49 protein-coding genes and 2 tRNA genes (2 of these 51 running past the window's edge) are annotated in these 57,671 nt (G+C 61.0%); 19 read left to right on the top strand and 32 right to left on the bottom strand.

Annotated features, from left to right (window positions below; genetic code table 11):
- On the bottom strand, nucleotides 1-1,449 hold the 5' portion of the coding sequence (locus QMK55_RS16320; RefSeq protein ID WP_102354328.1) for an aldehyde dehydrogenase family protein. Its footprint begins 42 nt before the window's first position; the window shows 1,449 of its 1,491 coding nt (coding positions 1-1,449); it begins with the start codon at nucleotides 1,447-1,449; the stop codon falls past the left edge of the window.
- 165 nt (nucleotides 1,450-1,614) lie between these two features.
- Between QMK55_RS16320 and QMK55_RS16315 the strand changes: the two genes are divergently transcribed.
- The 3 genes from QMK55_RS16315 (at nucleotide 1,615) to nadE (ending at nucleotide 4,800) form a co-directional block, all read left to right on the top strand.
- The gene (locus QMK55_RS16315) at nucleotides 1,615-2,517 is read left to right on the top strand and encodes a LysR family transcriptional regulator (protein ID WP_320329559.1); all 903 of its coding nucleotides are present in this window, start codon (nucleotides 1,615-1,617) and stop codon (nucleotides 2,515-2,517) included.
- A gap of 227 nt (nucleotides 2,518-2,744) precedes the next feature.
- Nucleotides 2,745-3,968 (top strand): nicotinate phosphoribosyltransferase, encoded by a 1,224-nt coding sequence (pncB, locus tag QMK55_RS16310; RefSeq protein WP_320329558.1) that lies wholly within the window; start codon nucleotides 2,745-2,747, stop codon nucleotides 3,966-3,968.
- 4 nt (nucleotides 3,969-3,972) lie between these two features.
- Nucleotides 3,973-4,800: an ammonia-dependent NAD(+) synthetase gene (nadE, locus tag QMK55_RS16305; protein ID WP_102354325.1), complete on the top strand. Its 828-nt coding sequence runs from the start codon at nucleotides 3,973-3,975 to the stop codon at nucleotides 4,798-4,800.
- A gap of 183 nt (nucleotides 4,801-4,983) precedes the next feature.
- Here nadE and azu read toward each other — a convergent pair whose 3' ends face one another.
- Nucleotides 4,984-5,430 (bottom strand): azurin, encoded by a 447-nt coding sequence (azu, locus tag QMK55_RS16300; RefSeq protein WP_025111837.1) that lies wholly within the window; start codon nucleotides 5,428-5,430, stop codon nucleotides 4,984-4,986.
- A gap of 340 nt (nucleotides 5,431-5,770) precedes the next feature.
- On the opposite strand from azu, the gene QMK55_RS16295 reads away from it, so the two are divergent.
- Both QMK55_RS16295 and QMK55_RS16290 read left to right on the top strand, forming a co-directional pair.
- Nucleotides 5,771-6,358 carry a TIGR00730 family Rossman fold protein gene (locus tag QMK55_RS16295; protein ID WP_102354324.1) on the top strand — a complete coding sequence of 196 codons (588 nt, stop codon included), beginning with the start codon at nucleotides 5,771-5,773 and terminating at the stop codon, nucleotides 6,356-6,358.
- 68 nt (nucleotides 6,359-6,426) lie between these two features.
- A complete protein-coding gene (locus QMK55_RS16290; protein ID WP_102354323.1) occupies nucleotides 6,427-6,615 on the top strand; it encodes a hypothetical protein in 189 nt (62 codons plus the stop codon).
- 209 nt (nucleotides 6,616-6,824) lie between these two features.
- Here QMK55_RS16290 and QMK55_RS16285 read toward each other — a convergent pair whose 3' ends face one another.
- The 11 genes from QMK55_RS16285 to rnr form a co-directional block, all read right to left on the bottom strand.
- The gene (locus QMK55_RS16285; protein ID WP_320329557.1) at nucleotides 6,825-7,715 is read right to left on the bottom strand and encodes a transglutaminase family protein; all 891 of its coding nucleotides are present in this window, start codon (nucleotides 7,713-7,715) and stop codon (nucleotides 6,825-6,827) included.
- Nucleotides 7,715-10,201, bottom strand: coding sequence for a circularly permuted type 2 ATP-grasp protein (locus QMK55_RS16280; protein WP_320329556.1), 2,487 nt, complete (start codon nucleotides 10,199-10,201; stop codon nucleotides 7,715-7,717). Before QMK55_RS16280 ends, QMK55_RS16285 begins: the two co-directional genes overlap by 1 nt.
- A gap of 88 nt (nucleotides 10,202-10,289) precedes the next feature.
- Nucleotides 10,290-13,565 carry a transglutaminase family protein gene (locus tag QMK55_RS16275; protein ID WP_320329555.1) on the bottom strand — a complete coding sequence of 1,092 codons (3,276 nt, stop codon included), beginning with the start codon at nucleotides 13,563-13,565 and terminating at the stop codon, nucleotides 10,290-10,292.
- Nucleotides 13,566-13,903: 338 nt separating this feature from the next.
- Nucleotides 13,904-16,216 (bottom strand): YgiQ family radical SAM protein, encoded by a 2,313-nt coding sequence (locus QMK55_RS16270; RefSeq protein WP_102354319.1) that lies wholly within the window; start codon nucleotides 16,214-16,216, stop codon nucleotides 13,904-13,906.
- A 190-nt stretch (nucleotides 16,217-16,406) separates the two neighbouring features.
- Complete coding sequence (gene dnaB / locus QMK55_RS16265; RefSeq protein ID WP_102354318.1) at nucleotides 16,407-17,804, bottom strand: replicative DNA helicase; 1,398 nt, start codon at nucleotides 17,802-17,804, stop codon at nucleotides 16,407-16,409.
- Between the two features lie 120 nt (nucleotides 17,805-17,924).
- Nucleotides 17,925-18,371 (bottom strand): 50S ribosomal protein L9, encoded by a 447-nt coding sequence (rplI, locus tag QMK55_RS16260; RefSeq protein ID WP_003221136.1) that lies wholly within the window; start codon nucleotides 18,369-18,371, stop codon nucleotides 17,925-17,927.
- A 19-nt stretch (nucleotides 18,372-18,390) separates the two neighbouring features.
- Nucleotides 18,391-19,284 carry a hypothetical protein gene (locus QMK55_RS16255; RefSeq protein WP_016983782.1) on the bottom strand — a complete coding sequence of 298 codons (894 nt, stop codon included), beginning with the start codon at nucleotides 19,282-19,284 and terminating at the stop codon, nucleotides 18,391-18,393.
- Between the two features lie 36 nt (nucleotides 19,285-19,320).
- Entirely contained in the window at nucleotides 19,321-19,551 is a 231-nt protein-coding gene (gene rpsR, locus QMK55_RS16250) for a 30S ribosomal protein S18 (protein WP_002551829.1), read from the bottom strand.
- 28 nt (nucleotides 19,552-19,579) lie between these two features.
- Nucleotides 19,580-20,002 (bottom strand): 30S ribosomal protein S6, encoded by a 423-nt coding sequence (gene rpsF, locus QMK55_RS16245; RefSeq protein ID WP_025111846.1) that lies wholly within the window; start codon nucleotides 20,000-20,002, stop codon nucleotides 19,580-19,582.
- A 308-nt stretch (nucleotides 20,003-20,310) separates the two neighbouring features.
- Nucleotides 20,311-21,078 carry a 23S rRNA (guanosine(2251)-2'-O)-methyltransferase RlmB gene (rlmB, locus tag QMK55_RS16240; protein ID WP_320329554.1) on the bottom strand — a complete coding sequence of 256 codons (768 nt, stop codon included), beginning with the start codon at nucleotides 21,076-21,078 and terminating at the stop codon, nucleotides 20,311-20,313.
- Nucleotides 21,075-23,705 carry a ribonuclease R gene (rnr, locus tag QMK55_RS16235; protein WP_320329553.1) on the bottom strand — a complete coding sequence of 877 codons (2,631 nt, stop codon included), beginning with the start codon at nucleotides 23,703-23,705 and terminating at the stop codon, nucleotides 21,075-21,077. Before rnr ends, rlmB begins: the two co-directional genes overlap by 4 nt.
- Nucleotides 23,706-23,930: 225 nt before the next feature.
- Between rnr and QMK55_RS16230 the strand changes: the two genes are divergently transcribed.
- The 5 genes from QMK55_RS16230 to QMK55_RS16210 all read left to right on the top strand — a co-directional run bounded on the left by QMK55_RS16230 (nucleotide 23,931) and on the right by QMK55_RS16210 (nucleotide 27,053).
- Nucleotides 23,931-24,017, top strand: a tRNA-Leu gene (locus QMK55_RS16230).
- Between the two features lie 181 nt (nucleotides 24,018-24,198).
- Nucleotides 24,199-24,285: transfer RNA gene (locus tag QMK55_RS16225), tRNA-Leu, on the top strand.
- On the top strand, nucleotides 24,256-24,465 hold the full coding sequence (locus tag QMK55_RS16220; protein ID WP_146011311.1) for a hypothetical protein: 210 nt from the start codon (nucleotides 24,256-24,258) through the stop codon (nucleotides 24,463-24,465). Before QMK55_RS16225 ends, QMK55_RS16220 begins: the two co-directional genes overlap by 30 nt.
- Nucleotides 24,466-24,477: 12 nt before the next feature.
- Nucleotides 24,478-25,488 carry an extracellular solute-binding protein gene (locus tag QMK55_RS16215; protein ID WP_320329552.1) on the top strand — a complete coding sequence of 337 codons (1,011 nt, stop codon included), beginning with the start codon at nucleotides 24,478-24,480 and terminating at the stop codon, nucleotides 25,486-25,488.
- Nucleotides 25,488-27,053 carry an iron ABC transporter permease gene (locus tag QMK55_RS16210; RefSeq protein WP_320329551.1) on the top strand — a complete coding sequence of 522 codons (1,566 nt, stop codon included), beginning with the start codon at nucleotides 25,488-25,490 and terminating at the stop codon, nucleotides 27,051-27,053. Before QMK55_RS16215 ends, QMK55_RS16210 begins: the two co-directional genes overlap by 1 nt.
- A 91-nt stretch (nucleotides 27,054-27,144) precedes the next feature.
- Here QMK55_RS16210 and QMK55_RS16205 read toward each other — a convergent pair whose 3' ends face one another.
- From QMK55_RS16205 to QMK55_RS16150, 12 genes are all read right to left on the bottom strand, one after another.
- A complete protein-coding gene (locus QMK55_RS16205; protein ID WP_320329550.1) occupies nucleotides 27,145-29,079 on the bottom strand; it encodes a methyl-accepting chemotaxis protein in 1,935 nt (644 codons plus the stop codon).
- Between the two features lie 139 nt (nucleotides 29,080-29,218).
- Complete coding sequence (locus tag QMK55_RS16200) at nucleotides 29,219-30,508, bottom strand: adenylosuccinate synthase (protein WP_085711159.1); 1,290 nt, start codon at nucleotides 30,506-30,508, stop codon at nucleotides 29,219-29,221.
- 54 nt (nucleotides 30,509-30,562) lie between these two features.
- Nucleotides 30,563-31,750 carry an ATP phosphoribosyltransferase regulatory subunit gene (locus QMK55_RS16195; RefSeq protein WP_102358186.1) on the bottom strand — a complete coding sequence of 396 codons (1,188 nt, stop codon included), beginning with the start codon at nucleotides 31,748-31,750 and terminating at the stop codon, nucleotides 30,563-30,565.
- A gap of 313 nt (nucleotides 31,751-32,063) precedes the next feature.
- Entirely contained in the window at nucleotides 32,064-32,933 is an 870-nt protein-coding gene (gene hflC / locus QMK55_RS16190) for a protease modulator HflC (protein WP_102358184.1), read from the bottom strand.
- Entirely contained in the window at nucleotides 32,933-34,111 is a 1,179-nt protein-coding gene (gene hflK / locus QMK55_RS16185) for an FtsH protease activity modulator HflK (RefSeq protein ID WP_320329549.1), read from the bottom strand. Before hflK ends, hflC begins: the two co-directional genes overlap by 1 nt.
- A 96-nt stretch (nucleotides 34,112-34,207) precedes the next feature.
- Nucleotides 34,208-35,509, bottom strand: a complete 1,302-nt coding sequence (gene hflX / locus QMK55_RS16180) for a ribosome rescue GTPase HflX (protein WP_025110150.1) — start codon at nucleotides 35,507-35,509, stop codon at nucleotides 34,208-34,210.
- 12 nt (nucleotides 35,510-35,521) lie between these two features.
- Nucleotides 35,522-35,782 carry an RNA chaperone Hfq gene (gene hfq, locus QMK55_RS16175; protein ID WP_003221112.1) on the bottom strand — a complete coding sequence of 87 codons (261 nt, stop codon included), beginning with the start codon at nucleotides 35,780-35,782 and terminating at the stop codon, nucleotides 35,522-35,524.
- A 94-nt stretch (nucleotides 35,783-35,876) separates the two neighbouring features.
- Nucleotides 35,877-36,848 carry a tRNA (adenosine(37)-N6)-dimethylallyltransferase MiaA gene (gene miaA / locus QMK55_RS16170; protein ID WP_320329548.1) on the bottom strand — a complete coding sequence of 324 codons (972 nt, stop codon included), beginning with the start codon at nucleotides 36,846-36,848 and terminating at the stop codon, nucleotides 35,877-35,879.
- Nucleotides 36,848-38,749, bottom strand: a complete 1,902-nt coding sequence (mutL, locus tag QMK55_RS16165) for a DNA mismatch repair endonuclease MutL (RefSeq protein WP_320330261.1) — start codon at nucleotides 38,747-38,749, stop codon at nucleotides 36,848-36,850. Before mutL ends, miaA begins: the two co-directional genes overlap by 1 nt.
- Nucleotides 38,750-38,754: 5 nt before the next feature.
- The gene (locus QMK55_RS16160) at nucleotides 38,755-40,134 is read right to left on the bottom strand and encodes an N-acetylmuramoyl-L-alanine amidase (protein ID WP_371859090.1); all 1,380 of its coding nucleotides are present in this window, start codon (nucleotides 40,132-40,134) and stop codon (nucleotides 38,755-38,757) included.
- 51 nt (nucleotides 40,135-40,185) lie between these two features.
- Nucleotides 40,186-40,656: a tRNA (adenosine(37)-N6)-threonylcarbamoyltransferase complex ATPase subunit type 1 TsaE gene (tsaE, locus tag QMK55_RS16155; protein WP_102358177.1), complete on the bottom strand. Its 471-nt coding sequence runs from the start codon at nucleotides 40,654-40,656 to the stop codon at nucleotides 40,186-40,188.
- Nucleotides 40,644-42,143, bottom strand: coding sequence for an NAD(P)H-hydrate dehydratase (locus QMK55_RS16150; protein ID WP_320329547.1), 1,500 nt, complete (start codon nucleotides 42,141-42,143; stop codon nucleotides 40,644-40,646). Before QMK55_RS16150 ends, tsaE begins: the two co-directional genes overlap by 13 nt.
- Before the next feature lie 63 nt (nucleotides 42,144-42,206).
- Here QMK55_RS16150 and queG point away from each other — a divergent pair, with 63 nt between their 5' ends.
- Nucleotides 42,207-43,277 carry a tRNA epoxyqueuosine(34) reductase QueG gene (gene queG, locus QMK55_RS16145; protein ID WP_320329546.1) on the top strand — a complete coding sequence of 357 codons (1,071 nt, stop codon included), beginning with the start codon at nucleotides 42,207-42,209 and terminating at the stop codon, nucleotides 43,275-43,277.
- Nucleotides 43,278-43,279: 2 nt separating this feature from the next.
- Here queG and QMK55_RS16140 read toward each other — a convergent pair whose 3' ends face one another.
- The 3 genes from QMK55_RS16140 to orn all read right to left on the bottom strand — a co-directional run bounded on the left by QMK55_RS16140 (nucleotide 43,280) and on the right by orn (nucleotide 45,838).
- A complete protein-coding gene (locus QMK55_RS16140) occupies nucleotides 43,280-44,326 on the bottom strand; it encodes a Fic family protein (RefSeq protein WP_320329545.1) in 1,047 nt (348 codons plus the stop codon).
- A gap of 154 nt (nucleotides 44,327-44,480) precedes the next feature.
- Nucleotides 44,481-45,092, bottom strand: a complete 612-nt coding sequence (locus QMK55_RS16135) for a trimeric intracellular cation channel family protein (RefSeq protein ID WP_003221099.1) — start codon at nucleotides 45,090-45,092, stop codon at nucleotides 44,481-44,483.
- 203 nt (nucleotides 45,093-45,295) lie between these two features.
- Nucleotides 45,296-45,838, bottom strand: a complete 543-nt coding sequence (orn, locus tag QMK55_RS16130) for an oligoribonuclease (protein ID WP_025110157.1) — start codon at nucleotides 45,836-45,838, stop codon at nucleotides 45,296-45,298.
- Nucleotides 45,839-45,945: 107 nt separating this feature from the next.
- Here orn and rsgA point away from each other — a divergent pair, with 107 nt between their 5' ends.
- From rsgA to QMK55_RS16110, 4 genes are all read left to right on the top strand, one after another.
- Nucleotides 45,946-46,977 carry a small ribosomal subunit biogenesis GTPase RsgA gene (gene rsgA, locus QMK55_RS16125; RefSeq protein WP_025110158.1) on the top strand — a complete coding sequence of 344 codons (1,032 nt, stop codon included), beginning with the start codon at nucleotides 45,946-45,948 and terminating at the stop codon, nucleotides 46,975-46,977.
- A gap of 212 nt (nucleotides 46,978-47,189) precedes the next feature.
- Nucleotides 47,190-47,597, top strand: a complete 408-nt coding sequence (locus tag QMK55_RS16120) for a TIR domain-containing protein (RefSeq protein WP_102358172.1) — start codon at nucleotides 47,190-47,192, stop codon at nucleotides 47,595-47,597.
- Nucleotides 47,598-47,599: 2 nt separating this feature from the next.
- On the top strand, nucleotides 47,600-48,559 hold the full coding sequence (locus QMK55_RS16115) for a caspase family protein (RefSeq protein ID WP_102358171.1): 960 nt from the start codon (nucleotides 47,600-47,602) through the stop codon (nucleotides 48,557-48,559).
- The gene (locus QMK55_RS16110; RefSeq protein ID WP_102358169.1) at nucleotides 48,559-49,050 is read left to right on the top strand and encodes a toll/interleukin-1 receptor domain-containing protein; all 492 of its coding nucleotides are present in this window, start codon (nucleotides 48,559-48,561) and stop codon (nucleotides 49,048-49,050) included. The genes QMK55_RS16115 and QMK55_RS16110 overlap by 1 nt, the downstream gene beginning before the upstream one ends.
- Nucleotides 49,051-49,104: 54 nt before the next feature.
- Here QMK55_RS16110 and QMK55_RS16105 read toward each other — a convergent pair whose 3' ends face one another.
- The 3 genes from QMK55_RS16105 to motA all read right to left on the bottom strand — a co-directional run bounded on the left by QMK55_RS16105 (nucleotide 49,105) and on the right by motA (nucleotide 52,245).
- The gene (locus QMK55_RS16105; RefSeq protein WP_102358168.1) at nucleotides 49,105-50,238 is read right to left on the bottom strand and encodes a sterol desaturase family protein; all 1,134 of its coding nucleotides are present in this window, start codon (nucleotides 50,236-50,238) and stop codon (nucleotides 49,105-49,107) included.
- A gap of 90 nt (nucleotides 50,239-50,328) precedes the next feature.
- Nucleotides 50,329-51,390 carry a flagellar motor protein MotB gene (gene motB / locus QMK55_RS16100; RefSeq protein WP_320329544.1) on the bottom strand — a complete coding sequence of 354 codons (1,062 nt, stop codon included), beginning with the start codon at nucleotides 51,388-51,390 and terminating at the stop codon, nucleotides 50,329-50,331.
- 3 nt (nucleotides 51,391-51,393) lie between these two features.
- Nucleotides 51,394-52,245 (bottom strand): flagellar motor stator protein MotA, encoded by an 852-nt coding sequence (gene motA, locus QMK55_RS16095; RefSeq protein ID WP_007952169.1) that lies wholly within the window; start codon nucleotides 52,243-52,245, stop codon nucleotides 51,394-51,396.
- 165 nt (nucleotides 52,246-52,410) lie between these two features.
- On the opposite strand from motA, the gene QMK55_RS16090 reads away from it, so the two are divergent.
- The 4 genes from QMK55_RS16090 to QMK55_RS16075 all read left to right on the top strand — a co-directional run bounded on the left by QMK55_RS16090 (nucleotide 52,411) and on the right by QMK55_RS16075 (nucleotide 57,508).
- Nucleotides 52,411-53,949, top strand: a complete 1,539-nt coding sequence (locus QMK55_RS16090) for an HDOD domain-containing protein (RefSeq protein ID WP_320329543.1) — start codon at nucleotides 52,411-52,413, stop codon at nucleotides 53,947-53,949.
- A 42-nt stretch (nucleotides 53,950-53,991) separates the two neighbouring features.
- Nucleotides 53,992-54,825, top strand: coding sequence for a thiosulfate sulfurtransferase (rhdA, locus tag QMK55_RS16085; RefSeq protein WP_102358163.1), 834 nt, complete (start codon nucleotides 53,992-53,994; stop codon nucleotides 54,823-54,825).
- On the top strand, nucleotides 54,825-55,685 hold the full coding sequence (gene asd, locus QMK55_RS16080; protein WP_102358162.1) for an archaetidylserine decarboxylase: 861 nt from the start codon (nucleotides 54,825-54,827) through the stop codon (nucleotides 55,683-55,685). The genes rhdA and asd overlap by 1 nt, the downstream gene beginning before the upstream one ends.
- Before the next feature lie 68 nt (nucleotides 55,686-55,753).
- Nucleotides 55,754-57,508 carry a molecular chaperone gene (locus QMK55_RS16075; RefSeq protein ID WP_320329542.1) on the top strand — a complete coding sequence of 585 codons (1,755 nt, stop codon included), beginning with the start codon at nucleotides 55,754-55,756 and terminating at the stop codon, nucleotides 57,506-57,508.
- 129 nt (nucleotides 57,509-57,637) lie between these two features.
- Here the strand turns inward: QMK55_RS16075 and serB are convergent, their stop codons facing one another.
- A protein-coding gene (serB, locus tag QMK55_RS16070) for a phosphoserine phosphatase SerB (RefSeq protein ID WP_102358159.1) crosses the window boundary here: on the bottom strand, nucleotides 57,638-57,671 show its final stretch. The gene runs 1,181 nt beyond the window's last position; 34 of the gene's 1,215 nt are visible here — the last part of the coding sequence; the start codon falls outside the window, past its right edge; it ends in the stop codon at nucleotides 57,638-57,640.

Raw genomic sequence — 57,671 nt, 5'->3', positions numbered from 1 at the left:
GTAGTTCACGGTATTGGTCTGGCGGCGCATGTACGCGCGCCAGGCGTCGGAGCCCGACTCGCGGCCACCGCCGGTCTCCTTCTCGCCACCAAACGCGCCGCCGATTTCCGCGCCGCTCGGGCCGATGTTGACGTTAGCGATGCCGCAGTCGCTGCCGACCGCCGACATGAACTGCTCGGCCTCGCGCACATCAGTGGTGAAGATGCATGACGACAGGCCTTGCGGTACAGCGTTGTTCAGGCGCAGCGCTTCCTGGAAGTCGCTGTAACCGACCACGTAGAGGATCGGCGCGAAGGTTTCGCTGCAGACCACATCGCTCTGCTCCGGCATTTCAACAATCGCCGGCGATACGTAGTAGGCGTTGGGAAATTGCGCTTCAAGCTGACGCTTGCCGCCGAACACCCGACCGCCCTCGCTCAACGCCTGCTCCAGCGCATCCTGCATGTTTTCGAAGCTGTGTTTGTCGATCAGCGGACCGACCAGATTGCCTTCCAGCGGATGGCCGATGCGCACTTTCGCGTACGCGGCTTTGAGGCGGGTGACGATCTCTTCTTTCACCGATTCATGGGCGATCAGACGACGCAGCGTGGTGCAACGTTGACCGGCAGTGCCGACCGCACTGAACAGAATGGCGCGTACAGCCATGTCCAGATCGGCGCTCGGGCCGAGGATCATCGCGTTGTTGCCGCCCAGTTCCAGAATGCTGCGGGCAAAACGTGCGGCGACTTTCGGCGCCACTTCGCGGCCCATGCGGGTGCTGCCGGTGGCGCTGATCAGCGCCACACGCGGGTCATCCACCAGCGCTTCGCCGGCATCGCGACCACCAATGATCACCTGGCACAGGTTTGCTGGAGCATCGGTGAAATTCTTCACCACGCGATCAAACAGCGCTTGGCAAGCCAGTGCGGTCAGCGGAGTCTTCTCCGACGGTTTCCACACCACCGGGTTGCCGCAGACCAGCGCCAGCGTGGTGTTCCACGCCCACACCGCGACCGGGAAGTTGAACGCACTGATCACGCCAACCACGCCCAGCGGATGCCAGGTTTCACGCATGTGGTGGCCCGGGCGCTCGGAGGCGATGGTCAAACCGTAAAGTTGACGGGACAGGCCGACGGCGAAGTCGCAGATGTCGATCATCTCCTGCACTTCACCCAGACCTTCCTGGGTGATCTTGCCCGCTTCCCACGACACCAGCTCGCCGAGGTCGGCCTTGTATTCGCGTAGCACTTCGCCGAACTGACGCACCAGCTCGCCGCGACGCGGGGCCGGCACCTTGCGCCATTGTTCGAACGCATGATCTGCGCGACTGATGTGCTGCTCGACTTCGGCCGGGCCTTCCCAGTTCACGGCGGCGATGCGGCTGCCATCGATGGGCGAATGCACCGGCACTTTGCCGTTCTGGTACAGGGCCGGGTTCACACCAAGACGATCAAGCAATGCGGCAACCATGGGTCACTCCTCAAGCGAAAAACTGAATGTGTGCGGTCGAATGTTCACGACCGGGCAGGCCTTTAGTTGTAGCGTCAGACCGGCGAGGCAACAAACGACCTTTACGCGAGATATCATTCCGTTTATTCATGCTGCGCATAGAAAGACAAGAAAAAGGGATCACCCATGCTGAATAAACGCCACCTGCCGTCGATCACCGCGTTGCAGTGCTTCGAGGCCGTGACCCGGCACCTGAGTTTTACCCGGGCCGCCGAGGAACTGAACCTGACCCAGAGCGCTGTCAGCAAGCAAGTGGCGCAGCTTGAGGAATTGCTCCAGCACTTGTTGTTCCGTCGTGTTCGTCGTCGCTTGCAGATGACCCCGGCCGGGGATTTGTACCTGGTGGAAGTCCGAAAAATCCTCACCCAGGTGGAAATGTCGACGCATTACCTGCGTTCCTACGGCGGCGAGACCGAAGTCCTGCGCGTCTCTACGCCCTCGACCTTCGGCGCCCGCTGGCTGGTACCGCGCCTGAAAGGCTGGCGCCTGCGCCATCCGTCGATCCATCTGGATCTGTGCAACGAGCAGGAGGCCGATGATTTGCTGCAAGGGCGCAGCGATCTGGCGTTCTATTTCGGCCAGAGTTCACGCCCCGGCACCGAGTGCCTGAAGCTGTTCGGCGAAGAGCTGGTGCCGGTCTGTGCACCGGGCAGTCTGCCGGACACGCCCTTCACCGACCCGACGCAACTGACCGACCTGGTACTGCTGCAAAACGCCTCGCGCCCGCAGGCGTGGCACGACTGGTTCGACAGTCAGGGTTACCACACCGAACACAGCTACCACGGGCCGCGCTTCGAAACCTTTTATATGTGCATCCGTGCCGCTCAGGTCGGCTGCGGCGTGGCGCTGTTACCACGGTTTCTCGTGGAGGAGGAATTGGCCGACGGCAAACTGGTCATTCCCTGGCCGCATGCAATGCCCAGTTCCGACGCCTATTACCTGGCCTACCCGGAACATGCGGCGGAGGTGCCAAAGGTGCGGGATTTTGTGAAGTGGATGCTGGAACAGATCGACAGCCCTGCTGCTTAACAGACCGAAACACAAACTTGTGGTGAGGGGATTTATCCCCGATCGACTGCGCAGCAGTCGTCACTCTTGAATTTTTGGGGTCGCTGCGCAACCCATCGGGGATAAATCCCCTCACCACAAATGATCTTCACCTGCCAAATATTGCTGGCAATCCCCACCGCTGATATGCGCCACTAGCACCATTGTTTGATACCGCGCCATGCGCGGTGCACCTGGAGACCCCGTTTATGAGCGAGAGTGTGTTTGCCGATCGCATCGTGCAGAACCTGCTCGACACCGACTTCTACAAACTGACGATGATGCAGGCGGTGCTGCACAACTACCCCAACGTCGAAGTCGAATGGGAGTTTCGTTGCCGTAACAGCGAAGATCTGCGCCCATACCTGGCCGAGATCCGTTATCAGGTCGAGCGTCTGGCCGAACTGAGCCTGAGCGCCGACCAGTTGAGTTTCCTGGAGCGCATCAGCTTCCTCAAACCGGATTTCCTGCGTTTTCTCGGATTGTTCCGCTTCAACCTGCGCTATCTGCACACCGGGATCGAGAACGGCGAACTGTTCATCCGTCTACGTGGCCCGTGGCTGCATGTGATTTTGTACGAAGTGCCGCTGCTGGCGATCGTCAGCGAAGTGCGCAACCGCTATCGCTACCGGGAAATCCAGCTGGTACAGGCGCGTGAGCAGCTGTATCGCAAGTTCGACTGGCTCAGCGCCAACGCCTCGACCGATGAACTGGCGCAGTTGCAGGTCGCCGATTTCGGTACCCGCCGACGCTTTTCGTACCGTGTGCAGGAAGAAGTGGTGAACGTGCTCAAGCACGATTTCCCCGGGCGCTTCGTCGGCACCAGCAACGTGCACCTGTCCCGCGAGCTGGACATGAAACCGCTGGGCACCATGGCCCATGAATGGATCATGGCTCATCAGCAACTCGGCCCTCGGCTGATCGACAGCCAGATCGCCGCCCTCGACTGCTGGGTGCGTGAATACCGGGGGCTGCTGGGCATCGCCCTCACGGACTGCATCACCACCGACGCCTTCCTCGGCGACTTCGACCTGTTCTTCGCCAAGCTCTTCGATGGCCTGCGTCACGATTCCGGGGATCCGGTGCAGTGGGGCGAAAAATGCATCGCCCACTACCACAAGCTCGGCATCGACCCGATGAGCAAGACGTTGGTGTTCTCCGACAGCCTGAGCCTGCCCAAGTCGCTGGAGATCTTCCGCGCGCTGCACGGTCGGATCAACGTCAGCTTTGGCATCGGCACCAACCTGACCTGTGACATTCCGGGTGTCGAACCGATGAGCATCGTGCTTAAAATGACTGCCTGCAACGGCCAGCCGGTGGCGAAGATCTCCGACGAGCCCGGCAAGACTCACTGTAAAGACCCCAACTTTGTCGCCTATTTGCGACACGTTTTCCAGGTTCCTGCCGTTTCCAGTCTATCTAGCAAGGAGTGAATTCATGCAAGCCGTACAGCGTGAGATTGCTGAACAGCTCAAGGTCCAACCGCCATTCGCCGGCCACCAGGCCCTCGAAGCGGAAATTGCCCGGCGCATCACCTTCATCCAGGACTGCCTGGTCAATTCCGGCCTCAAGACCCTGGTGCTGGGCATCAGTGGCGGTGTTGACTCGCTGACCGCAGGCCTCTTGGCCCAGCGCGCCATGCGCGAACTGCGCGAGCGCACCGGTGACCACAGCTACAAGTTCATTGCCGTGCGCCTGCCGTACGAAACCCAGTTCGATGAGCACGACGCACAAGCTTCGGTGGACTTCATCGCCCCGGATGAGCGCCACACCGTCAACATCGGCCCGGCGGTGAAGTCGCTGGCCAGTGAAGTCGCGGCGTTCGAAGGCAAGCATGCGGTGTCGGTGGATTTCGTATTGGGCAACACCAAGGCGCGGATGCGCATGGTCGCCCAGTACACCATCGCTGGCGCGGCGCACGGTCTGGTGATCGGCACCGACCATGCGGCGGAAGCGGTGATGGGTTTCTTCACCAAGTTCGGTGACGGCGCTTGTGATCTGGCGCCGCTCAGCGGTCTGGTGAAAAACCAGGTCCGGGCGATTGCGCGCAGCTTTGGTGCACCAGAGTCGTTGGTCGAGAAAATTCCGACGGCGGATCTGGAAGACCTGTCGCCGGGCAAGCCGGACGAAGCGTCCCACGGCGTGACCTACGCCGAGATCGACGCGTTCCTGCACGGCGAGCCGGTGCGCCAGGAAGCGTTCGACATCATCGTCGCGACCTACAACAAGACCCATCACAAGCGTGTCATGCCGTTCGCGCCTTGATCGCTGATGGAATGAAAAAGCCCGCTGAGGAGTGATCCTCTGCGGGCTTTTCTTTGGCCAGGTCATCTGTCGATGCTGATGGCCCCTTCGCGAGCAGGCTCGCTCCCACAGGGTTTCAGGTGTCAGACACAGAACCTGTGGGAGCGAGCCTGCTCGCGAAGAACGATGACGCGGTAAACCTGCTTACTTGACAGCAATGGTGCCTTTCATCATCGAGATGTGGCCCGGGAACGAGCAGAAGAAGCCGTAATCAGTGCCAGCGGCCAGCTTCGATACGTCGATGGTCAGTGTGTCTTTCTCGCCGGCACCGATGATCTTGGTGTGAGCAATAACGCGCTCGTCGCCGTCTTTCAGGTAGTTCTTGTCGATGCCTGCGGCCAGGCCGTCAGTGGCGATCGGCTGCATGTCAGCGGTTTTGCTGACGACCAGGTTATGGCCCATGACGTTCTTCGGCAGGCTGCCGGAGTGGGTCAGCTCGACGGTGAAGGTCTTGCAGCTCTTGTCGATCACGATCTCCTTGGTGTTGAAGGACATCTGGTCGGTGGAGTCAACGGTGGTTTTGCACTCGGCAGCCATCAATTGGCTGCTGGCCAGCGCCAGCAGGGATACCGCAACAACTTTGGAAAACATGGTGAATCTCCAAGGCAGGGTTAACAAAAACACGAATGGTGGAAAGACTGCCTGAAATCTTCGCAAGTTCCTATGACTTGAGTCAAAAATTGTATACAACTTTCAGGCTATGACACTCATCGAAACAATCTACCGGCCAGACTCAACGGCCGGCCCTATGATCGGCGCATCTACTGAGACGGAGTGCCTGTCATGTTCTTTAACGGTCTGTTGTGCAGTTTGCTCGCTGCCTACGCCTGTGGCGCCAGCGGCACCTTTGAATCGCCAGAGCGCGAAGTTTAGCCCTTGGATCAAGGCGTGCCAGCCATTACCCTGTGACGGATTGACCCAGGAGGAAGGCATGTCTCTCAAATCCGTTTGTGTATTTTGCGGTGCCAACGCCGGCACTGATCCGGCTTACACCGAGGCCGCCAAAGCCCTTGGCCGCGCACTGGCCGAGCGCCACTTGACCCTGGTCTATGGCGGTGGCGCCGTGGGGTTGATGGGGCTTGTCGCCGACGCCGCACTGGCCGCTGGCGGTGAAGTGATCGGGATCATTCCGCAAAGTCTGATGGACAAGGAAATCGGCCACAAAAGCCTGACCCGCCTCGAAGTGGTCGACGGCATGCACGCGCGCAAGGCACGCATGGCCGAACTCAGCGATGCGTTCGTCGCGTTGCCCGGTGGCCTCGGCACGCTGGAAGAGCTGTTCGAAGTCTGGACCTGGGGCCAGCTCGGCTACCACGGCAAGCCGCTGGGCCTGCTGGAAGTGAACGGTTTTTACAGCAAACTCACGGCTTTTCTCGACCATATCGTCGGCGAAGGCTTCGTTCGCGCGCCACACCGTGACATGCTGCAAGTGAGCGAATCGCCACAAACCCTGCTCGATGCTCTCGATCAGTGGAAGCCGACCGTCACCCCCAAGTGGGTAGACCAAAAACCCGGCTAACCGCCAGGCACCGATACAGGGCAGAATACGCGCCGCTCAACCTCACCTTCGACCCAAGAGGATCGCCCATGGCCAAACCCAATTACTCCTTCGCCAAACGTCAACGAGACCTGGCAAAGGAGCAGAAGAAAGAGGAAAAGCTTCAGCGCAAGAAACAAATGGCTGAAGAAGCGGCACTGAACCCTGACGGTGAAGTGGCGACTGACGACGATGCTGTTGATGTTGATGCACCGAAAGATCAGGCGCCCGACGCCTGAGCCCCACCGGGTTTGATGATCGAATCAGACCCTGCGGATTTGTGACGGGGCTGGCGGTTGCACTGCCGGCCCTCACAGCCCCCCTTTTCGCCCCCCCAAAAATTCCCCTGTAGGAGTGAGCCTGCTCGCGATAGCGGTGTGTCAGTTGAAATATTTGCTGCTGACACACCGCTATCGCGAGCAGGCTCACTCCTACTGTTTAAGCTTTGTTAATCCAGTGGCATTACGGTGACCCGCACTTCCGGGTCGTGACTGCCGCCGCCCAGAATCACCCCCCGCAACGGCGACACATCAGAAAAGTCCCGGCCCCACGCCAGCGTGATGTGCTCCAGCGCCGGCTGCACATTGTTGGTCGGATCGAAATCCACCCAGCCCAACACCGGACAGAACACCGACACCCAGGCATGCGACGCATCGGCACCGATCAGCCGTGGCTGCCCCGGCGGCGGCTGGGTCAGCAGATAACCGCTGATGTAACGCGCCGCCAGCCCCCGCGAACGCACGCAGGCGAGCATCAGATGGGCGAAGTCCTGACACACGCCGCGCCGGCGCTCCAGCACCTCCACCAGCGGCGTCGCCACCTGAGTGGCCTCGGCATCGAAGGTGAACTCGCTGAAAATCTTCTGCATCAAGGCTTGCACGCCGAGCATCAAGGGCCGACCGGGCGAGAAGCAGCTTTCGGAGAACTCGACAAAGCTGCGCTTCAGATGCACATAAGGTGACTGAAACCGATAACGACAGGCTTCGAGCAGCTCAGCGGACAACGGCTGACTGCTGTAGGTCAGCGCATCACGCGTCAGCTCCCAGGCGGGCGACTGATTGAAATCCAGCGCCGGTCGCGCCAGCACTTCAACGGTGAGCTGCGCATTGACCTGCAATTCATCGTGCGGGCGCTCAAAGGCCAGCCGGGTCAACGGATTACCAAACACATCCAGCTCATCGCGGCGCGCTGTCGGGTCCGGGCTGATCAGCAATTGCTGCTCGGTGCAGCGTTGCCATGTGCACTCACGCGGCCACAGGTGCGCCAATTGCTGCGCCAGCGACACCGGGCTGTCGTAGTGATAACAGGTGTCGTGGAAGATCTGGTAATGCGCATTCATCAGACGGACACCGTACGCTGGCTGACATCATCGACATGGGCAAAGTGGCGCAGGGCCAGACGATCCGAGACTTGCCCGCTGGCCTCGGCGATGTCGTGCAGCAAGTCCGCCAGGCCATCTAGTGCGGCGCGCACGCTGGATTCGCCGAACAGCGCGTTTTCCAGACAACCCAGATCAAAACGCGCCAGGCGCTCGACCAGTTGCGGCAATCCGGCCTCGCGGGGCACGCCGAAATCATCGTTCAAGCGCTTCAGCGTGCGGGTCACCAGTTTCAACTGGAACAACACCGCATGCGGGTTCTGTTCGTCGAGCAGCAACAAGTCGAGCACCGGGATCAACTGCGCCACCGCCAGATAGCGGGAACGGTAAGTGATGCTGCTGTTGCCCAGCTCCAGCAACCACTCCAGCCCGGCCTGATCGAACGCGGCGCTACCGCGCAGGAATGCGGCGAGGCTGCTGCTGAGAAACTGCAGGCGCTCGATGCGCCGACCGATCATCAGGAAGCGCCAGCCTTCGTCGCGGGTCATGTCGTCCAGGGCAAACCCGGACAGCGCCGCCAGCGACATCACCAGGCGGTTGAGAAAATCCAGCAACTCGCCGAAGTCCGGCGCGTCGGTGTCCAGCTCCATGGCTTCGCGCTGCAACTCCACCAAGGCCTGCCAGTTCTCCCGCGAGAGCTTGCCGCGCACCTGTGAGGCGGCCCACTGCAAGCGTTGCAGGTTGGAACGCAGGCTGAACGACCAGTCTTCGCCAAGCAGCGCTGCCAGCAAGCGCTCCGGCAGCTCGCCCTCCTCCGGCAGCAACATCAGGCGCTCGCCCAGTTCGAGCGCCGCCTGCAAGGCTTGCGGGTCGTCGCCGTCGACATAGCGCGCAAGCATGATCCGCAGCAATCGCGCACTGTCATCACAACGCTCGCAGTAACGACCGAACCAGAACAGATTTTCGACCACCCGCGACGGCAGGTACGGGTCGCGCCGGACAAGGTCATGCACGCCGACGTTGCGCTGGGTTTTCCATTGTTCGCCGCTCGGCGGGCGCTCGCCCAGCACCCAGGTGTCCTTGCTCGCTCCGCCGCGCTGCATCGACACCACTTCGGCATCGGCCTCGGCGGCGACTCGGGTCAAGCCACCGGGCAGCACGCGATAGCCGTCGCGACTGGCCACCGCGTACATGCGCATGCCGATGGCCCGCGGTTGCAACTGGCCGTCCTCGGCTTGCCAGATCGGCGCCTGGGACAGCTGCGCCAGCTCTTGCGCCACGTAGGCATAGGGCCGGGCCTGCATGCGTTCGGCGAGCGCCTGGCGCTGTTGTTCACTCAGATCCCGGCCCAACACTGGCGCAAAACTTTGTGAGGGGAACGCCGGTTTGATCAGCAGCTCCGGGAGTTTTTCCAGCGCCTGTGCCAGCACCGGCGCCTCACCGCACCACCAGGTGGCGATGGACGGCAGAATCAGCTCTTCGCCGAACAGATACTGATTGATCTTCGGCAGAAACCCGAGCAATCCCGGTGATTCCAGCACGCCGCTGCCCAAGGCATTGGCCACCAGCACCCGGCCCTGACGTACCGCCTCCAGCAACCCGGGTACACCGAGTGCCGAGTCGGTGCGCAGCTCCAGCGGATCGCAGAAGTCATCGTCGAGCCGACGCATGATTGCATGCACCCGGCGCAGGCCGCTGAGGGTCTTCAGATACACCGTGGCGTCGCGCACCGTCAGGTCGCCGCCCTCCACCAGTGGATAACCGAGCTGGCGCGCCAGATAAAGATGTTCGAAATAGCTTTCGTTGAAACGCCCGGGCGTCAGCAGCACCACCAGCGGCGCGTCGTCGTCACAGGGCGCCTGACGTGCGAGGGTTTCCTGCAGGGTGCGGAAGAATCCGGCCAGGTGCTGCACCTTCAGGTCGCGGTACAACTCGGGAAAGGCGCGGGAGACGATGGTGCGGTTTTCCAGCGCGTAACCGGCCCCCGACGGCGCCTGGGTGCGATCTGCAGTCACCCACCAGCGTCCGTCCGGCGTGCGCGCCAGGTCCACGGCGTACAGATGCAGAAAGGCCTTTTCAGGCGGCGCAATGCCCTGACAAGGCCAGAGAAAATTGTTATGACCGAAGACCAGTTCCGCCGGCAGCAACCCTTCGCTGATCAGCCGCTGCGGACCATAAAGATCGGCCAGCACCGCGTTGAGCAGGCGCGCACGCTGGGCGATCCCGGCGGACAACTGCTGCCACTCATCAGCGGCGATCACGTGCGGCAACAGATCCAGTTCCCACGGCCGGTCAGCGCCCTTGGGGTCGGCATAAACGTTATAGGTGACGCCGTTTTCCTGGATCTGTCGGGCCAGCAACGCCTGACGCTGCACCAGTTGCGCAGGGCTGCTGCGCTGTAACTGATCGAACAGCCGCCGCCAATGCGCGCGCACTTCCCCGCTGTCATCCAGCAGTTCGTGATAAGTGCCCGCAGTGCGCGGGTAGCGGTCTAGCAGGTCAGGCATGGAAAGCTCGGCAGACAGCAGGGAACGGTCAGACTAACGCAGGCACATGACGCGCGGATATACGAAAAATCCGCATGTCGTGCAGGACTTAGAAACGTCGCAAATCGAGCGTCATCGGCAGCTCGTCGGAGATTGTCAGGTTCGGTATCGGAAGTTTCCCCGGCGTGTGTCCGATGCGGAAGAAGCGCGCCATGCGCCGGCTCTCTGCCTCGTTGGCATTGACCGGCAAGGTCTCGTAATTGCGCCCGCCCGGGTGTGCAACGTGGTATTGGCAACCGCCCAGCGAACGCTGCATCCAGGTATCGAGCAGATCGAACACCAGCGGCGCATGCACCGGGATGGTCGGTTGCAGGCAGTTGGCCGGTTGCCAGGCCCGAAAACGCACGCCGGCGACGAACTCGCCGATGCGCCCGGTCGGTTGCAGCGGCACCGGAACACCGTTGCAGGTCAGCAGGTAACGCTGCGGCGGCAGCCCGTTGAGTTTGATCTGCAAACGCTCCAGCGACGAATCGACATAGCGCACCGTGCCGCCCGCCGTGCCCTCCTCGCCCAACACATGCCAAGGCTCCAGCGCCTGCCGCAATTGCAGTTCGATGCCATTGACCGCGTAATCACCGACCTTGGGAAAACGGAACTCCAGATGCGCGGCGAACCATTCGGCGCGCAACGGATAACCAGCACTGTTGAGTTCGACGATGACGTCGGCGAAATCCTGCTCGATGAAGTGCGGCAGCATGAAGCGGTCGTGCAGTTCGGTACCCCAGCGCGCCAGTTTCGGCGGCGCATACGGCTCGCGCCAGAACCGCGCGACCAGTGCGCGCAGCAACAACTGCTGGGCCAGACTCATGCGCGCATGCGGTGGCATTTCAAAAGCGCGCAACTCGAGCAGACCGAGGCGCCCGGTCGCACCGTCCGGAGAATACAGTTTGTCGATGCAGAACTCGGCACGGTGAGTGTTGCCAGTGACGTCGATCAGCAAATTGCGCAACAACCGATCCACCAACCACGGCGGGCATTCTTCGCCCACTTGTGGCATCTGCGCGAAGGCGATTTCCAGTTCGTACAAAGCGTCGTTGCGTGCCTCGTCGACCCGTGGTGCCTGCGAGGTCGGGCCGATGAACAAGCCGGAAAACAGGTAGGACAATGACGGATGGTTGTGCCAGTAGCTGATCAGGCTGCGCAGCAGATCCGGGCGGCGCAGGAACGGCGAGTCCGCCGGCGTCGCGCCACCGAGGACAAAATGGTTGCCGCCGCCGGTGCCGGTGTGGCGCCCGTCGATCATGAATTTTTCCGTGGTCAGGCGGGTTTGCCGCGCCTCTTCATAGAGAAACTCGGTGCGCTCGACCAGTTCGTCCCAAGTCGCGGACGGCTGCACGTTAACCTCGATAACACCCGGATCCGGGGTGAGGCGAAAGTTGCTCAGGCGCGGATCACTCGGTGGCTCATAACCTTCCAGCAGCACCGGGCAATGCAGCTCTTCGGCGGTGGCTTCGATGGCCGCCACCAGTTCCAGATAATCCTCGACCCGCTCAAGCGGCGGCATGAACAGGTACAACCGCCCTTCGCGCGCCTCGGCACAGAATGCGGTGCGGGTCAGCCAGTCGGCGGATTCGTCAATTTTTGGCGGGCGCTCGTCGGCAGACGCAGGCTGGCCATGACTGTTGAGCGGCGTCGTGTCCGGCAGCGGCGGGAAGTCCTGATTCGGGTCGTTGGGAAGAATGAACGGATACTCGGCGGCCTTCACCCACGGCTGCGAGCCGAGCGGCAGGCGATAACCCAGCGGCGAATCCCCCGGCACCAGTCGGCAATGCTCGTCGCGCAGATACCAGCGCCCGCTCTGCCATTGATCACCCTTGGCGGTGCGCGCCAGCGGCAGAACCTGACCGATCACTTTATCCAGCCCCTGACTGAAGACCTTGCGCAGACGCGCGCGCTCCAGCGGCTCCTCCAGCCGTGAGTCTTCGGCGCTGACGTTGCTCGGCAGCGCGCCTTCGCGCCAGAGGTAATAGAAATTGTCTTCGTAGGCCGGGAACACAAAGCGCGCAGGCAATTTCAGACGTTCGGCGACACTCGCCAGAAAGCGCCCAGCCAGCACGCCGTCGGCGCCGTAATCCTGCTGCTCGTCGGCGATCAGCGCGTTGTTGTGCCAGATCGGTACGCCATCACGGCGCCAATAACAGTTGAGCGACCAGCGCGGCAATTGCTCGCCCGGGTACCACTTGCCCTGACCGAAATGCACCAGGCCTTTGGGCGCGTAGTGTTTGCGCATGCGCTGGAACAGTTCGGCGGAGAGCCGGCGCTTGTCCGGGCCCAGCGCTGCAGTGTTCCACTCGGCGCCGTCGGGGTCGTCGATGGACACGAAGGTCGGTTCGCCGCCCATGGTCAGGCGCACATCACCTTCCAGCAGATCGGCATCGATCTGCCGACCCAGCGCTTGAATCGCCAGCCACTGCTCGTCGGTGTAGGGCTTGGTCACCCGTGGTGCTTCCCAGATACGCTCCACTGACATCTCGTGGCTGAACTGGCATTCGCACGGTTCGACCAAGCCACTGATCGGCGCTGCCGAGGAAGGATCGGGACTGCAGGCCAACGGGATATGCCCTTCACCGGCGAACAATCCGGAGGTGGCATCCAGACCGATCCAGCCAGCGCCGGGCAAATACACCTCGCACCAGGCGTGCAGGTCGGTGAAATCGACTTCGGTGCCGGACGGGCCGTCGAGGCTTTTCACATCGGCGGTCAGTTGAATCAGATAACCGGAAACAAACCGCGCGGCCAAGCCGAGATTGCGCAGCAACTGCACCAGCAGCCACGCCGAATCGCGGCAGGAACCAGAGGCGTGTTCGAGGGTGTGCTCCGGGGTCTGCACGCCCGGCTCCATACGGATCAGGTAGCGGATATCTTCGCTGAGGCGTTGGTTGAGCATCACCAGAAAATCAACCGCCGGCAGCGGCGTGCGATCGATGGCGTCCAGATAGACTTTGAAGGCCGGCGTCAGCGGCAGGGTTTCGAGGTACGGCGCCAGTTCCTTGCGCTCATCGGCGGCGTAGGCGAAGGGGATTTTCTCGGCGTAGGGTTCGAGGAAGAAGTCGAACGGGTTGAACACCGCCATCTCGGCCAGCAGATCGACCTCGATGCGCAGCTCGTCGGTTTTCTCGGGGAAGACCAGACGCGCGAGGTAGTTGCCCTGGGGGTCCTGCTGCCAGTTGATGAAGTGCTGCTCGGGCGAGACATTCAGCGCATACGAGAGTATCCGCGTGCGGCTGTGGGCAGCCGGGCGCAGGCGAACGATCTGCGGGCCGAGTTCGACAGCGCGGTCGTAGCGGTAATGCGTGACGTGATGCAATGCGACATGAATCGACACGGCGTGCCTCCTGCGAGCCTAAGCGTATTCGAAAGCGCGCAAGACTTATGCCATGCAGGGGCTTGGGCGCTTTCCCGGAATGCTCAGGGCAGTACAGCACCAAAATCGGGCGATGCGGAGAAATGGTTTAGCGAAGTTGCGCCTAAATGTGGCGGCATTTGTTTATGCGGCGCCTGAGAGGACGCCTTCGCGAGCAAGCCCGCTCCCACAGGAGACCGTATTCCAAATGTGGGAGCGGGCTTGCTCGCGAAGGGGCCAGTCGTTTCAACGCACTGTTTGAATCCTGAAATGCAAAACGCCAACCCGAAGGTTGGCGTTCTGTTGAGCTAAAAAGCGACTTAGCGCGGTACCACTGGCTTGCGAGCCGGTTTCGGCCCTTTGCCCTTGGCCGCGTCCTTGCGCTCCTTGGCCGCCTGCTGGTTGCGGGCGAATGCCGCCGCCTTGGCCTGTTCACGCTTGTCCCACGGATTGCCACCGTCACTGGCACGCGGCGGCAGTCCGGTGTGCTGAGTGAGAATCTTGGTGGTCTTCTCTTTGCCCTCTTTCGCGACCTTGTGGCTGCCGGCCGGTGTCGAGTTCTTGCGACGGGCGCTCTGGTAGCTGTCGGTCGCTGGCTGATGGGCCGGAATCAGTTGATCCTTGCCCGGCCCGATCAGATCACCACGGCCCATGCGAATCAGCGCTTCGCGCAGCATCGGCCAGCCCTTCGGATCGTGATAACGCAAGAACGCCTTGTGCAGACGACGCTGGTCTTCGCTCTTGACGATGGTCACGCCGTCACTCTTGTACGTGACCTTGCGCAGCGGGTTCTTGCCCGAGTGGTACATCGCGGTGGCGGTGGCCATTGGCGACGGGTAGAACGCCTGCACCTGGTCGGCACGGAAGCCGTTGCCCTTGAGCCAGAGCGCCAGGTTCATCATGTCTTCGTCGGTAGTACCCGGGTGGGCGGCGATGAAGTACGGAATCAGGTACTGCTCTTTGCCCGCTTCCTTGGTGTACTTCTCGAACATGCGCTTGAACTTGTCATAGCTGCCGATGCCCGGTTTCATCATCTGGTTGAGCGGACCTTCCTCGGTGTGTTCCGGGGCGATCTTCAGGTACCCGCCGACGTGGTGGGTCACCAGCTCTTTGACGTACTCCGGCGACTCGACCGCGAGGTCGTAACGCAGGCCGGAGGCAATCAGGATCTTCTTCACACCCGGCAAGGCACGGGCGCTGCGGTACAGTTGAATCAGCGACGAGTGGTCGGTGTTCAGGTTCGGGCAGATACCCGGGAACACGCACGATGGCTTGCGGCACGCGGATTCGATTTCCGGTGTCTTGCAGGCGATGCGGTACATGTTCGCGGTCGGGCCACCGAGGTCGGAAATGACGCCGGTGAAGCCCGGGACCTTGTCGCGGATCTCTTCGATTTCGCGAATGATCGACTCTTCGGAACGGTTCTGGATGATCCGGCCTTCGTGCTCAGTGATCGAGCAGAAGGTGCAGCCACCGAAGCAGCCACGCATGATGTTCACCGAGAAACGGATCATGTCGTAGGCCGGGATCTTTTCCTTGCCGTACGCCGGGTGCGGAACCCGTGCGTAAGGCATGCCGAACACGTAGTCCATTTCTTCAGTGGTCATCGGAATCGGCGGCGGGTTGAACCAGACGTCGATCTCGCCATGCTTCTGCACCAGCGCACGGGCGTTGCCCGGGTTGGTTTCCAGATGCAACACGCGGTTGGCGTGGGCGTACAGGACCGGGTCGTTACGCACCTTTTCCATCGACGGCAGGCGGATCACGGTCTTGTCGCGGGTCATCTTCGGGCTGGCCAGGATCTGTACGACCTTGGCTTCCTCAGGATCATCCACCGGGCCCTTCTCTTGCTCGATGGCGCAGGCCTGGGTGTCCTGGGTGTTCACGTACGGGTTGATGATCTTGTCGACCTTGCCCGGACGGTCGATACGCGTGGAATCGACTTCGTACCAGCCTTGCGGCGTGTCACGGCGAATGAACGCGGTGCCGCGCACGTCGGTGATGTCTTCGATCTTGTGCCCGTAGGACAGACGCTGCGCGACTTCGACAATCGCCCGCTCGGCGTTGCCGTACAGCAGAATGTCGGCGCTGGCGTCGATCAGGATCGAATTGCGCACGCGATCCTGCCAGTAGTCGTAGTGGGCGATGCGGCGCAGGGAAGCTTCGATGCCGCCGAGTACGATCGGCACATGCTTGTACGCTTCCTTGCAACGCTGGCTATAGACCAGGCTCGCGCGATCCGGACGTTTGCCGGCCATGCCACCCGGGGTATAGGCGTCGTCGGAGCGGATTTTCTTGTCCGCGGTGTAGCGGTTGATCATCGAGTCCATGTTGCCGGCCGCGACGCCGAAGAACAGGTTCGGCTCGCCGAGCTTCATGAAGTCGTCTTTGGACTGCCAGTTCGGCTGGGCAATGATCCCGACGCGGAAGCCCTGGGACTCCAGCAGCCGGCCGATGATCGCCATGCCGAACGAGGGGTGATCGACGTAGGCATCACCGGTGACGATGATGATGTCGCAGGAATCCCAGCCGAGCTGATCCATCTCCTCCCTGCTCATCGGCAGGAACGGCGCTGGCCCGAAACATTCGGCCCAGTACTTTGGATAGTCAAATAACGGCTTGGCTGCTTGCATGTCGATAACCGGTGTTGGCTTTCATTGAATTTCGCGGGCGCGGAATATAGCACAAATTTTGACCAATTCCGACGGCTGTGGTCGGAAATTGCGCCACGCCCATTCGCGAGCAGGCTCGTTCCCACATTTGAACGCATTCCAAATGTGGGAACGAGCCTGCTCGCAAAGAGGCCAGATCAGGCGACGAAGATTACTCGTCGTCGTCGAAGTTATAGCTGCCCGGCGCAAGGTTTTCGAAACGGGTGTACTTACCGATAAACGCCAGGCGGATAAAGCCGATCGGGCCGTTCCGCTGCTTGCCGATGATGATTTCGGCGATGCCCTTGTGTTCGGTTTCCGGGTGATAGACCTCGTCCCGGTACACGAACATGATGACGTCGGCGTCCTGCTCGATCGCTCCGGATTCCCGCAAGTCGGAGTTCACCGGGCGCTTGTTGGGACGTTGTTCCAGGGAGCGGTTGAGCTGCGACAGCGCCACCACCGGGCAGTTGAATTCCTTGGCCAGGGCTTTCAGGGATCGCGAGATCTCGGAAATTTCGTTGGTCCGGTTGTCACCACTGGAGCCAGGGATCTGCATCAGCTGCAGGTAGTCGATCATGATCAGGCCGACATCGCCGTGCTCGCGCACCAGACGCCGGGTCCGCGCCCGCATTTCCGACGGGCTGATACCGGCAGTATCATCGATGAACAGCTTGCGGTCGTTGAGCAGGTTGACCGCCGAGGTCAGGCGTGGCCAGTCGTCGTCTTCCAGTTGGCCGGAACGGACCTTGGTCTGATCGATACGCCCCAGGGACGAGAGCATACGCATGATCAGCGATTCGCCTGGCATCTCGAGGGAGTACACCAGCACTGCCTTCTCGCTGCGCAGTACGGCGTTTTCCACCAGGTTCATCGCGAAGGTGGTTTTACCCATCGACGGACGGCCGGCGACGATGATCAGGTCGGACGGCTGCAGGCCGCTGGTCTTCTCGTCGAGGTCGGTGTAGCCGGTGGACAGGCCGGTGATCGCGTCGGCGGTGTTGAACAGGGTGTCGATGCGATCGATGGCCTTGGTCAGCAGTTCGTTGACGCCCACCGGACCGCCGGTTTTCGGCCGGGCCTCGGCAATCGCGAAGATCTGCCGTTCGGCTTCGTCGAGGATCTCTTCGGCGGTACGCCCCTCAGGATTGAAGGCGGCGTCGGCGATTTCGGTGCTGATGCCGATCAACTGGCGCAACGTCGCGCGCTGGCGGACGATCTGCGCGTAGGCCTTGATGTTGGCGACAGACGGCGTGTTTTTCGCCAGCTCGCCGAGATAACCGAGGCCACCGACCTGCGAGGTCTGACCTTCCTTGTCCAATTGCTCGGCAAGGGTCACGACGTCGATCGGGGAGTTCTGATCGGCCAGTTTGGCGATCGCACGGAAGATCAAACGGTGGTCATGCCGGTAGAAATCGCCGTCGGAGACTTGATCGAGCACGCGTTCCCAGGCGTTGTTGTCCAGCATCAGACCACCGAGTACAGCCTGTTCAGCCTCGATGGAATGCGGCGGCACTTTCAGCGCGGCGGTTTGCAGATCGTATTGCTCGGGAGCGGAGATTTCGTTCATGGCCACTTGGAGTCAGGGTTGAAAACGGGAGTACCAGAAAGACAAAGGGCACGACCTGTAAACAGGATCGTGCCCGATGTTACCGGCAAGCACCCGAGGGTGCCAGCCGACAAGTGTTGCTTAAGCTGCTACCACGACAACGCGTACGGTGGCTTCAACTTCGGCGTGCAGGTGCACAGCCACGTCGAATTCACCCACGTTGCGGATGGTGCCGTTCGGCAGACGAACTTCGCTCTTCTGCACTTCAACGCCGGAAGCGGTCAGTGCGTCAGCGATGTCGTGAGTACCGATCGAACCGAACAGCTTGCCTTCGTCGCCAGCGGTGGCAGTGATGGTCACTTCCAGCTCGGCCAGTTGGGCAGCACGGCTTTCAGCCGATGCTTTACGGTCTGCGGCAGCTTTTTCCAGCTCAGCACGACGCTCTTCGAAAGCAGCCAGGTTGGCAGCGGTCGCAGCGGTAGCTTTGCCGAAAGGCAGCAGGTAGTTACGGCCGTAACCGGCCTTAACGTTTACTTTGTCGCCCAGGTTGCCCAGGTTGGCGATTTTTTCCAGAAGGATCAGTTGCATGTGGAAATCCTCTTAACTTTTAACCTTCACCGTTCGCGTTATCGGTGTCTTTCGACACGTGACGACCGCGAAAATCAATCAGGCTGTCGACAATGGCCAGGACCACGAGCAACGGATAGATCAGCTGCATGAACAACAGCAGCGTGACGTACAACCCCACCAGCCAGAAACCGGCCAGTCGCTTCTGCCCGACCAGCCCGTGAATCAGGGCGAGTCCGGCGAACACCAGCGGTACACTGCACAACGGCGTCAACATGGCCATCTGTGCACCGAGATTCGGGCCCAGAAGCATCAACGCCAGCAGTAACATCGCCGGCCCCAGCGGGATCCGGATGGCGCGAAACTCGCGACCAAAACCACCCGGGTTGTACAACAACGCCTGCCAATGCCGCCCGACGATCAGGCTCAGCACGCTGACGATCTGCAACAATGCCGCAATCAGTCCGGTCAGGACCGGTGCAATCAGGGACGCGAAACGCGCCTGCTCATCGACCGACAATTGCTTGTAGGTCTCACCGAGAAGCGCCGGCATGACCTTTATCAAGGCCTGCGCGAGCATCTCGATCTGGGCCGCAAACGCTGCCCCGAGCACCACCGAAAACACCACTCCAATCACTACGCTGACCAGCAGCGTGCGGACCCAGGATTCGCTTGCGCGCAAAACCAACGCAAGCCCCGAAGAACCCAGCAGCACCAGAAGTGCCCGTGGGTCATCGGCATACAGCCACCAGATCAACGCCGGCAGCAGCCCCAGAGACAGAACACCCAGGGCGTCCGTCAGTCCGCGCCGCAGCAGCACCAGGCTCCCCGCGGCAGCACCCAACCAATACAACAACGGCAATGTTGCACATCCGGCCACCACGAGAGTGGCCTGCATACGGCCTCGCATGATGAACTCAGCTAAGGCACGCATGCATTCAATCCTTTGCTACTTGTCGACTGCCCGGTCTCAGCGGCCGTGGCTGTCGGTGTAGGCCAGCAGGGCCAGGAAGCGGGCGCGCTTGATAGCGGTGGCCAGCTGACGCTGATAACGAGCTTTGGTACCGGTGATGCGGCTTGGAACGATTTTGCCGGTCTCGGATACGTAGGCTTTCAGAGTGTTGAGATCTTTGTAATCGATCTCTTTCACGTCTTCAGCGGTGAAGCGGCAGAATTTACGACGACGGAAGAAACGTGCCATTTGATAGGCTCCTTAAAAGGTCCGTGGATTACTCGTCAGCGTTATCGCTGTTGTCGCTGTCATCACTATCAACGCTATCAGCGCCTTCGTGCTCAGGACGGTCGCGACGCTCACGGCGCTCACTGCGGTTTTCTTCAGCCTTGAGCATCTCGGACTGGCCGGTAACGGCTTCGTCGCGACGGATGACCAGGTTACGGATCACTGCATCGTTGTAGCGGAAGTTGTCTTCCAGCTCGGCCAAGGCCTTGCCAGTGCACTCAACGTTCAGCATCACGTAGTGAGCCTTGTGAACATTGTTGATTGCGTAGGCCAGTTGACGACGGCCCCAATCTTCCAGACGGTGGATTTTGCCGCCGTCTTCTTCGATCAGCTTGGTGTAACGCTCAACCATGCCGCCGACTTGCTCGCTCTGATCCGGGTGGACCAGAAAGATGATTTCGTAATGACGCATGAATGCTCCTTACGGGTTGTAGCCTGCCGCTCAAAAACGGTCAGACAAGGAGTGAATGACACTTATGGACTTGCTGGCGCGGGGCACATGCGTGCCTGCCGTCACAGCAAGGGGCGCAATTGTAGAGAAGGGACAGAAGAGGTGCAAGGCAATTGGTGATTATTTGAACAACCACCAATTCATGCCACACCAAAAAACACTGCGGGAGCGAGCCTGCTCGCGAATGCGGTCTGTCAGGCAACATTTACGTCGACTGACACTCCCCCTTTCGCGAGCAGGCTCGCCCCCGCATTTGAATCGTGTACGACTCAGGATTTCTTGGCGGCAGCCTTGGCTTTGGCGCCGCGCTGACGCTGGGCTTCGAACAGGCACACGCCAGTAGCGACCGAGACGTTCAGGCTGCTGACGCTACCGGCCATCGGCAGGTTCACCAGATAGTCGCAGTGTTCGCGGGTCAGGCGACGCATGCCTTTGCCTTCGGCGCCCATGATCAGGATGGTCGGGCCGGTCAGGTCCTGGTCATAAATGCTGACCTCGGCCTCACCCGCCGTGCCGACCACCCACAGACCGCGCTGCTGAAGTTTTTCCAGCGTGCGGGCGAGGTTGGTCACTGCCACCAGCGGAATCACTTCCGCCGCGCCGCAAGCCACCTTACGCACCACCGGGGTCAAGGTTGCCGACTTGTCTTTCGGCACGATCACCGCCAGCGCACCGGCCGCATCCGCCGAGCGCAGGCAGGCACCGAGATTGTGCGGATCGGTCACGCCGTCAAGCACCAGCAGCAGCGGCGCGCCTTCGGTGCGGTCGAGCAACTCGTCGAGCATCGCCTCGCCCCAGACCTGGCTCGGACTGACATCCGCGACCACGCCCTGATGCACGCCCTCAACCCAGGCGTCCATTTCGCGGCGCTCGGCCTGGCCGACCTGAACGCGATTTTCGTTGGCCAGCTCTACCAGAGTCTGCACGCGCGGATCGTTGCGGCTTTCCGCCAACCAGATCTGCTTGACGCGTTTCGGGTGGTGACGCAACAACGCTTCTACCGCGTGAACGCCGTAGATTTTTTCCAACTGACTCATGACTTCGCCTTCGGTTTACGTGCCCCGCCACTTTTGGCTGGAGCGGAACCCGCTTTTGGCGGGCCCTTACGATGTTTGCTCGGTTTCGCTGGCTTGCCGCCGGAGGCCTTTTCAGGCGCCGACCGCCCGGTCTTCCCCCCGGACGCCGCTTTACCACCGCTTTTGGCATCGGCCAGCAAGGCCTTCTTCATTTCACGGCTTTTGCGCAGCTCGGCGTTTTTCGCTACGGCGTCACTCGGGCGATAGGCTTCTGCGGCTTTTTCCTTGGCAGGACGGCGGCTGGCGGTTTTTGCCGGGGCCTTCTCTTCCGAGGTTTTCGCGGCAGGCGCTGAAGTTTCGGCACCACGCTTTTTGCGACCAATCGGCGCGCTGATGGTTTTTTCCGCCATCTCGAAGTCGATCTTGCGCTCGTCGAGGTCAACGCGCATGACGCGCACTTCAACGGTATCGCCAAGACGGAAGCTGCGACCGGTACGCTCGCCCGCCAGGCGGTGATGCACAGGATCGAAGTGGTAGTAATCGCCCGGCAGCGCGGTGACATGCACCAGGCCTTCGACGTAGATATCGGTCAGCTCGACAAACAGGCCAAAACCGGTCACGGCGGTGATCACACCCGGGAACGACTCGCCCACGCGATCCTTCATGAACTCGCACTTGAGCCAGTTCACGACGTCGCGGGTCGCTTCGTCGGCACGGCGCTCGCTCATCGAGCATTGTTCGCCGAGTTGCTCCAGCGCCGCCTCGTCGTACGGATAGATGCGCGCCTTCGGAATGGTCATCGCACCGGCACGACGAACGTGCGGGGTGTCCTGTTTCGAATGGATCACACTGCGGATCGCGCGGTGCGTCAGCAGGTCTGGATAACGACGGATCGGCGAAGTGAAGTGGGTATAGGCTTCGTAATTCAGGCCAAAGTGGCCCTGATTATCAGCGCTGTAGACCGCCTGGCTCAGCGAACGCAGCATCACGGTCTGGATCAGATGAAAATCCGGACGGTCCTTGATGCTCGCCAACAGGGCCTGATAATCCTTCGGCGACGGGCCATCCTTGCCTTTGTGCAGGGACAGGCCGAGCTCGCCGAGGAAGGCGCGCAGTTTTTCCAGACGCTCCGGTGGCGGGCCGTCGTGGACGCGATACAGCGCTGGAATCTCATGCTTCTTGAGGAACTCGGCGGTGGCCACGTTGGCCGCCAGCATGCATTCCTCGATCAGCTTGTGCGCATCGTTGCGGGTGGTCGGACGGATTTCGGCAATCTTGCGCTCGGAACCGAAGATGATCCGGGTTTCCTGCGTTTCGAAGTCGATCGCGCCACGCACATGACGGGCGGCCAGCAACACTTTGTACAGCGCATAAAGCTGTTTGAGGTGCGGCACGACGTCGGTGTACTCGCCACGCAGCTTGCGCGCTTCAGCGACCTTAGGCGTTTCCAGCATCGCGCTGACCTTGTTGTAGGTCAGACGAGCGTGGGAATGGATCACCGCCTCATAGAAGCAGTAGTCGGTCATTTCGCCGGACTTGGAGATGGTCATCTCGCAAACCATGGCCAAACGGTCGACTTGCGGGTTCAGCGAGCACAGCCCGTTGGACAGCTGCTCAGGCAGCATCGGCACTACGCGCTCAGGGAAGTACACCGAGTTGCCGCGCACCTGGGCTTCGTTGTCCAGCGCAGAACCGATCTTCACGTAGCTGGAAACGTCGGCGATGGCCACGTACAGCTTCCAACCACCGGAGAACAGGCGCAGCTTGCCCGGCTTGGCTTCGCAGTAGACCGCGTCGTCGAAGTCGCGAGCGTCTTCACCGTCGATGGTCACGAACGGCAGATGGCGCAGGTCAATGCGCTTCTCTTTGTCTTTCTCTTCGACTTCCGGCTTGAGCTTGGCCGCTTCTTTCAGAACGGCTTCAGGCCAGACGTGTGGAATGTCGTAGGTGCGCAGGGCAACATCGATTTCCATGCCCGGCGCCATGTAGTTACCGACGACTTCGACCACGTCGCCTTGCGGCTGGAAGCGCGGGGTTGGCCAGTGGGTGATTTTCACCTCGACGAACTGACCGATCTGCGCGTTGGCGTTGCGACCCGGGGTGACCAGCACTTCCTGCTGGATCTTCGGATTATCGGCAACGACGAAACCGATGCCGCCTTCTTCGAAGTAACGACCGACGATGCTCTCGTGAGCACGGGTCACCACTTCGACGATCACGCCTTCACGACGGCCGCGACGGTCGAGACCGGAAACACGGGCCAAGGCACGGTCACCGTCGAACACCAGACGCATTTGCGCCGGGCTCATGAACAGGTCATCGCTGCCATCATCCGGCACCAGGAAGCCAAAACCATCACGGTGACCGCTGATGCGGCCGAGGATCAGGTCGAGCTTGTCCACCGGCGCGTAAGTGCCGCGGCGGGTGTAGATCAGTTGAGCGTCGCGCTCCATGGCGCGCAGGCGGCGGCGCAGGGCTTCGATCTGGTCTTCTGTGGTCAGACCAAACTCTTCGACCAGTTGCTCGCGGGCAGCCGGCGAACCCCGATCGGCGAGATGCGCCAGGATCAGTTCGCGGCTAGGAATAGGGTTTTCATATTTTTCCGCTTCACGAGCGGCCTCGGGATCGAGGGACTGCCAATCGGCCATTAGAGAGTTTTCACCTTGTCTATATGCGGGTTAGTTTGGCATAGGCGCCATCAAACGGGAAATTTCCCACTCTATAAGGCTCTTCTAGAGCCTTGTATCGACGCCTGAAAGCCCTTTTGAACACCGTCGGTAAAAAAAATCATTTTTTTTGCTGACAGGGGTTTACAGTTAAAAAGACGCTCCGTATAGTGCGCGCCATCGACGACGTACATACGTTGACGAGATGCCCAGGTGGTGAAATTGGTAGACACGCCAGCTTCAGGTGCTGGTGACCTTACGGTCGTGGAAGTTCGAGTCTTCTCCTGGGCACCAATTTCGAGTTTGAGACTAGATCAGTTTCAAGGCTCACACAAAAACCCGCGAAAGCGGGTTTTTTGCATTCCAGAGAACGGATTTGTTAAAACCGATTAATTAAAATTAAATCAGGGGTTTACAGATCAAAAAGCGCTCCGTATAGTGCGCCACATCAACAGCGGCAACGCTCGCGATGAATGCCCAGATGGTGAAATTGGTAGACACGCCAGCTTCAGGTGCTGGTGACCTTACGGTCGTGGAAGTTCGAGTCTTCTTCTGGGCACCAATTCAAACTCAAGGCTACGACCTTGAGTTTCACAAAAACCCGCGAAAGCGGGTTTTTGCGTTTCTGGCGCTTGAAAAAACCAATAGCACCCGTCCTGACAAACATCTGCCCTTCCCACAAAGCGCATCTGAGAAACAATATCGTTTATCATTGTTGCAAGTTTTTGCAATGCGACAGTGAGGAACCCTGCGAATGACGTTTCGAAATACCCTGCGCCGAGGCTTGACCTACACCCTGCTCGGCCTGGCACTCGCCACTCCCCTCACCCAGGCAGCCGACACAACTGCCCTGACCCTCTACAACGGTCAACACAAGGAAGTCGGCGATGCGATCGCCAAAGCCTTCGAGGCCAAGACCGGTATTCACGTCAATGTGCGCAAAGGCAGCAGCAATCAGCTCGCCAGCCAGGTGATCGAAGAAGGCGACCGCTCCCCCGCCGATGTGATCTACACCGAAGAATCCCCGCCACTGAACAACCTTGGCGAACAAGGCTTGCTGGCCAAGACCGATGACGCCACGCTGGCCGTATTGCCGAAAGAGTATGTCGCCGGCAACGGCACCTGGATCGGCGTCACCGCGCGGGTTCGCGTGGTCGCCTACAACCCGAAGCTGATCGATGAAAAGGATCTGCCGAAATCGGTACTCGGTTTCTCCGATCCGAAATGGCAAGGCAAGGTCGGTTTCGTGCCAACCAGCGGCGCATTCCAGGAACAGGCCGTGGCAATCATCAAGGTGCACGGTCGCGACGCCGCCGAAGAATGGTTGACCGGGCTGCGCGCCTTCGGCAAGACCTACAGCAACAACATGGTCGCACTCAAAGCCGTGGAAAACGGTGAAGTCGCCACGGTACTGGTGAATAACTACTACTGGTTCGCCCTGCAGCGCGAAAAAGGCAAACTCGACTCGAAACTGCATTACTTCACCGGCGGCGACGTCGGCGGGCTGATTACTGTGTCCAGCGCTGCCGTGCTGAAGTCCAGCAAGCACCCGAAAGAAGCCCAGCAACTGCTTGCCTACATGGCCAGCGAAGAAGGTCAGCGCGTGATCACCCAGACCACCGCCGAATACCCGCTGCACAAAGGCATGGATTCGGATCGCGGGCTCAAGCCATTCAGTGAACTGCAAGCGCCGAATGTCACCCCGGCCGACCTCGGCAACGCCGAAGAAGCCCTGGAACTGGAACGCGAAGTTGGCCTGAACTGATGGCCGCATCGTTATCCGCCCCCGCCCCGCGCGGGGGTTACGCGCCACGGCGCAAGCGGCCGTCGATCTGGCTGGTGCTGCCGGTATTGCTGCTGGTGGTGCTAAGCCTGTTGCCGCTGGCCTACGTCGGTCTGAAAGCCTGGCAGGCCGGCTGGGCCGAGGCGCTGCACTTGCTGTGGCGCCCTTACGTGTTCGGCCTGCTGCGCAACACCTTGGCACTGATGGTGGGGGTGACGCTCACCTGCGGCGTGATCGGCCTGTCGCTGGCCTGGCTGCTGGAGCGCAGCAATCTGCCGGGGCGGCGCCTGTGGGGCGTGATTCTGTGTCTGCCGTTCGCCGTGCCGGCGTTCGTCAGCAGCTTCACCTGGGTCTCGTTGAGCGCGCAGTTCGAAGGCCTCGGCGGGGCGATCCTGGTGATGAGCCTGTCGAAGTACCCGCTGATCTTTCTGCCAGTCGCGGCGACCCTGCGCAACCTCGATCCCTCCCTTGAAGAGTCCGCCCGTACCCTGGGGCAGAATCGCTGGGGCGTGTTTTTCCGCGTCACCCTGCCCTTGCTTTGGCCGTCACTGCTGGCGGGTTCACTGCTGATTGCCCTGCACATGCTGGTGGAATTCGGCGCGCTGTCGATCATCGGCCTGCAAACCTTCACCACAGCGATCTATCAGCAATTCGAACTGGAGTTCAGCAACGCCAACGCGGCGATGCTCTCGGCGGTATTGCTCGCGCTGTGCCTGATGCTGCTGTGGCTGGAATTGCGCGTACGCGGCAAGGGCCGCCATGTGCGCACAGGCCAGGGCGCAGCGCGCCAGGCTGAACAAGTACGTCTCGGACCTTGGACCGCAATCGGTCAGCTGTATTGCCTGCTACTGGCGATTGTCGGCAGCGGGATTCCGCTGGGCATGCTCGCGTATTGGCTGGCGGTCGGTTCGTCAGCAGCGTTCCCGGTCGCCGCGATCACTGAAGCCCTGCTGTCGTCGCTGGCCCTGTCGCTGGGTGGCGCGGCGTTGTGCTTGCTGCTGGCGGTGCCGGTCGGGCTGCTGGTGGTTCGCTATAAGGGCCAGCTGGCGATCTGGGCCGAGCGCTTGCCGTATCTTCTGCATGCGCTGCCGGGTCTGGTGATTGCGCTGACACTGGTGTATTTCGCCCTGCATTACGTGCCGGCGCTGTACCAGACTTCGGCGCTGCTGTTGATTGCCTATGCGCTGCTGTTTTTGCCACTGGCGCAGGCGCCGATTCGCACGGCACTGAACAAGGCGGTGCCACAGCTGGAAGAGGCCGCGCGTACGTTGGGCGCTTCGTCGTTCACGGCCTTTTGCCGGGTAACCCTGCCGATCATCTTCCCGGCATTGGGCGCGGCGTTTGCGCTGGTGTTTCTGGATGCGATGAAGGAACTGACGGCGACGCTGCTGCTGAGCCCGACCGGGCTCAACACACTGGCGACCGAGGTCTGGGCGCATACCGCGAATGTCGAGTTTGCGGCGGCGGCGCCTTATGCGGCGTTGTTGATTGTGGTGTCGGGGTTGCCGGTTTATCTGCTCACAACGCGGATGTATCTGAGTCGCTGAAATCGCCTTCGCGAGCAGGCTCACTCCTACAGAGGATTGCATTTCTCCTGTAGGAGTGAGCCTGCTCGCGATGGGGCCCGACAAGACAACATCAAGCCCGGAACTGTCCCAGGCTAGCTTTCAGCTGCGCCGCCAACCCATCCAGCACCTTGCCACTGGCCGTGGTCTCCACCACCGCCTGCGCCGCTTTCTCGGCCTGAGCATGAATCGTCTCGACCCGGCCCCGTACCGCTTGCGCGCCCTGCGCCTGATGCGCTGCCGCCTGCGTCGCAAGGCCGATCGCCGCGTGCACCTGCTCGACCGAGGCCTGCACCGACTGCTGCAGCCGCGCACTGTCACGCAGCACCAGCAAACCTTCACTGGCCTGACGCCCGGCCTGACCGATCGCCTCGACCGCCTCACGCGCGCCCTGTTGCAACGCGACGATGTGCGCCTGAATATCGCCAGTTGAGCTTTGCGTCTTGCTCGCCAACGCGCGCACTTCGTCCGCCACCACCGCAAAGCCACGCCCGGTCTCGCCGGCCCGTGCCGCTTCAATGGCCGCGTTGAGCGCCAGCAGGTTCGTCTGCTCGGCGATCCCGTGAATCACCGTCAGCACCACTTCAATCTGTTCACTTTGCTGCGCCAGTCGCTCAATGACTTTCGCCCCGGTATCGACCTGCCCGGCCAGCGCCTCGATCAGGCTGCCGACCTTGGCCGAGGTGCGGGTGTTTTCGTCGGTGGCCTGGCGAATGTCCACCACCTGCTTCAATGCTGCCTGCATGGCGTGGCTTTCCGATTGCGCCTCATCGGCCATTTGCGACAGCGCTCGCAGGCTTTCAGCAACCTCGTCGCGCTGCATCCCGGCCGCCGCGTCTGCGCCGGCATTGCGCAGGGTCATGGCGCCGATTTCCACGCCGGTACGCTGGGCCACATCGCCCGCCTCGCGCACGATTGGCTGCAACTTATCCACAAAGCGATTGACCGCCGACGCCATGTCGCCGATCTCGTCCTTGCTGTTGATCTGCACGCGCTTGGTCAGGTCACCCTCGCCTGCCGCCAGGTCATCCATCGCCGCATTGAGCATCTTCAGGCGATTGACCACTCGATGCCCCAGCACCACCGCCAGCAACAGCAGCACGCCACAGCCGACCAGCGCCAGGCCCATACCGATGCGCCAGCGCAATGTCGCGGCCGCGTCCTGCACGGTGCTGCGGGTGTTGGCTTTCATCTCGGCAACAGTGGATTGCGCCGATTGCAGGCGCGCCTGCATCGCTGCGGCGCTGTCCGCTGCGGCGCCCTTGAGGCTGTCGCCTACCAGTTGATCACTGCTGGCGATCAGCGCCGAAAAGCGCTGGTCGAGCGCGGCCAGATCGGTTTCCACCGAGGCCGTCGAAACGCCCATCAGTACCTTGCCGATTTCCACGCCATTGGGATTGATCGAGGCTTCGAGGTAGTAGACCGACGGATCGTGCTTCGCCGCGTCCAGCACCTTGTCCAGCGCACGTTCGCCCTGGCCTTTTTCCAGCAGGGCCTTGTTGATCGGGTTTTCGCGGTTGAGGTAGCGGGTCAGGTGCTGCCCGGTGGCGTCGTCGTAGACCACGAACAACACGTTGGGATTACGCTGGGCCCGGCGGGCGAATTCGGAGAGAGTTGGCACGTCACTGTCCCACATGGCGCGCGGCGCCACCGAGGCAAGCAATTGGGCCATGTCATTGGCCGAGTCCTTCAGGTCCTTTTCCAGCGTCGTACGCAGTTGCGCCTGCTCGTCCTTCAGGCGTGCGGACAGGCCGGCAGTCAGGCGCTGGCGGGTACTTGAGGACAGGTTATCGAGGCTCGACGTGACTTCACGCCCGGCCTGCTCCAGCTCGCCCGAGAGCTTCTGGCTGTCGACACCCAAACGAGTGCCAAGGTCCGCTTCCAGCGCCGTGACCGTGCTTCGTGTCAGGGCGACCGCCACCAGCACTTGCACCAAAAGAGCGATACCAAGGGTAACGAACACGGGCCGCAACAAACGGCTTTGTAACAGTGAGAGAACGGCCGACACTGTGAATCCCTCTACTTCTGACGCCATTAATTTGATGGCACTCTTGTAGGAAGATTTACAGCAAAGGTCATGCCGTCCAGCCGGCATAAACGACAAAGGCCCCGATTAAGGGGCCTTTGTTTTTTACATCAACAACTTATCAAGCAAACGGATGACGCAGAACGATGGTTTCGTTGCGATCCGGGCCCGTCGAAATAATGTCGATCGGTGCGCCGATCAACTCTTCAACACGCTTGATGTAGGCACGAGCATTGGCCGGCAGCTCTTCCAGGGTTTTGGCGCCTACGGTCGATTCGGTCCAGCCCGGCACTTCTTCGTACACAGGCTGCAGGCCCACGTAGCTGTCTGCGTCGGTCGGAGCAACGGCGTTGCCTTGCGCATCTTTGTAGCCGGTGCAGATGTTGATGGTTTCCAGACCATCGAGTACGTCCAGCTTGGTCAGGCAGATGCCCGAGATGCTGTTCACATCGATAGCGCGACGCAGAATAACGGCGTCGAACCAGCCGCAACGACGGGCACGACCGGTGGTAGCGCCGAACTCGTGACCTTGCTTGGCCAGGTGCGCGCCCACTTCGTCGAACAGCTCAGTCGGGAACGGGCCCGAACCTACGCGAGTGGTGTAAGCCTTGGTGATGCCCAGGATGTAGTCCAGGAACATCGGGCCAACGCCCGAACCGGTCGCCACGCCACCGGCGGTGGTGTTGGAACTGGTCACGTACGGGTAGGTGCCGTGGTCGATGTCGAGCAACGAACCCTGAGCGCCTTCGAACATGATGTCTTTGCCGGCGCGACGCAGGTCGTGCAGCTCGGCGGTCACGTCCAGCATCAACGGCTTGAGCAGCTCAGCGTATTCCTTGCACTCGGCCAGAGTCTTCTCGAACTCGATGGCAGGCTCTTTGTAGTAACCCACCAGCATGAAGTTGTGGTAGTCCACCAGTTCACGCAGCTTGTCTTCGAAGCGCGGCATGTTAAGCAGGTCGCCAACGCGCAGGCCGCGACGTGCAACCTTGTCTTCGTACGCCGGGCCGATGCCGCGACCGGTCGTACCGATCTTCAGCTCGCCACGGGCCTTTTCACGGGCCTGGTCCAGCGCCACGTGGAAGGACAGGATCAGCGGGCAGGAAGGGCTGATACGCAGGCGCTCGCGCACCGGTACGCCTTTCTCTTCCAGCTTGGTGATCTCGCGCAGCAGGGCGTCAGGTGCAACCACCACGCCGTTGCCGATCAGGCACTGCACGCCTTCGCGCAGCACGCCCGACGGGATCAGGTGCAAGACGGTTTTTTCGCCGTCGATCACCAGGGTGTGGCCAGCGTTGTGGCCACCTTGGTAGCGCACTACGGCGGCAGCATGTTCGGTCAGCAGATCAACGATCTTGCCTTTGCCCTCATCACCCCATTGGGTGCCCAGGACTACGACATTCTTACCCATAACACTTGTCCTCATTCGCGCAAACTTGGTGCCGGCGTTGGCCGGCAGGAAAACTCAAGAAGCCAGTGGCGATACTTGCCAAAGCCCGTTCTGCTGAATCAATTGCCGGTCGCAGTCCGCATCACGGGCGGCGGCCAAAGGTTGTCCAGGCAACGCCTGAACGACACGCTGACCCTCACTGCGCAACTGGCAAACCTGCTGCCAGAGTGCCGCATCCGTACTGTCAGGCATCCAGATACCGCCAGACGGTAGCTCGATCTCAGCACGCCCCAGGGTCACCAGGGTTTTCAAATCGGTAGAGAAGCCGGTCGCCGGACGGGCACGACCGAAGTCGGCACCAATATCATCATAACGACCGCCCTGAGCGATGGACTGACCCACGCCCGGTACGAACACCGCAAACACCACACCGGTGTGGTAGTGGTAGCCGCGCAACTCACCCAGATCGAAGTACAGCGGCAGATCCGGGAAACGCGCCGACAGACGCTCGGCGATCGCCAGCAAGTCTTCCAGCGCAGCCAACACTGGCGCCGGCGCATTGGCCAGACGCTCACGGGCGGCGGCCAGCACTTCACGTCCGCCACACAGGTCGACCAGCGCCCGCAGCATGCCGGACAAATCCGCCGGCAGGCCTTCGGTCAAGGTAATGACCTCGTCGATGGCCTTGCGTTGCAACGCGTCGAACAACTGCTGCTCGACTTCACCGGACAGACCGGCAGCACGCGCCAGACCACGGTAGATGCCGACATGACCGAGGTCCATGTGCACATCCGGCACATCGGCCAGTTGCAGCATGGCCAGCATCAGGCTGATCACTTCAACGTCGCTGCTCGGGCTGGCGTCGCCGTACAACTCGGCGCCCAACTGGATCGGGCTGCGCGAGGACGACAGTGCACGCGGCTGGGCATGCAGTACGCTGCCGGCGTAGCACAGACGGCTCGGGCCTTCGCGACGCAGGGTGTGCGCATCAATGCGCGCCACTTGCGGCGTGATGTCGGCACGGAACCCCATCTGCCGGCCCGATTGCGGGTCGATGACCTTGAAGGTACGCAGATCCAGATCCTGGCCCGCACCGGTCAGCAGGGATTCCAGGTACTCGATATGGGGAGTCACGACAAACTCGTAACCCCAGCTCTGGAACAGATCCAACACCTGACGACGCGCGACTTCAATGCGCGCCGCTTCCGGTGGCAGTACTTCTTCGATGCCATCTGGCAGCAGCCAGCGGTCTACCGTTGCCATTACGCCATTCCCCTTTGATCCGGGCGGCCAGCCTGCGGGCGAGCCTTGAGTGAAGCAGAAAATGACCGACCCGTTCAAAACGCACGCGCATGAACGACGCGGCGAAAGGCCTGTTACCGGCTTCGCCCATCACTTTCCTCGAAAATCTCTCGGGCCATTCAACCCGATGCCTGCAACAAAAAACAGCAATCAAACGTGCAGACGCAAAAAAGCCGGGAATTTCCCGGCTGCCGCATCATACACACGTTTTCCCAAAGGATCACCCCGCCCGAGGTTTTAGCCGCCGGGCGGAGCGATTCAGGTCAACGTTGCATCAAGGCTTGGACTTTTCCAGATAACGGAAGAAGTCGCTGCTTGGGTCGAGAACCATGACGTCGGATTTGTTCGCGAAGCTTTCACGGTAGGCACGCAGGCTACGGTAGAAACCGTAGAACTCCTGATCCTGACCGTAGGCCTTGGAGTAGATCGCAGCAGCCTGGGCATCACCGTCACCGCGAACCTCTTCGGATTCACGATAGGCTTCAGCCAGCAGTACGCGGCGTTGACGATCGGCGTCGGCACGGATGCCTTCGGCCAGCTCGTTACCCTTGGCGCGGTGCTCGCGAGCTTCACGCTCACGCTCGGTGCTCATACGCTCGAACACGCTGCGGTTCACTTCCTTCGGCAGATCGATGGCCTTGACCCGGACATCGACCACTTCGATACCCAGCTCTTTTTCAGCCATCGAGTTCAGCGACGCGGTGATGTCAGCCATCAGCGCATCACGCTCACCCGACACCACTTCGTGCAGGGTGCGCTTGCCGAACTGGTCACGCAGGCCCGATTCCAGACGACGGGACAGACGCTCATCGGCAATCTGCTTGAGGCCGGAGGTCGCGGTGTAGAAGCGCTCGGCATCTTTCACCCGCCACTTGGCGTAGGCATCGACCATCACGGCTTTCTTTTCCAGGGTCAGGAAACGCTGTGTCGGTGCGTCCAGCGTCATCAGACGTGCGTCAAATTTACGCACCTGGTTAACGTAAGGAACCTTCACATGCAGACCCGGCTGAACATCAGCCTGAACCACACGACCGAACTGCAGCAACACCGCGCGCTCGGTCTGAGCCACGATGTAGAAGCAGTTCCAGCCAACCAGAAGCACAACGACGCCAACAATCAGGGCGATCAGCGATTTATTGCTCATCAGCGGGCCTCCCTTGTGCGTGTCTGCGGCAAGTCAGTGACATGCGGCGCGACGTCCGAGTTGTTGCTGGCAGCGGCCGAACCGGTCACCGGTGCATTGCTGCCACCCGAGCTGTTCTGAATCATCTTGTCCAACGGCAGGTAAAGCAGGTTGCTCTGGCCGTTCTTGTTGCCGGTCACGAGTACCTTGCTGGTATTGCTGAAGACTTCCTGCATGGTGTCCAGATACAGACGCTGGCGGGTGACTTCAGGTGCCTTGCGATACTCGGCAACCAGTTTGGTGAAGCGGTCGGCCTCACCCTTGGCGCGCGAGATCGTTTCGTCACGGTAACCATTGGCATCTTCGAGGATGCGCTGAGCCTGACCACGGGCTTCCGGCACGACGCCGTTGGCGTAGGTTTCAGCCTGGTTGCGCGAACGCTGCTCGTCTTCACGGGCACGGATCACGTCGTCAAAGGCTTCCTGCACTTCACGCGGGGCTGCCGCGTTCTGTACGTTGACCTGGGTGACGGTGATACCGGTGCGATAGGTATCGAGGAAGCGTTGCAGACGCTCCTTGATTTCGCTGGCCATCAATTCACGACCTTCGGTCAGCACCTGGTCCATGGCGGTCGAACCCACCACGTGGCGCAGGGCGCTGTCGGTCGCATGCTGCAGGCTGATTTCCGGCTGATCGACGTTCAGCACGAAATCCTGCAGGTTGGTGATCTTGTACTGCACGGTCAGCGGCACTTCGACGATGTTCTCGTCTTCGGTCAGCATCTGGCCCTGCTTGGTGTACGCACGCTCACGCGTGACGTTTTCCATGTACTTCTTGTCGATCGGCGGGAAATAGATGTTCAGGCCCGGGCCGACTGTCTCGTAGTACTTGCCGAAGCGCAGCACCACGGCTTGCTCCTGCTCGTCGACTACATAGACCGCGCTGTACAGCCAGACAGCCGCCAGCACCACGAGGCCGATGCCGAGCAGACCGCCGAAGCCGCCACCACTCCTGCCCGAACCACCGCCGTCATCACCACCGCGTTTCTTACCACCACCGAACAACCCGTTCAGGCTTTCCTGCAGCTTTCGGAAGGCCTCGTCGAGATCCGGTGGCCCCTTGCGGTCGCCGTTATTGCGGCGCTTGCCACCCCAAGGATCCTGATTATTCGAGTTGCCACCCGGCTCATTCCAAGCCATAGCGCTCTCCATCTGATAAAGCAAAGACGCACCCACGGCGCGCCGACCAATGCTACAGAATGCCTGCCGTTGCGGCACAACCGCTTTGCCAGGCTTTTATTGCAAAGTGTGTTGCTCGATGAATTCCATCGGCTGCAATCCTTCGCGGCTTACCAGTCGATTCAACTCGACCCGGGGCAAACGAACGGCCAGCAGGCAGATGCCTTCTTCGTCGTGCTCTTCTTTCTGCACCGCACCGAGTTCGAAGAACTGCGCACGCAGTCGAGCGAACCGTTGCGGCAAGCGCAATGTCCCCACGAACAAATCACTGCCCAGCAACTCGGCAATGGCTTGTTCAAGCAATTCCAGACCCGTGCCATCACGCGCCGACAACCAGACCCGTTGCGGCTTGCCATCGGCATCGCGCTGGATCTGTGGCTCAACGCCTTCAAGCAAATCGAGTTTGTTGTATACCTCCAGGATCGGCAAGTCCTGAGCCCCGATCTCCCCCAGCACCACCATCACCTGCTCGATCTGCAACATGCGATCCGGCTCGGCCGCATCGATCACGTGCAACAGCAGGTCGGAGTTGCTCGACTCTTCGAGCGTAGACCGAAATGCCTCGACCAGCTTGTGCGGCAAGTGGCGAATGAAACCTACGGTGTCCGCGAGAACAATCGGCCCCAGGTCGTCCAGTTCCAGACGGCGCAAGGTCGGGTCCAGCGTCGCGAACAACTGGTCAGCCGCGTACACCTCGGACTTGGTCACGTTATTGAACAGCGTGGACTTGCCGGCGTTGGTATAACCCACCAGGGATACGGTAGGGATATCCGCACGCGAGCGGCCGCGTCGCGATTGCTCGCGCTGGCTGCGTACTTTTTCCAGTCGGCCCTTGATCTGGCGCAGGCGAACCCGCAGCAGACGGCGGTCGGTTTCGAGCTGGGTTTCACCCGGACCGCGCATGCCGATACCGCCACCCTGACGTTCAAGGTGAGTCCAGCCGCGAACCAGGCGGGTGCTCATGTGGTCAAGCTGGGCCAGTTCTACCTGGAGCTTGCCTTCATGGGTACGGGCGCGCTGGGCGAAAATATCGAGAATCAGGCCGGTGCGGTCGATCACGCGACACTCGAAAACACGTTCGAGGTTACGTTCCTGACTGGGCGTGAGAATGTGATTGAAAATCACCAGATCGGCTTCTTCAGCCTTGACCAGGTCGCGCAGTTCCTCGACCTTGCCGCTGCCGATCAGGAATTTGGCGGTTGGCCGATGACGCGGTACGTTAAAAAACGCAACGGTCTCGGCGCCCGCCGAATTAGCCAATTCCTGAAACTCCTGCGGATCTTCGCGCGCCTCAGGGTCCTGACCATCCAAGTGAACGAGGATCACTCGCTCACCACCACCGTGGCGCTCAAAGAACAAAGGAGACTCCTATCAGGCGTTACCTGGCTCAGCGTCACCTGCATCGGATTCGGTTGCGCTAGGCAGACGAATTGGACGTACTGGCACGACTGTAGAGATAGCGTGTTTGTAAACCATCTGGCTCACGGTGTTTTTCAGCAGGATAACGAACTGGTCGAACGACTCGATCGTGCCCTGCAGTTTGATACCGTTGACCAGGTAGATGGAAACCCCAACTTTCTCTTTACGTAAAGTATTCAAGTAAGGGTCTTGTAGCGAATGCCCTTTTGACATGTGCCGCACTCCTTTAAGGATTCAATAATAAAAATAGGTAATTCAGATGGCTTTGGCCGCCACACCCCCAAGGATAGACGGCAATTGCAAGGACTCAGCTCAATATGGAGATGGTCCCAAGGTATTTCAAGGCGCGTGGCAGATTGTCGCAATCAAGACTGTCCAGCCAGTGCAGATCATCCCAGCTGCGCAGCCAGGTGAACTGGCGCTTGGCCAATTGACGCGTGGCAATGATGCCGCGTTCCTGCATTTCGGCTAACGACAGCTTGCCGTTCAGGTAGTCCCAGACTTGGCGGTAGCCTACCGCACGTATAGACGGCAACCCGGAATGCAGGTCACTTCTTTTACGCAGGGCTACGACCTCGTCGATGAACCCCTGTTCCAGCATATTTGTGAATCTTTGTTTAATGCGCTCGTGCAGTACCTGGCGATTTGCCGGAGCAATGGCCAAGTTCGCGACAGTATAGGGCAATTGTTGCCGTCCCGAAGCGGCTGCTTCAGTACTTTGCGCAGATTGTTGCTGACGCAGGGCGGTCATGCTCTGACCACTGACCCGATAAACCTCCAGCGCACGACTCAGACGTTGTGGATCATTGGGGTGAATGCGCGCCGCTGACTCCGGGTCGATCACCGCCAATTGCTCGTGCAGGGCTTGCCAGCCAAGGCGTGCAGCTTCTTCTTCGATCTGCGCGCGAACCTCGGGATCCGCCGCCGGCATGTCCGCCAGACCTTCGACCAATGCCTTGTAATAGAGCATCGTGCCGCCCACCAGCAGCGGAATTTTCCCGCGCGCGGTGATTTCAGCCATGGCTTGCAGGGCATCGCGGCGGAAATCGGCGGCGGAATAGGCCTCTGCCGGATCAAGAATGTCGATCAGGCGATGCGGGAATTCGGCCAGCAGTTCTTTCGATGGCTTGGCGGTGCCAATGTCCATGCCGCGATAGACCAGCGCCGAATCGACACTGATCAGCTCGCACGGCAGCACCTTGGTCAGCTCGATGGCCAGGTCGGTCTTGCCCGCAGCGGTCGGGCCCATCAGGAAAATCGCTGGAGGAAGCTGGCTCATCAACGACCGCGCAGGAACAGTTTGTCCAGATCGTCCAGGCCCAATTGGGTCCAGGTCGGTCGGCCATGGTTGCATTGACCGCTGCGCTCGGTGTTTTCCATGTCACGCAGCAGGCCGTTCATTTCCGGCAAGGCCAGGCGCCGGTTGGCGCGGATCGCGCCGTGACAGGCCATGGTGCCGAGCAGTTCGTTCAGGTGGGCCTGAATCCGGTCGCTGGTGCCGTATTCCATCAGGTCCGACAGCACATCACCCACCAGACGGTTGGCCTCGGCCTGTTTGAGCAGCGCCGGAATCTGCCGGATCGCCAGGGTTTCCGGGCCCAGACGCTGCAGCTCGAAGCCCAGGCGCTGGAACCACGCTGCATGCTCTTCGGCGCAATCGGCTTCACGCTGACTGACTGCCAGCGACTCTGGCACCAGCAATGGCTGGCCGCTCAGGCCTTCACTGGCCATGGCAATCTTCAGTCGTTCATACATGATCCGCTCGTGAGCGGCGTGCATGTCCACCAGCACCAGCCCCAGGGCGTTCTCGGACAAGATGTAGATGCCCTTGAGCTGCGCCAGCGCGTAACCGAGCGGCGGAATGTCTTCCTGGCCGGCCGGCAGCGCGTTGGCATTGGCCTCAGGCAGCGGCGCGAAAAACTCGCGGTAGGCAGCCTGCGCCTCGGCGGCTGGCGGCACCGCGGATTGTGGCCGCGGCGTGTACTGATACTGATAAGCGCCGCCGGCACTCGCGCCAGACGAGGTGTTGAACGCCGGCTGCGCCTGCGGCTGCTCCAGCAGCGCGTTGGCCGCCAGACGCATTTCACCCTGCGGGCCGAACTCACCGGCATCGAGGCCCGTTGGCCGGACGACAGCAGTCGTCACTGAACCGGCCAACTGATCCTCTGGGCGCACATCGCCCAGCGCACGATGCAGCGTGCCATAAAGGAAGTCATGCACCATGCGCCCGTCACGGAAGCGCACTTCGTGTTTGGTCGGGTGCACGTTGACGTCGACCGCCGCCGGATCGACCTCGAAAAACAGCGCGAAGGTCGGATGGCGACCATTGAACAGCACGTCGCGATAGGCCTGGCGCACCGCGTGGGCCACCAGTTTGTCGCGTACCGCACGGCCATTCACAAAGAAATACTGCAAATCCGCCTGACTGCGGTTGAAGGTCGGCAAGCCGACCCAGCCCCACAGGTGCAGGCCATTACGCTCGATCTCGATCGGCAGTGCCTGCTCCAGGAAGCCCGAGCCGCAGATTGCCGCCACACGCCGAGCGCGGGCCGCATCATCGTGGGCCTCGTGCAGGCTGAGGATGGTCTTGCCGTTGTGGCGCAGGTGGAAAGCCACGTCGAAACGTGCGAGCGCCAGACGCTTGATCACTTCTTGCAGATGATCGAATTCGGTTTTTTCGGTCTTGAGAAACTTGCGTCGCGCCGGGGTGTTGAAGAACAGGTCGCGCACTTCCACCGATGTACCTACCGGATGCGCCGCCGGCTGAACACGAGGCGCCATGTCGCGGCCTTCGGTCTCCACCTGCCAGGCCTGATCGGCATCGCGGGTGCGCGAGGTCAGGGTCAGGCGCGCCACGGAGCTGATCGACGCCAGTGCTTCACCGCGAAAACCGAGGCTCATCACCTGCTCGAGGTCTTCGAGGTTGCGGATCTTGCTGGTGGCGTGACGGGCCAGCGCCAGCGGCAAGTCGTCAGCAGAAATGCCGCTACCGTCGTCACGCACCCGCAGCAGCTTGACGCCGCCCTGCTCGACATCGACATCGATGCGCTTGGCACCGGAGTCGAGGCTGTTCTCCAGCAGTTCCTTGATCACCGACGCCGGACGTTCAACCACCTCACCGGCGGCGATCTGGTTCGCCAGCCGTGGGCTGAGCAGTTCGATGCGTGCGGCGTTCAACAGCTGATTCATTCTTTGGACGCCAGTTCGGTGCCAGGAATGGTCAGGTGCTGACCGATTTTCAGCTCATCGCTGCTGAGATTGTTGGCACTGCGCAGGGTCGCGGGCGACACCTGATAACGCACCGCAATCATCGCCAGCGTCTCGCCCGGACTCACGCGGTGATCACGCGGGCCCTGGGCGATCTTGCCGGAGTCACGCAGCCAGGCAATGTAAGTGCCCGGTGGCGGGTTTTGCTGGAAGAACTGGCGCACGCCGCTGCTGATCGAACGGGCCAGCGCCTGCTGGTGGCTCGAGGCCGAGAGCTTGTTCGCTTCGTTGGCGTTGGAGATAAATCCGGTTTCAACGAGGATCGATGGGATGTCCGGCGATTTCAGCACCATGAACCCGGCCTGTTCCACACGCTGCTTGTGCAGTGGCGTCACGCGACCGATGTTGGTCAGGACTTTCTGGCCGACGTTGAGGCTGGAGGTCAGCGACGCGGTCATCGACAGGTCGAGCAGTACACCGGCGAGCATGCGGTCCTTGTCGTCGAGGCTGACGTTGCCGGCACCGCCAATCAGGTCGGAACGGTTTTCACTGTCGGCCAGCCAACGTGCGGTCTCCGACGTGGCACCGCGATCGGACAAGGCAAACACCGAGGCACCGAAGGCTGCAGCAGACGGCGCGGCATCGGCGTGGATCGAGACGAACAGGTCTGCGCCCTTCTTGCGCGCAATTTCAGTACGACCGCGCAACGGGATGAAGTAGTCGCCGGTACGGGTCAGCTCGGCGCGGAAGCCTTTCATGCCGTTGACCTGACGCTGCAGTTCACGAGCGATCTGCAGTACCACGTCTTTTTCACGCTGACCGCGTGAGCCGGATGCACCCGGGTCTTCGCCGCCGTGGCCGGCGTCGATCACCACAATGATGTCGCGTTTGCCGGCCGGGGCTGGCGGCAACTTGATGGCAGGTTCCGCAGGGGTGACCGGCACCGCTGGTACCGTCGCCACTTGTGGCGTCGGCGCAGGCGGCGGAGCGGCATCGGCCGGGTTGTCGAACAAGTCGACCACCAGACGGTTGCCGTATTGCGCGTTCGGCGCCAGCGAGAAGCTTTTCGGGGTAACGGCTTTTTTCAGGTCGATGACCACCCGCAGGTCGGTCGGCGTGCGCTGGGCCGAGCGCATCGCGGTGATCGGCGTGTTGGCAGTCGATACCTTCAGCGGCGCACCCAAAGTGGCGCCATTGATGTCGATCACCAGCCGATCCGGTGCAGTCAGGGTGAAGACGCTGTGCTGCACCGGGCCGCTCAGGTCGAAGACCAGTCGCGTGTTATCCGGCGCCCGCCACAGGCGCACGCTGTTGACCTTTGTGTCGGCCACAGCGCTGACGGCCACTGCCATCAACATCAGTCCTGCGGCAGCCACCAACGCGCGAAAGCGCATACCTAACCCCATCATTTAATTGGATTCCAATGCCAAAGCGGCACACCAGGTCTCGCCGCGCGAGCCCTGGGATAAAATTTTCAGCGAACGCCCGCTGTCTTGCGGGCTAATGGTAATGGTCAGGTCAGGCTTTGGCAAAAAGCCTGCACCTTTATCGGGCCACTCGATCAGACACAGAGCATCGTCTTCGAAATAGTCGCGGATGCCAAGAAACTCCAGTTCCTCTGGATCGACCAGACGATACAGGTCGAAGTGGAAGGCGCGTACATCGCCGATCTCGTAGGGTTCGACCAGGGTGAAGGTCGGACTTTTCACCGCGCCGACATGCCCCAGACCACGAATGATGCCCCGCGACAGGGTGGTCTTGCCCATGCCCAGGTTACCTTCGAGAAAAATCAGGCCATGGCCCTGGGTAACGTGGGCAATCCGTGCGCCAAAGTCGCTCATGGCCTGTTCATCGGCCAGGTACAGGGTTACTTCAGACACGGTGCATGCTCCTCCAACAACTGACGAATGACTGGAATCAGATCACTGGCCGCCAGCCCACGGCCGAATTTACCTTGTTGCGCGCCGGCATTGGCGTGCAGCCAGACTGCCAGGCACGCGGCATCGAAGCCGTCCATGCCCTGAACCAGCAATGCGCCGGTCAACCCCGCGAGTACATCGCCAAGGCCCGCAGTGGCCATGGCCGGATGGCCCTGATGACACAGTGCCAGGCGACCGTCGGGATGGGCGATCAGGCTGCCGGCGCCTTTGAGCACGACAACAGCCAAGTATTTCTTGCTCAGCGCATGCGCTGCTGCCAGACGATCGGCCTGCACCTGGGCAGTACTGATCCCCAGCAGACGCGCTGCCTCGCCCGGGTGCGGGGTGATCACGCAATCCTTGGGCAGACTGACAATACCGCCGGCCAGCAGATTCAATGCATCGGCGTCCCACACCTGTGGCAGCGCCGCATTCGCTGCGGCCGACAATAACGCCCGCCCCCAACTCGCCTGTCCCAGCCCCGGCCCGACGACCAGCACCGAGACTTTCTCCAGCAAACCCATCAACTGATTGGCCGATGAAGTACCCAGCGCCATGGCTTCCGGTACGCGGGTCAGCGCAGCGGGGATATGTTCCGGGCGTGTCGCCAGCGACACCATGCCCGCGCCGCTGCGCAAGGCGATTTCGGTACTGAGCAGGATCGCCCCACCAAAGCCATGGTCGCCGCCAATCAACAGCACATGACCGAAGCGGCCCTTGTGGGAGGTCGGCGCCCTCGCGGGCAGACGCGGCAGATTAGCCGCGTTGAGCCGGCGAGCCGCGAGCGGAATATCAGCATAGGTTTCAGCGCCGGCCTGCAGATCGTTGAACACCAGTTCACCGACACAATCTGCCGCGTCACCGGTGAACAGCCCCAGCTTCAGACCGATGAAAGTCACCGTGAGGTCTGCGCGCACCGCGAGACCCAGCACTCGCCCGGTGTCGGCACACAATCCGGAAGGAATATCCACCGCCACCACCGGCAGGCCAGTGGCGTTGATCGCAGCAATGGCCGCGGCACAGGGCTCGCGCACCTCGCCACTCAAGCCAGTGCCGAGCAGCGCATCAAGGACAACGCCACGCAACTCGGTCTGGGCGCTCCAGCTCTGCATCGCGACACCCTCGGCCAGCGCCTCGGCGTGCGCCAGCGCCGCGTCGCCCTGCAAACGCTGCGGCTCACCGACCGCCAGCACCCGTACCGCCCAACCGGCGCGCTGCGCCAGCACGGCCAGCAAATAGCCGTCACCGGCGTTGTTGCCATGCCCGGCGAGCACGGTCAGCTCAGTCGCTGCAGGCCAGCGCCGCACCAGCGCGCGCCAGCACGCATACGCTGCGCGCTGCATCAATTCGAAGCCCGGCGTGCCGGCGGCAATCAGCCGCGCGTCGAGTGCACGCACCTGGGCGGCAGCGTACAGCGCGTCGGGTAATTCATCTTTCGTGTGCGGCATGCGTCTTCGGGCTCCGATGTCTGGCAGAATTATACGCACCTCAGCTCCGGTTTCTCTCGCCTCATGTCCGCCATCACCACAGATCTGCCCACCCTCGCCCAATCGATCAAGGATTGGGGCCGCGAGCTGGGCTTCCAGCAAGTCGGCATCAGCGGTCTGGACCTGGCCGAGCATGAGCAGCACCTGGAGCGCTGGCTCGCCGCCGGCTACCACGGCGAAATGGACTACATGGGTGCCCATGGCAGCAAACGCTCGCATCCCGAAGAGCTGGTGCCGGGCACGTTGCGCGTGGTTTCGCTACGCATGGACTACCTGCCCGGCGACACGCAAATGGCACAAATGCTCGCGCAACCGGAAAAAGCCTACGTCTCGCGTTATGCCTTGGGCCGCGATTACCACAAATTGATCCGTAAACGCGTGCAACAACTGGCCGACAAGATTCAGGCCGAGATCGGCCCGTTCGGTTTCCGCGCGTTCGTCGACAGCGCCCCGGTGCTGGAAAAAGCCATCGCCGAACAGGCCGGACTGGGCTGGATCGGCAAAAATACTCTGGTGTTGAACCGCAAGGCCGGCAGCTATTTCTTCTTGAGCGAACTGTTCGTCGATCTGCCGCTACCGGTGGACGAACCACACAGCACCGAACATTGCGGCCGCTGCACGGCGTGCCTGGACATCTGCCCGACCAGCGCGTTCGTCGGTCCGTATGTGCTGGACGCCCGGCGCTGCATCTCTTACCTGACCATCGAACTGAAAAACGCGATCCCCGAAGACCTGCGCCCGTTGATCGGCAACCGGGTGTTCGGCTGCGACGACTGCCAGATCGTCTGCCCGTGGAACCGCTTCGCCAAACCTTCCGGAGAAAGCGACTTCAAGCCACGACACAACCTCGACAACGCCGAACTGGCCGAACTGTTCCTGTGGGACGAGGACAAGTTTCTCAGCAGCACCGAAGGCTCGCCGCTGCGCCGCGCCGGTTACGAGCGCTGGTTGCGCAATCTGGCCGTGGGCCTGGGCAATGCGCCGTCGAGCATTCCGGTGCTGGAAGCCTTGAAGGCGCGCCGTGACTACCCGTCAGAGCTGGTGCGTGAACATGTCGAGTGGGCGCTGAAACAACACGCCGAACGCCGTACTTGAGGCTATGCCGGTTTTCTCCACTTGGCTGTACGCCCCTTACCTGTCGGCTCAATCAGCCCTTCTGCTTTCAGTGATCGTAAAACCAGGCGCACTGTGTCGCGACTGACTCCCGGACAGGACTCTTCAATTTCCGAGATGGAAAAAGGGAGGACTCGCCTCAAGGCTTCGTCTCTGATTCGATCGCTTTTACCCCCTCGACGCTTCTCTATCGTGCCCACTCGCTCCTCGAACTCTTTGTACGCTCTAAGCATTGCCCCCCAAAAATAATCCATCCATGGCCGAACATCATGCGTACCCCCGTGCCACCCCTGAGAACTCAGCTCAAGCGTTGCGTAATAGCCCTCCTTTGATTCCTCGAATATCCGTTCAAGACTGATAAATCGCCCGACTCTGTAATCAAATTGATAGAGCAGCAGCAATGTCAGCAGACGAGCGACGCGACCATTGCCGTCAGAGAAGGGGTGTATGCAAAGGAAGTCGAGGACCGTAAGCGGCACCAAAACCAGAGGGTCAGCTAGATTCAATGCCAGCGCCCGGTGGTAATACGCCAGGGTTTCAGTCACCGCAACAGGGGTCATATGAGCAGGAATAGGTTGGAAGCGAATCCGCGATGAACCATCGGCATGGCGCTCAATGATGTCGTTGTTCATCGCCTTCCATTCACCACCATCCTGAGGTAGATAGCGGTAAAGAAGACTATGTAACTGTCTAAGAACACCTTCGGAAAATGGCATTCCATCGGCAGATTCATGGATGAGTGACAGAGCGTCCCGATAGCCAGCAATTTCCTGTTCGGATCGGCTTTTGGGGTCAGCGTTTTTGCTCATCAGTGACTTCAATCGCGCTGGCGCGACAGTTACACCCTCCAGTCGGTTAGATGACTCCGTGGATTCAATTACGGCTATCTGCGTAAGCCCCTGGAGGACCTGCGGCGATTGAGCAACGAACAGTTGTTGCTTACCCCGAAACTCCCCCAATGCACGAAGCGTCGCAATCTGAAGACCGTCGAAGCGCAAGGCGTCAAGAAATTCCGGGGTGAGTGAATGCATGATTCAGGCAGCCTTCTAAATGAGGTAAAAAGACTCAAATAGGGTATTTCAGAACAAAATACCCCCTTTAGGCTTTATTTTTTACCCTATTTAGAGGCGCGACATCTATGCAACATTCCCAACAGAATATTTCCACGCGCCCGCCAGCGTGACGTCAAGGTGCGTCGTTATAGACGAACTTGGGCATTTCCCAGTGGAACCGGATCGCCAGCAGCCGTAACAGGAAGCCGCCGAACAAGGTGATCAGGATTGCCTGCTCGCTCGGCACATTCAGGTACAGGCAGAGCATGTAGCACCACGCCGCCGCGAACGAGACGCTGGCGTACAGCTCACGGCGGAAGATCAGCGGGATGTCGTTGCAGAAGATGTCGCGCAGGATGCCGCCGAACACCCCGGTGATCACGCCGCTGACCGAAGCCACCAGCATGCCGTGGCCCATTTCCAGTGCGGTCATGCAGCCGATCAGGGTGAAGGCCACCAGGCCGACCGCATCAAGCACCAGAAACAGCGAACGCAAGTGACGCATCCAGCGGGCGGTGAACACGGTGAGCATCGCTGCTGCCGAGGTCAGCACCAGGTATTCCGGGTGTTTGACCCAAGTCAGCGGGTAATGCCCGAGCAACACGTCGCGCACCGAACCGCCACCCAGCGCGGTGACGCAGGCGATCAGCACCACACCGAACCAGTCCATGCCGCGCCGTCCGGCAGACAGCGCGCCAGTCATGGCTTCAGCGGTAATGGCGATCAGATAGAGCATCAGCAACATGGCGGCGGTCCTGGCAGGAAGGCGCGCAGTCTAGCCATTTCAGCGCCGCACCAGAAGGGGGCGCGCTCGGGGATGCATGTCTGACTTGAATCTTCCGGTGACTCTGACGCCCTCTTCGCGAGCAAGCCCGCTCCCACAGACAACGCATTCCAAATTGTGGGAGCGGGCTTGCTCGCGAAGACGTCAGTGCAGACACCGCTCAATCAGAACTTGATGAAGTGCTTGCGGTAGTGCTGCAGCTCGGCGATCGATTCGCGGATGTCATCCAGCGCCAGGTGGGTGCTGCCCTTCTTGAAGCTGTCGCGCACGTCCGGCGCCCAGCGCGCGGCCAGCTCCTTGAGCGTCGACACGTCGAGGTTGCGGTAGTGGAAGTAGCTTTCCAGCCCTTTCATGTGCGTATAAAGGAAGCGGCGGTCCTGGCAGATGCTGTTGCCGCAGATCGGCGACTTGCCCTTCGGCACCCACTTTTCCAGGAAGGCGATGGTTTCGGCCTCGGCTTCGGCCATGCTGATACGGCTGTCGCGCACGCGCTGGGTCAGGCCTGAGTTGCCGTGGGTGCGGGTGTTCCACTCGTCCATGCGAGCGAGCACTTCATCACTGTGGTGAATGGCGATCACCGGGCCTTCGGCCAAGGTGTTCAGGTCGCTGTCGGTGACGATGGTGGCCATTTCGATGATGACGTCGTTTTCCGGATCCAGACCGGTCATTTCCAAGTCGATCCAGATCAGGTTCTGCGGGTTTTGCATATTCGGGCTCCTAGGCAATGCTGCGCAGTTTAGCCTAGGCCGGTGCCCGGGCGTGCTAAACTCGCTGCCGTTTTACCTAATCGCTGCATTCTTCAGACGGAACACCCATGGCCAAACGCCAACTCAATCGTCGTCAAAACTGGCGCATCGAAAAGATTCAGGGCGAGCGCGCCGCACGTGCCGCCAAACGCGAGTCCTCGGCGGTCGAAGCCCTGGAGGGCGGCGACCTGGGCCCGGAACAAACCGGCCTGGTGATCGCCCACTTCGGTGTGCAGGTCGAGGTCGAAGCTGTTGACGGCGATCAGGCCGGCCAGGTGTTCCGCTGCCACTTGCGCGCCAACCTGCCAGCACTGGTGACCGGCGACACCGTCGTCTGGCGCGCCGGCAATCAGGGCATCGGGGTGATCGTCGCGCAACTGCCGCGCACCACCGAACTGTGCCGTCCGGACAGCCGTGGTCAGCTCAAACCCGTAGCGGCCAACGTCGACATGATCGTCATCGTCTTCGCGCCACTGCCTGAGCCGCACGCCAACCTGATCGACCGCTATCTGGTCGCCGCCGAACACGCCGGCATCCGCCCGTTGCTGCTGCTGAACAAGTTCGACCTGATCGACGAGCAAAACGCTCCGGCGCTCAATGCGCTGCTGGCGGTGTACCGCACGCTGGGTTATCCGGTGCTGGAAGTCTCGGCGCATCACGGCAACGGCATGGAGCAGTTGCAGAAGCAGCTCGACGGGCGCATCAGTGTGTTCGTCGGCCAGTCCGGTGTCGGCAAGTCGTCGCTGGTCAACAGCCTGCTGCCGGAAGTCGAAACCCGCGTCGGGCCGTTGTCCGAGCTGTCCGGCCAGGGCACGCACACGACGACCACCGCGCGCCTGTTCCACTTCCCCGGTGGCGGTGAGCTGATCGACTCCCCGGGTATCCGTGAGTTCGGCCTGGGCCACGTCAGCCGCGCCGACGTCGAAGCCGGTTTCATCGAGTTCGATGATCTGCTCGGCACCTGCCGCTTCCGCGACTGCAAACACGACCGCGAACCGGGCTGTGCACTGCTCAAGGCCCTGGAAGATGGCCGCGTGCAGCAGCAACGTATGAACAGCTACCGCTCGATCATCGCCAGCCTGCCGGAAAACGGCTACTAAACATCCGCTCCGGCAGCACCTCGCCCGAGGGCTGCCGGATGTCGGATCGCGCCTGACACCTCCCCGACTCAATTAAACATCAGACCTTTCTGACAGACCCACCCACGCCTGCTTGCAGGACATTTCTCTTTCACCGCCCAGCCCTTGTAGGCTCGCGCCAGATGCCTAGATTGGGGTCCTCCTTCGCACTTTCGCGACCTCCGAGGAAGCCCATGCAAACCTATCACCTGTTCATCAGCCATTCGTGGAACTACGCCCACGCTCACGACAATCTGGTACGCCTGCTCGGCGCCAAACCGGATTTCAGTTTCAAGAATTTTTCCGTGCCGCCGCACAATCCGATCCTGGGCGCGCAGACCGACAAGCAGCTCGAAGAAGCCATCGAAAACAAGATTCGCCCTTGCTCGGCGGTGCTGATCATGGCCGGGATGTATTCGACCTACAGCAAGTGGATCAACAAGGAAATCGAGATCGCCAAGCGCATGGGCAAGGTGATCATCGCGATCAAGCCGTTCGGCGCCGAGCGTATTTCCGCCGTGGTGCGTGAAGCGGCGCATGCCGAATGCGCGTGGAACACCAACAGCATCATCGGTGCAATCCGTCAGCACACGGCGGTGTAACCATGCGCAAAGGACTGTTTATCGGCATCAACCACTACGACTACGTCTCGCCCTTGAGCGGCTGTAACAACGACGCAATGGCCATGGCTTCGGTGCTGGAGCGTCACGCCAACGGGCGACCGAACTTCAGCAGCAAAGTGCTGACTTCAGCCGAAGAAAAACTCACGCTCAACCACATGAAACAGCAGATTCAGAGCCTGTTCTCAGGCGACTGTGACGTGGCACTGCTGTACTTCGCCGGTCATGGGCAGTTCGACACCAGCATTGACGAAGGACTACTGATTCCCCAGGACTATCAACCTGAGGGAGACGGTATCCGCATCAGCGACATTCTGGAATGGGCGGACAAGGCCCCGCACATCAAGAACAAAATCATCATTCTCGATTGCTGCCAGGCCGGCGCAGCAGGGGCCATGCGCAACCTGCGTGGCGGCAGCAGTGTGATCGGCGAAGGCGTGACCATTCTCACGGCCTGCAAAAAAGAACAGTACGCCCTGGAAAGTCGCGGCCACGGAATCTTCACCGATCTGTTGCTGCAAGCGCTGCACGGTGGCGCTGCCAACGTACTCGGCAAGGTCACCCCCGGTAGCGTTTACTCGTTTGTCGACAATGCGCTGGGGGCTTGGGAGCAGCGTCCGGTATTCAAGACCAATGTCTCGCAGTTTGTGCCGCTGCGCGAGGTCGCGCCGCTGATTGCCGAAGAGACCCTGCGCAAACTCAAGGACTGGTTCCCGGAGCCGAGCTTCGTGTTCAGACTCGATCCCAGCTACGAGCCCACCGAAGCGCTGTTCGACCCCGAGCACGGCGACATCTTCAAGCAACTGCAAATGTGCAATCGCCACAGCCTGATCGAGCCTGTGGATGCCGAGCACATGTACTACGCCGCCCTGAATTCCACCGGCTGCCGCCTCACCGCCCTAGGTGCTTACTACCGAGAACTCGCCATAAAAGGACATTTCTGATGCCCGTATTCATCAGCTACCGCCACATGGATCGTCCACAGGCCATGGCCATCAATACCCAATTGATGCAGGCCAACATCAAGACCTACCTCGACGTGCTCGACCCGGAATCGCAGACCACCGACGACATCACCGGGGTCATCACGCGCAACATCACCGAGTGCACGCACTTGCTGGCGGTGGTATCAGAGAAAACCGCGTTGTCGTGGTGGGTCCCGTTCGAAATCGGCGAAGCGACGATCAGCAATCGGCGGATCTGCTCGTTCAAGACCGGCCCCACGCAATTGCCGGCCTATCTGGACAAGTGGCCGAAACTGAGTACACCGACCGATGTGGATTTCTTCATCGAGGCTTATCGCAGCGAAGGGACGATCAAGCGCTCAATGACGCTCGACTCGGTGAGCGGCGATCAATCGACGCGCAGCGCCAACAAGATCAATGCCGAGATGTTCCACGAGGGGTTGAAGAACCGGATTCGGCGCGGCTTCTAACCCCACCGGATACAAAAAGCCCCGAACATTCGGGGCTCTTTGTGTCCACCTGCCCTACTTCGGCTCAGGCTTGCGAAACGCATACAGATGCTGGCGCACGATCCCGCCCGGCAGTTCCTTGCCGAACACGCCGTAACGTACCGGCCATTCTTTCGGCGGCAGCTTGAACGTACCGAACAGCATGTCCACCAGCGGCGTGTGGATCGCATAGTTCTTGTAGATGTAATCCTTGTGCCGCGCATGGTGCCAATGGTGGTAGCGCGGCAGCACGATCAGGTAGTTCAGCCAGCCGCCGTTGATCCGCACGTTGGCGTGGGCCAGTACCGCCTGAACACCAACCAGAATCACATAGGCATTCAGCGCTTGTGGTGCGAAGCCCAGCAGCATCAACGGCACCAGCACGCCAGTGCGGGTCAGCAGGATTTCAATGAAGTGCACGCGCGAACCGGCGAGCCAATCCATGTGCGTGCTGGAGTGATGCACCGCGTGTATGCGCCACAGCCATGGCACCACATGGTAGAGCCGGTGCAGCCAATACTGACCGAGATCGGCGACCAGGATCGCCAGCAGAAACTGCACAACGAGCGGCAGGCTTTGCACACTTGCCTGCAAGCCAGGCGACACCGCCCAACCGGCGATATAGCTTGAAGAGGCGGTGATGAAGATCAGGATGAACTGCACCAGCATGTGGCTGACGAAAAAGTAGGTCAGGTCGGTGCGCCAGTGCGGGCGCAGGATGTTTTGCTCGGGATCCTTGGAATAGAGCTTTTCCAGAGGAATAAACACGATCGCCGACACCAGCAGCGCCAAAACAAACCAGTCCAGACCCAGCGAGTAAGGCGTCTGTCCGATCGAACTGACCTGGACATTGGTGCCACCGAGGAACACCGCCAGCCCTGATGCAACCAGACCAGTAATCCCCAAGCGCTTGCGTTTGTTGAGCAGGATATTCAGGGTGCCGAGACTGAACGACAGCACCAGACCGAGCAACAGCGTGGTGCGCGCGAACTGCTCGTCATAGACCTTGCGCAGTTCGGCTGTGGTCAGCCACTCGGGAAACAGGAAGCAGAACACCGCCAACAGACTCAATAGCCCGAGGGTGGCGGAAATATAGCCACTGACTCGCCCCTCACCGAACTTGAAGGGTGCGTTACCGTGCCGCTGAAAATAGGCTTTGAGTCTTTCCATAACTGATCTTCCGTGATTGCGAAAACTGCGACTGGTCATTGCGACGCAGGCAGAAACAAAAAAGCCACGGTGACCGTGGCTTTTTGTGAATCACTGCTTGGGCGCGGGAGCCGGTGCAGTGGCTGGCGGCGGCGCAGTCCCCGGCCCGGCCGGTTTCGGTGCCGCGTCGTCGAACAGGTTCAGCCGTTCGCGCAGCTCATGCGCCGGCACCGGTTGCTGATCCGCCGGCAGCGCGTTCGGGTCGACTGACGTCGCCGGCGCGGCGCCGCTCTCCCCTTCTATTGCGGGCTTGGCCGGGTCGGCGCCTTGCGAGCCTTCGATGGCCGCTTGCGCCTTCTTGGTCAGCACCACGATGTCGATACGGCGGTTGACCGGGTTGAACGGGTTCTCCTTGTCGAACAGCGCCGACGAGGCATAACCGACGACCCGCGCCACTTGCCCGTCCGGATAGCTGCCCGCCACCAGCGCACGCCGCGCGGCGTTGGCGCGGTTGGCCGAGAGCTCCCAGTTACCGAAATCACCGGTGCCGGTGTACGGCTTGGCGTCGGTGTGGCCGCTGATGCTGATCTTGTTCGGCACTGCCTTGATGGTGTCGGCCATGGCCAGCAGGATGTCTTCGAAGTACGGCTTCAAGCGTGCAGAACCCGAGTCGAACATCGGCCGGTTCTCGGCGTCCATGATCTGGATGCGCAAGCCGTTCGGGGTGATCTCGAAGAGGATCTGATCCTTGAACTTCTGCAGCTGCGGGTTCTCGTCGACCTTGTTCTGCAGTTCTTGCAGCAACAGCTCCAGACGCTCCTTCTCGACCTGCTCGGCCATGCCTTCAACCTGTTCGGTATCGACCGTGACCTTGTCCGGTTGCGGCTGCGACTTCACCTCAGGGTTGAGGGTATTTTCCGGGGCCAGGGTCGGCGTACCGCCCAGGTCGATGATGTACGGCGTGCCGCTTTCGGAAAAGCCGACCGGATCCTTGAAGTAACCGGCGATGGCGATCTTCTGCTCCGGTGTGGCGGTGGACAGCAGCCACAGCACCAGGAAGAACGCCATCATCGCCGTGGCGAAGTCGGCGAAGGCGATCTTCCACGCCCCGCCGTGATGCCCGCCGGCTATGCGCTTGACGCGCTTGATGATAATCGGCTGATTATTTTCCATTTCTTAGCGACCGCGAACCGCTTGTTCCAGCTCGGCAAAGCTTGGACGGTGCGCCGGATACAGAACCTTGCGCCCGAACTCCACGGCCAGCGATGGCGGCATGCCGGAAGCCGAAGCGACCAGCGAGGCCTTGATGGCTTCGTAGACGTTCAGTTCTTCCTTGGCATCGTGGGCCAGGGAGTGCGCCAACGGACCGAAGAAGCCATAGGCCGCGAGAATACCGAAGAAGGTACCGACCAGTGCCGCGCCGACGTGCAGACCGATGGATTTCTGATCGCCTTCACCCAGCGAGGCCATGGTCACCACGATACCCAGTACCGCCGCGACGATACCGAAACCGGGCATGGCGTCGGCGATGCCGTTCACCGCATGGGATGGATGCTCGAGGTCTTCCTTGAGGCTGTAGAGTTCCATGTCGAACAGCCCCTCCAGTTCGTGCGGCGCCATGTTGCCGGACGACATGATGCGCAGGTAATCGCAGATGAACGCGGTCATGCGCTCGTCTTTGAGCACGGCCGGGTACTTGGCGAAAATCGGGCTCGCGGCGGCGTCTTCGATGTCGCCCTCGATGGCCATCATGCCTTCGCGGCGACTCTTGTTGAGGATCTCGTAGATCAGGCCCAGCACTTCCAGATAGAACGTGTGGCTGAAACGCGAACTGAACATGCTCAGGGATTTCTTGAGCACGTGCATCGTCATGTAACCGGGGTTGGCCTGGAGGAATGCACCGAGGGCCGCACCACCGATGATCATCACCTCGAAGGGCTGGATCAAGGCGGCAATTTTGCCGTGGGAGAGCACGTATCCGCCGAGCACGCTCGCGAATACGACGATGATGCCGATAATTTTAGCCATAGGTAGAAAGTACTTACTGAGTCGGGTTCAAGGTCATATTCGGAAGTTAAAAAATCTCTTCTTCTACTTATCGGCAAAACTGCGCCAGACTATAGCCAGTTCAGGCGAAAAGCCAATTTAGCCCATGCCGGGCGCGTCTACAGTCAGTGAAGATCTCGTCCAGACATGGCTAATGAAACGAACGTCCCACACGCAAAACCGACCACCCTTGAGGGCTGGGTAAAGTTGCTCGATGGCGTGCGCCTGCCCGTGCCGCAGGAGGCTCACGACAAGGTGTGCCGCGCGATCCGCGACAACCGCAGCTCGCTGCGCGACATCGCCGACCTGATGCAGGACAGCCCGGCACTGGCCTTGAGTATCATCCGTGAGGCCAATCGTCACACCCTCGGCACCATGGCCGCGCCGGCGGAAAATCTCGAGGTGGCGATCAATCGTCTAGGCCTGGCGCGTACCGAAGAATTGCTCGCACGCCTGCCCGTCGAACCGCAGATGCAGATTCCCAAGGCCCTGCGCCAACTGCAGCTGATCAGCCAGCACGCCACGCAACAGGCCAACGGTTTTTTCGCCAGTCGCCTGGCGCGACTGTGGCAGGACATTCATTGGGGCAGCCTGTTGTTTCTCTCGCCTTTATGGCCGCTGGCGCTGACGTACCCAGAGTTGCTCGAAGAGTGGGAACTGCGGGTGATCCACAAGGGCGAATCGGCCCCGGTGGTCGAGCAGCAACTGTTTGGCGTGCGCCTGCTGAAGGTCGCCGAGGCGCTGGTGCAAGTCTGGCACCTGCCGATCTGGGTGCAGCAAGGCTATAAGTTGCTGCTCAGCGAACAGCGTGAACTGGTCAAAGTGCTGCGCATCGCCCGCGACAGCGAACATCCGCTGCGCCAGCAAAATCGCCTCGATGACGATCCGACCCTGCGCCGCTGGCTCAACCAGCCGGCCAACACCGTGCTGTTGGCCAACGGTCTGGCGCTGTCCGCGCAACAGGCCTGGGACAGTCCGCACAGCGAACGCTGGCAATACCTGACCAGCCTTTATCTGCAGATTCCGATGGATGAGGTGCAGCAGCAGTTGCACCAGCAAGCCGCCAACAGTGCGCGCCAGCATGCCATGCCCGATCTGTGGCACCCGGCCGTTTCATTATTATGGCCGTGGGGCACCCATCGTTTGCCGGCCGGGATGCTGCCCGCAGCCGCGCCGAGTGCCGAGGATCTGACTCAATGGCGCCGGCAATGCGCCGAATTGCTGGCCGAGCCGAGCCGCTTCACCAATGCCATGAGCCTGACCGTCGCCGCCCGCGATGCCCTGGTCGCCAGCGGCATGCGCCGGGTGATGATTCTGATGGCCGATCGCACGCAGTCCAATCTGCGCGTGCACCAGACCTTCGGCCTGCCTAAAGAAGCCGCCGCGCTGAATTTTGTCGTCAGCCAGAGCAAAGTCTTGCAACGGCTGCTCGCGCAGCAGGCGCAGGTGCGGATCAACCCCGAGAACAACGCACAATTCTCCGCGCTGCTGCCGCAAGGCCTGCGCTCGCTGTTTCGCGGCGAACACCTGTTCCTGCGCTCGCTGGTCAATAACGGCCGGGTGATCATGATCGTCGTCGCCGACCAGGGCGGCGGGCCGTTCGCCGACATCACCGTGCAGGCTTTCGGCAAAACCGCACAGTGCATCGAAAAAGCCCTGCACAGCTTTAGCAGCCGTGGCCGATGAGGCTGCGCTACAATCCCCCCCTTTGTGCTCTGGAGACCTCACATGTCTGACTTCTCTGGCTTGCCGCTCGTCATCGAGCCGAGCGACCTGCTGCCTCGGCTTGAGTCTGAAGAGCTGATTCTGGTGGATCTGACCAGCGCTGCCCGCTATACAGAAGGCCATCTCCCCGGCGCACGCTTTGTCGACCCGAAACGCACCCAGCTCGGCCAGCCGCCGGCGCCGGGGCTGCTGCCGGCCAAGGCCGATCTGGAAGCCTTGTTCGGTGAACTGGGCCATCGTCAGGACGCGGTCTACGTGGTGTATGACGACGAAGGTGGCGGCTGGGCCGGGCGTTTCATCTGGCTGCTCGACGTGATCGGCCACGACAAGTACCACTACGTCGACGGTGGTCTGCCGGCGTGGCTGGAGGCAGGCATGCCAATGTCGATCCAGGTGCCACCGGCAGTCGGCGGCCCGGTATCGTTGACACTGCTCGACGAGCCGACGGCAACGCGCGAATACCTGCAAAGCCGCCTCGGTGCTGCCGATCTGGCGATCTGGGACGCCCGTGGGCCGCTGGAGTATTCCGGCGAGAAAGTACTGGCCGCCAAGGCTGGGCACATTCCGGGCGCGGTGAACTTCGAGTGGACCGCCGGCATGGACAAGGCACGCCAGCTGCGGATTCGCACCGACATGCCGCAGATCCTCGAAGACCTGGGGATCACCAAGGACAAAGAAATCATTACCCACTGCCAGACCCATCACCGGTCGGGCTTCACTTATCTGGTGGCCAAGTCCCTCGGTTATCCGCGGGTCAAGGGCTACGCCGGTTCCTGGGGCGAATGGGGCAACCACCCCGATACGCCTGTCGAGATTCAAGGTTCTAAGGACAACTAATGAAAGAGCGTCTGTTTATCCTCAGCCAGTACCTGCTGCCTCATCACCTGCTGTCGCGCCTGGCCGGCTGCGTTGCCGAGTGCCGTGTGCGCTGGTTCAAAAATGCCTTCACCCAGTGGTTCGCCAAGCGTTATCAGGTGGACATGTCGCAAGCGCTGGTCGAAGACCTGACCGCCTACGAGCACTTCAACGCCTTCTTCACCCGCGCCCTGAAAGACGGCGCGCGCCCACTGGACGAAACCCCGGGCGCGATCCTCAGCCCGGCCGACGGCGCGGTCAGCCAGCTCGGTCCGATCGAACACGGTCGCGTGTTCCAGGCCAAGGGCCACAGCTTCAGCGTGCTGGAACTGCTCGGCGGTGACACAGCCAACGCTGCGCCGTTCATGGGCGGCGACTTCGCCACCATCTACCTGTCGCCGAAGGATTACCACCGCGTGCACATGCCGCTGGCCGGCACCCTGCGCGAGATGGTCTACATCCCGGGCCGAATCTTCTCGGTCAACCAGACCACCGCCGAAAACGTTCCGGAGCTGTTCGCCCGCAACGAGCGTGTGGCGTGCATCTTCGACACCGAGCGCGGACCGATGGCCGTGGTACTGGTCGGCGCGATGATCGTCGCGTCGATCGAAACCGTGTGGGCCGGTCTGGTCACTCCACCGAAGCGTGAACTGAAAACCTTCCGCTACGACGAAGCCGCTCGTGCGCCGATCCATCTGGAAAAAGGCGCTGAACTTGGCCGCTTCAAGCTGGGTTCGACCGCAATCGTGCTGTTCGGGCCGGATCAGGTGAAATGGGCTGAAGAACTGGTCGCCGGTTCGCCAGTGCAGATGGGTCAAGGCCTGGCGCTGCCAACAGCCTGATTCGTTTTCGATGAGAGCGGCTTCGGCCGCTCCCACCGATTGCTGTAATTGCTGCTATGGTTTTTGGCATGAGCCAGACCATTTCCCCACCGCTGCTAAGCACCCCGACTCCAACGCAGTCGCGCCTGTCGTTCTGCGAAGCCACCCCGCGCGACCTCAAACGCTGGATCGCCGGCCTGCCCAAGGCCAACATCGGCGAAACCGCCCGCCAGTTGTATCAAGGCCTGGGCGAACTCAACCTACTGCTCACCCCCAGCGATAATCGCCTGCAACTCTTGGAGCTGCTGCGTCCCGAGGTGTATTTCGTCTGCCAGCATCTGGAACGGCACTTCCTGCATCAGGCGATCATGCTCGACGATCGTTCGCGCAAGATCAGTAACCTGTGTCAGGCACTGCAAAGTCAGCTGGCCATCGGTTACAAGCAGATCGTTCTGCGCATTGCGCCCAAGTACAACAAGGATCGGGCGACGCTGGTCAGTCAGGCCCTGCAACGAGCCGCGCATGCACTCAAGGGGCAACTGCAGCGAGCCGCGCAGCTGTATAGCCCGGCACCGGAACAGCTGTGGTTCGAGCTGCATCAGTTGTACCGCTGCGCCTGCGGATTGCAGCTGCAACAGCGCCGCGTGCATGACGATCTGGCGAGCCTGACCACCGAACTGAGCCTGGAACAGACCTACATTGCCACCCTGCTGCTGGGCAGCGCTCGCTGCAACCAACTGCGCCAGAACCAGATCGCACGGCTGGCTGAAGTGCTGGAACCGTGGAGCGCCCAGCTCAAGCTGCATTTTGGCGGCACGGACGACGGCCTGTTCGCCATCAGCGCCGAACTGGACACCGGCCCGCGCTATCGCAGCATGTTTCGCAAAGAACAACAGGACGCCCTGCTCGGCTTCAATCCGCAAGCCCTGGTGAATGTCATCGAAGCGCATTTACTGCATCAGGAGACCTCGACGCCCCTGCCCGTCCCGGCAGGACTGAGCCTCGACACCTTGCAACATGTGCACGCCAGTTGGGGCCAGACCGCCGAGCGCAGTTTTCAGCGTACCCCAGGCCAAGGCAACCTGACCGTGTGCGTGGGCATGAGCGCCCTGCACTTTTATCTGGGCGGCGAGCGCACCTTCAGCGAACTGCTCAAGCACCCCGGTGCCCGTGCCGCCAACTTCAGCAGCGCCGTGGCCAAGGGCGAAAAGGACAGCTGGAGCCAGGCTTTCGACGCCGCCCCGCAAAGCAACGCGGATGAGTTTCTGCCCTACGAAGAAATCCAGTACGACCATATCGGTGAAGACGAAAGCACAACCGACCACACACCGCACTACCCGACCTATACGTTGCCGGTGATCAACCACAGTCCCGGTGGTTATTGCCTGGGCTGGCCGAGCGAGGTGCCCGCCGAGTTGCAGGCCGGGGAGATGGTCGGGATTCAGGACAGTTCGAATCAGGGCTGGAGCATTGCGGTGGTCCGCTGGATTCGTCAGGTACGCGGTGCAGGAGCACAAATGGGCATCGAGCTGGTGGCGCCGTACGCCGAACCCTGCGGTTTGCAACTGGTGCGTTCGCGGGACGATCACAGCCACTATTTGCGTGGCCTGTTACTGCCCGAGATCAGCGCCATCGACTTGCCCGCAACCTTGCTCGCACCGCGTCTGCCGTTTCAGGAAGGCCATAAAGTGTTGATCAACACCCACGGCGAAGAACACCGCGCCGGACTGGATCGACGGGTGGCGAGTACGCACAGTTTCAATCAGTTTGCCTATCGCTCGCTGGAGGCCGCGCACAATGGCGGGAGCGAGGAGGATTTCGATTCGCTGTGGAAGTCGTTATAAGCGCACGGCATTGGATTGGCGGTGTGGCCATCGCGAGCAGGCTCACTCCTACAGGGGATCTCCAATGTCCAAAGATCCAATGTGAGAGCTAGCCTGCTGGCGATGAGGCCAGTTCAGACAGCAGAATTCTTAAAGCTGCCCGTCGCGGTCGCGAAAGCCCAAC

The sequence above is a fragment of the Pseudomonas sp. P8_229 genome (assembly GCF_034008635.1).
Classification (GTDB): Bacteria; Pseudomonadota; Gammaproteobacteria; order Pseudomonadales; family Pseudomonadaceae; genus Aquipseudomonas.
The sequence above is the reverse complement of the archived record's forward strand: the minus strand, read 5'-3'. Positions and strand labels throughout refer to the sequence as shown.

Coding starts and splice junctions, on each gene's coding strand:
- QMK55_RS16110 (WP_102358169.1), top strand. CDS start 48,559: ATGCCCGTATTCATCAGCTACCGCCACATGGATCGTCCACAGGCCATG.
- QMK55_RS16075 (WP_320329542.1), top strand. CDS start 55,754: ATGAGCCAGACCATTTCCCCACCGCTGCTAAGCACCCCGACTCCAACG.
- motB (WP_320329544.1), bottom strand. CDS start 51,390: ATGGAAAATAATCAGCCGATTATCATCAAGCGCGTCAAGCGCATAGCC.
- QMK55_RS16135 (WP_003221099.1), bottom strand. CDS start 45,092: ATGTTGCTGATGCTCTATCTGATCGCCATTACCGCTGAAGCCATGACT.
- miaA (WP_320329548.1), bottom strand. CDS start 36,848: ATGAGCCAGCTTCCTCCAGCGATTTTCCTGATGGGCCCGACCGCTGCG.
- orn (WP_025110157.1), bottom strand. CDS start 45,838: ATGCAAAACCCGCAGAACCTGATCTGGATCGACTTGGAAATGACCGGT.
- QMK55_RS16120 (WP_102358172.1), top strand. CDS start 47,190: ATGCAAACCTATCACCTGTTCATCAGCCATTCGTGGAACTACGCCCAC.
- QMK55_RS16150 (WP_320329547.1), bottom strand. CDS start 42,143: ATGCCGCACACGAAAGATGAATTACCCGACGCGCTGTACGCTGCCGCC.
- asd (WP_102358162.1), top strand. CDS start 54,825: ATGAAAGAGCGTCTGTTTATCCTCAGCCAGTACCTGCTGCCTCATCAC.
- hflC (WP_102358184.1), bottom strand. CDS start 32,933: ATGAGCAATAAATCGCTGATCGCCCTGATTGTTGGCGTCGTTGTGCTT.
- QMK55_RS16290 (WP_102354323.1), top strand. CDS start 6,427: ATGGCCAAACCCAATTACTCCTTCGCCAAACGTCAACGAGACCTGGCA.
- QMK55_RS16285 (WP_320329557.1), bottom strand. CDS start 7,715: ATGAATGCGCATTACCAGATCTTCCACGACACCTGTTATCACTACGAC.
- hfq (WP_003221112.1), bottom strand. CDS start 35,782: ATGTCAAAAGGGCATTCGCTACAAGACCCTTACTTGAATACTTTACGT.
- QMK55_RS16255 (WP_016983782.1), bottom strand. CDS start 19,284: ATGCGTGCCTTAGCTGAGTTCATCATGCGAGGCCGTATGCAGGCCACT.
- QMK55_RS16195 (WP_102358186.1), bottom strand. CDS start 31,750: ATGGCAACGGTAGACCGCTGGCTGCTGCCAGATGGCATCGAAGAAGTA.
- QMK55_RS16270 (WP_102354319.1), bottom strand. CDS start 16,216: ATGCAAGCAGCCAAGCCGTTATTTGACTATCCAAAGTACTGGGCCGAA.
- rnr (WP_320329553.1), bottom strand. CDS start 23,705: ATGGCCGATTGGCAGTCCCTCGATCCCGAGGCCGCTCGTGAAGCGGAA.
- QMK55_RS16295 (WP_102354324.1), top strand. CDS start 5,771: ATGTCTCTCAAATCCGTTTGTGTATTTTGCGGTGCCAACGCCGGCACT.
- rhdA (WP_102358163.1), top strand. CDS start 53,992: ATGTCTGACTTCTCTGGCTTGCCGCTCGTCATCGAGCCGAGCGACCTG.
- rpsF (WP_025111846.1), bottom strand. CDS start 20,002: ATGCGTCATTACGAAATCATCTTTCTGGTCCACCCGGATCAGAGCGAG.
- rsgA (WP_025110158.1), top strand. CDS start 45,946: ATGGCCAAACGCCAACTCAATCGTCGTCAAAACTGGCGCATCGAAAAG.
- pncB (WP_320329558.1), top strand. CDS start 2,745: ATGAGCGAGAGTGTGTTTGCCGATCGCATCGTGCAGAACCTGCTCGAC.
- hflK (WP_320329549.1), bottom strand. CDS start 34,111: ATGGCTTGGAATGAGCCGGGTGGCAACTCGAATAATCAGGATCCTTGG.
- QMK55_RS16280 (WP_320329556.1), bottom strand. CDS start 10,201: ATGCCTGACCTGCTAGACCGCTACCCGCGCACTGCGGGCACTTATCAC.
- QMK55_RS16315 (WP_320329559.1), top strand. CDS start 1,615: ATGCTGAATAAACGCCACCTGCCGTCGATCACCGCGTTGCAGTGCTTC.
- rpsR (WP_002551829.1), bottom strand. CDS start 19,551: ATGGCACGTTTCTTCCGTCGTCGTAAATTCTGCCGCTTCACCGCTGAA.
- QMK55_RS16200 (WP_085711159.1), bottom strand. CDS start 30,508: ATGGGTAAGAATGTCGTAGTCCTGGGCACCCAATGGGGTGATGAGGGC.
- dnaB (WP_102354318.1), bottom strand. CDS start 17,804: ATGAACGAAATCTCCGCTCCCGAGCAATACGATCTGCAAACCGCCGCG.
- QMK55_RS16210 (WP_320329551.1), top strand. CDS start 25,488: ATGGCCGCATCGTTATCCGCCCCCGCCCCGCGCGGGGGTTACGCGCCA.
- QMK55_RS16115 (WP_102358171.1), top strand. CDS start 47,600: ATGCGCAAAGGACTGTTTATCGGCATCAACCACTACGACTACGTCTCG.
- nadE (WP_102354325.1), top strand. CDS start 3,973: ATGCAAGCCGTACAGCGTGAGATTGCTGAACAGCTCAAGGTCCAACCG.
- QMK55_RS16215 (WP_320329552.1), top strand. CDS start 24,478: ATGACGTTTCGAAATACCCTGCGCCGAGGCTTGACCTACACCCTGCTC.
- rlmB (WP_320329554.1), bottom strand. CDS start 21,078: ATGAGTCAGTTGGAAAAAATCTACGGCGTTCACGCGGTAGAAGCGTTG.
- QMK55_RS16140 (WP_320329545.1), bottom strand. CDS start 44,326: ATGCATTCACTCACCCCGGAATTTCTTGACGCCTTGCGCTTCGACGGT.
- QMK55_RS16160 (WP_371859090.1), bottom strand. CDS start 40,134: ATGTTGATGGCAGTGGCCGTCAGCGCTGTGGCCGACACAAAGGTCAAC.
- QMK55_RS16105 (WP_102358168.1), bottom strand. CDS start 50,238: ATGGAAAGACTCAAAGCCTATTTTCAGCGGCACGGTAACGCACCCTTC.
- azu (WP_025111837.1), bottom strand. CDS start 5,430: ATGTTTTCCAAAGTTGTTGCGGTATCCCTGCTGGCGCTGGCCAGCAGC.
- motA (WP_007952169.1), bottom strand. CDS start 52,245: ATGGCTAAAATTATCGGCATCATCGTCGTATTCGCGAGCGTGCTCGGC.
- QMK55_RS16090 (WP_320329543.1), top strand. CDS start 52,411: ATGGCTAATGAAACGAACGTCCCACACGCAAAACCGACCACCCTTGAG.
- queG (WP_320329546.1), top strand. CDS start 42,207: ATGTCCGCCATCACCACAGATCTGCCCACCCTCGCCCAATCGATCAAG.
- rplI (WP_003221136.1), bottom strand. CDS start 18,371: ATGCAACTGATCCTTCTGGAAAAAATCGCCAACCTGGGCAACCTGGGC.